Consider the following 46415-nt stretch of genomic DNA (forward strand, 5'->3'; position numbering starts at 1 on the left):
AAATTTACTGGTTTCGGACTATATTTATTCGTACCAGTAAATGTAGACACTTCAGTTTCTTGCTGACATACAAATTGCCTCGAAGGAAGAGAAGAACGAACGCACAACAACACCTACACGCAAGCAGGGTTTTTTAGCTTCGTAGGACAGAAAAATAGTAAATATAAAAACTTAATTCGTAGAAAATTCAGGGATGAAATACCTGCCTACGTATAGCCACAAACCATTATGGACTATTTGAAAAACGACAAATACATGAAAAAGATGAAAATATCAATTTTAGCATTAGCGGTTTGCTTGAACAGTTTGACAACACAAGCACAGACAATTAAGGACTTTTTCGTTCCAACTTCTCCTAAGAACAAGGCAACATTTTATACACCAAGCAAAACAGGTGGACGAACTGACATGACCAGAACAATTTATTATGTTGACAAGGGAAGTTCCTACAACATTACAGACGCAAAAATGACCTTTGGAAAACCGACAAGTATTCAAACAAATACTGTAACATTCACTGACAATGAAGTCAAAATCACAAAATCAGTTTCGACAAGCATGTTAGGGCCAACCAACAAACAAGAAAACCATAACCCACCATTAGTTTTGTTCAAAATGCCTGCTCCAGGAAAAACGGTCACTTGGTCATCTTTATATTCAGGAGATACCCTTAAATACACAGCTAGTTGGACAACTCTAAATGTTGACGGCAAGGAATTGAAAACTATCAAGGTTGAAAGAGAAATTGAATATTTTGGATCAACAATAATCGAATATTACCTTCAAGGCATTGGACTCTACAATACGGACTATAAAGGTTCAGATGGAAAGGTTCAAGCCTTTGAAAAATTCGACCAACTTTCATATGACCCAACAGCTAAATAGAATGGAAGAACTTAAAAATAAGAAAGTAGAGTTGGAACAGACGGTAAACAACTCGATATGGGACAACTCAACCTATGGCTTGACATACAAATTTTAAAACGGAAAAAACCTTTGGATTAATTGGGACGTTCATTTCACTTATGAAATTGCGATTGAGAACTAATGCTAAAATTTTTCCCGAATGGAATGGACTTTTTCATTCAACTAAAATATGGAGAAACTCTCTACTTAAAGGACGACAAGCAACAATTTGAACTACGATCTAGAGAACAAATAAAATAAAAATCAGGTGCATAACAGCACCTAAGAAAACATGGGGCGGACACGAAAAGCCTTACGTTTCGTACCCGAGAACGCTAGTTCCACAATAATCTAAACCTACTCCAAAACCACCATTACTTGGTTTTTCTCTACGGCATCGCCTTGTTTTACTGAGATGCTTTTCAGCATGCTATCATAGGTGTAATATGTCAAGTATTATGTTTCATTTACTTGACATTTTGATAATTTGCACTACCTTTGTAATGCAATGACCGTAACACAAAAAATAAAAAAACAAATTAGTCGCTTTGCTGAAGGCACTACATTTAAGTACGAGCAGTTGGGTATTGCCACACAAGAATATATTGCAACTGCCAAAGCTCTTGAACGACTAATAGAAAAAGGTGCCATCAAAAGGATTTCAACAGGCGTGTTTTACAAGCCCAAGAAAACTGTTTTTGGAGAGTTAAAACCCAGCGAAGAGGAAATCCTAAAACCTTATCTATTTGAGAAAGGTAAACGCGTTGCCTACATCACCGGAACTTCGCTATACAACCAAATGGGCCTAACGACTCAAGTGCCTAAAACCATAAAAATTGCTAGCAGAAGTAAAAGAATTACAGTTTCAAGGGGCAGCATAAAAGCAATGCCCACAAAAAGCTATGTGGAAGTGACAGATAAAAATTTCTACTTACTGGAATTGTTGGATGCCTTAAAAGATTACAAGAAAATCCCTGATTTGAATAAAAATTCAGCAATTAAAATCCTTTCTAAAAAGCTGAAAAAACTCAACTCATCGGAAACCGAGTTATTGATAAAATGCGGGTTGGTTTATCCGCCAAGAGTGCGGGCATTTCTGGGAGCATTGTTGGAAAACATCAAGAAATCAGACGATTTAACAAGATTGAAAAAGAGTTTAAACCCACTTTCAGAATATGAATACGGCATAAATGAAAAAGAATTGCCCACCGCAGAAAACTGGAACATTAAATGAGACTACATGAAAATAAGGAACTGTTTAAAGATGCGGTAATTGCCGCTGCGCAGCAAAAAGGCATACGTGAAGTTTATGTTGAAAAGGATTATTGGGTAACGTATGCACTGTTTCAGATTTTCAAAAACGAAATTGGCAAAGAAACAATCTTCAAAGGAGGAACAGCTTTACAGAAATGCTTCGGATTGATACAGCGATTTTCTGAAGACATTGATTTGGTTGTGTTGCGAAACAAAGGTGAAACGGGCAACCAACTGAAAACTAAAATCAAAAAGATTTCCAAAAGCGTATCAAAAGTGCTCCCGGAAATAGTGGTTGATGGCATAACCAATAAAAAAGGGATGATACGAAAAACAGCACATAGCTATGAAAAAAAATTCACTGGTCATTTTGGACAAGTTCGGGACAACATTATCATAGAATCCACTTGGTTGGGCAATTTTGAACCTTATTCTACTGTAAAAATAAGCTCGTTCATCTATGAAATGATGTTGAAAAACAAGCAACAGACCATTATTGATGAATATGGAATAAATTCATTTGAAGTCTTGGTTTTGAGTCCGAAAAGGACATTGTGCGAAAAAATAATGAGTTTGGTTCGTTTTTCTCAAACCCAAGAACCGATAAACGACTTGCGAAATAAAATTAGACACATTTACGACATTCACCTATTATTGAAAGATAGCGAGCTAAGCGCTTTTATGCAGTCGAAAGACTTTGATACAATGCTTTTACGTGTAGCAAATGACGACATAGAAAGTTTCAAGAGCAACAACGAATGGCTCACAAATCACCCAATAGATACAATTATATTTTCAAAAACAGCCGACACTTGGAACAAAATCAAAAATGTTTACTCCGGTAGTTTCAGTGAATTAGTGTTTGGTAAACTTCCAGAGGAAAAAGAAATACTGAAAACGTTGTCTAAAATAGCTGAGAGGTTAAAATCCATTAAATGGAACATAAAACTATAAGGAATTGCCAAAGCCATAGACCCGTAAAAAATCAACCCTAAACCCTACTCCAAAACCACTGGCCCATTGCTGGTGCATGAGGTCTAGCCGATGAGCGTAGCCTGCTTGTGCCTCTCTAAAAAAAACATTTTGAAACACCACTCGATTTGAATGGCTGAAAATGCAGATATTTCCCTAAATTTAGCTTGCAGTTCAACCCTGAAATATGAATCTACCTGAAATTAAAAATAGTGAAGTTGTTGTCTTCAAACCAAAAGGTGGACAAACCGAATTTCAGGTGGTGCTTGATGGTGAACACGATACAGGCGAAGTTCAATTTCAACAGTTTTATCATCAACTACGATATCAAGTACCGCATGGGCAAGGCTTTGTTTGGGAAGGAAAGTCTGAACTATGATGAAGATGATTAAATGATGGACTATGATAAGGCAAAAGTATAAATACAGCGAATTAACCAGCAAAATTATTGGATGTGCCATGACGGTTCATTCAGCCTTGGGCAATGGTTTTCAAGAAGTCATCTATCAGCGAGCGCTGGAAATTGAAATGGCAGACCAAGGCATTGGGTTCAGTCGTGAACATGAAATGCCTATTTATTACAAACAGCAGCAAATTGGCACTCGCAGGGTTGATTTCTTGGTGGAAGGGATTGTTTCAGTTGAACTCAAAGCCATTATTAAATTGGAAGATGTGCATTTAGCACAAGCCATCAATTACCTAGAAGCCTATGATTTAGAGATTGGCTTGTTGATTAATTTTGGTTCTGAAAGCATGGGATTTAAGCGAATTCAGAACAAAAAATTCAAATAAACTCATCAAGGTAATCCTGAAATCAAGAGAAATCAAAGTTCAGACAATTAGTTTATGGCAAAAAAGAAATACACAGATAAAGAACTCATGCAAATGGCCATTGACGAGATGAACAAAAGCGTCAATGAACCAAGACCTGACGGCAAAGTGCCGCCAAAGGTGGGTGCTGTTTTACTTTTCCCAGATGGTAGAATAGAAACCGCGTTTCGTGGAGAACTAAGAGAAGGTGACCATGCAGAATTCACACTGTTAGAAAGAAAACTAGCCAATGAAAATTTAGAAGGATGTACCCTATTTACAACCCTTGAGCCTTGTGTGGAGAGAAATCCACCTAAAGTGCCTTGTTGTAAAAGAACCACCAATGCCCGCATCAAAAAAGTGTTTGTGGGAATAGAAGACCGGGATCCAACAGTAGATGGCAAAGGAATCAAGCATCTCGAGAACCACGGTGTTGAAGTCAAAATGTTTGACCGAGAGTTTCAGCGAATCATAGAAGAAGAAAATAAGGCCTTCTTAAAACAAGCTTTAGAAAGAAAAAGAGAAACGGAAGAAGAAGATCTGCGCACAGCTATTGAACTTCCTGTAGCGAACTACGATAGCAGCAAATTTTCAGAGCTTGCACTTCAAAAGTTCATCAAAGAATCCAATCTTGATTTCAAATCAACGGATGAAGCCTTTTTAGAATACTTGGCAGATTTTGGAGCCATGGAGTGGGATAAAGAAAAAAAGCAATTTATCCCTACGGGCTATGGCGTTTTGCTTTTTGGAAATAATCCACGCACCAAATTCAAAAATGCCGTTTTGAAAGCACACGTAACTTATAGTGGCAGCAAAATAGAACCAAAAGATTTTGATCAAGCATTGGTGCTCTTGCCCGACCAAATTGAGGAATGGTTAAAGAAAGTATTGCCCTTATCAAAAGATACAAGCAGCTTTAAAAGAAAGGATGTTCCTGATTTTCCCATTGAAGTACTGCGTGAAGCCATCGTCAACGCTTTGGTGCACAGAGATTATGAAATTGAAGGTGCAAAGTGTGAAATCAAGATTGATGAGAATAAAGTTATCGTAACCAGCCCGGGCAAACCACTACCGGCAATTTCCTTGGATGAACTCAACACCTTTGAAGCACCCTCTCTAAGCCGCAATCCTATTATTACATACGCTTTCAGTTTAATGGATTATGTGGAGGAAAAAGGATTTGGAATGAAAACCTTTAAGTCTTTAAATAAAGATTACGGCTTACCCATTCCGAAATACACCTATAAAGAACCATTCTTAAAGTTGACTTTCCCACGTACGGTTGAGGCTGTTAGAGAACTACCCACCGGTGGCGCTGTTGGCGAATTGGATAACCAAGAATTGAAGCTCTTCGAATTATTCAGAAGCAATAAAGCATACTCAAAGTCTGAGTTTGTTGAGCAAACGGGATTAGCTTCTCGCACGGCTGAAAGAATGTTGAAGAGATGGGTGGATTTAAATTTACTTAGGAAAGAAGGTGGCGGAAAGTATCTGAAATATGTAATCAATGAATAATCACTCGCCACTCGGTCGCCATTTTGGCGAGATAGAACTATTCCATAAAAATAATCCATTCTTACTCGCCAATTACTCGCCAAATTGGCGAGCAAGCGAATTATCAGAATTTATCTTTAGTTATATCGCGCCACTTTGGCGGGATAATGGCGCGAAAGAGAAAAAGACTAAGCAATGGACCCACAAAGGCCTCAAACCAAATCTCCGAAAGGGCAATTGGACAAATTATTAACCAATAAAGAATTTGACAATGTACAGTCCCTCGTTTCAAAGCCACACACAACTTGTCCCGTTTTTTCGGGATTGTCAAGCCACAAGCCAATTGTACCGGCCAAAGCTTGTCAAAGAGTGTGTCTTTCCCAACGCACGGACGACAGAAAAGAAAGCACGATTGCCCAACTTTTCATACCGCCAAACCGTTCCTCAATAATCTAACCCTACTCCAAAACCACCATCACTTGGTTTTTCTCTACGGCATCGCCTTGTTTTACAGAGATGCTTTTCACCACGCCATCACCGGGCGCTTTTAGTACATTTTCCATTTTCATGGCTTCCAGCACCAGTACTTCATCGCCCTTGCTGAGTTCCTGCCCTTCTTTTGCCAGCACTTCCAATACCAATCCCGGCATAGGCGCTTTAATGTCAGTCATTTTGCTTCCGGCCAGGGCACTCATGCCCAGTTCTTTCAGCAATAAATCAAAGCGGTCCTGCATTTTCACCGTATAGCTGTGTCCGTTGATCAGGAATGTAAAGGATTTTTCCTCGGTATCCACACTTTCCAGTTCGGCATTGTAGGAGCGATAGTCCAATATCACATGGTAAGATCCCTCCGCAATTTTTTGAATGCAGGCCTCGGTTTTTTCACCATTTATGAATAGTTCATCTCGATTTTGCTCTATGTCAAAAGAGAAATTATTGTTTACGGTAGCCTTGTTCATGAATTTTAACTTTATCTGTAAAGGTAGCAATCCGCTTTTTAAAAAGGAAAGCCTTATTTTTGCTGGCTTAAAGTTAATATAGATATGCCCATCAAAACAAACCTCTACTTTTTATTATTATCAAGCCTTTTATTCATCACTGCCTGTTCCGGTACAAAAGAACTTACTGAAAAGGAAACGGAACTGGATGAAGTGGTCGTTTCCGGAGTCGATCGTGAATATCGTGCGGAGGCTACCAGGCATTTCGACCTGATCCACACCAAACTCGATGTGCGCTTTGACTGGAGCAAAAGCCATTTACTTGGAGTTGCAGACATCACTATGCGTCCTTATTTTTATCCTACAGACTCTGTAGTTCTTGATGCCAAAGGTTTTGACATTAACAGCATTCGTTTAATGAAAGGCAGTGAGCCGCTTGAACTTAGCTATGTGTATGATTCTTCACAACTAAATATTAAGCTTGATCGCTACTATAACCGAAATGATACTATTGCACTTCGCATTGATTATGTGGCCAAACCCGATGAACTGGATGTAGTGGGCAGTTCTGCCATTGCTGCCGACAAGGGTTTGTATTTTATCAATCCGCTGGGTAAAATTCCGGGAAAACCACGGCAAATTTGGACACAGGGCGAGACCGAAGCCAGTTCCTGCTGGTTTCCCACCATCGACAAACCCAACCAACGCACCACCCAGGAAATCCTTATTACTGTTGATACCAATTACACTACCCTTTCCAATGGCTTGATGTTTTCTTCCACAGACAATGGAGATGGGACAAGAACCGACTACTGGAAACAGGAAAAAGACCACACGCCCTATTTGTTTATGATGGCCATTGGTGAATTTTCCATTGTGGAAGATGAATGGAACGGCATGGAAGTGAACTACTATGTTGAGCCGCAATATGCCAAATATGCTAAACGAATTTTTGGCAATACACCCGAAATGATGACGCTTTATTCAGATTTGCTCGGTTATGAATATCCCTGGGAAAAGTACAACCAGGTAGCTGTTCGCGATTTTGTGTCAGGAGCAATGGAAAATACATCTGCTTCGCTTTTTGGTGAATTTGTACAGCGCAATGATGCAGAGCTCGATCATCGGGATTATGAATCTATTGTAGCCCATGAGCTTTTTCATCAATGGTTTGGTGATTTGGTCACCTGCGAATCCTGGTCTAATCTGGCGCTGAACGAATCCTTTGCAACTTATGGCGAATACATCTGGATTGAGCACAAATACGGAATGGATCACGCGCAATACAACTGGCAAAATGATAAAAATGCATACTTGCATGAAGCCAGGGCTTATCAAGAAGACCTGATACGTTTTTACTATGAACATAGAGAAGAAATGTTTGACCGCCATACCTATCAGAAAGGCGGCTTGATATTGCATGCCCTGCGCAATTATATGGGCGATGATGCTTTTTATGCGGGCATTAGGGAATATCTGCACAGCAATGAATTTCAGCCGGTGGAGGCACATCACTTGCGCTTGGCTTTGGAAAAAGTCAGCGGAGAAGACCTCAACTGGTTTTTCAATCAGTGGTTTTACGGTTCGGGACATGCTGAGCTGAATATCAAACACCACTACAATGACAGCCTGGGAGTTTTTTCACTGACTGTAGAGCAAATGCAGGATACTATTGACTACAGCTTTTTTAAGCTTCCGCTAAAAGTAGCTTTTCAGTTTGAGAATTCCATTCGCTATGAAAACATTGTAATTGACAACCAATGGAAGCAGTTTGAATTTGAGATGGACAGTCTGCCCGAAAATTATATTGTAGATGTTGAGCGTGTTTTGGTCGGCACAAGCAATTATCTCAATAAAAACAAAGCACACTGGATGAAGCAATTTCAAATGGCGGCACATTATCTCGACAAAGATGAAGCCCTTACTCAGCTGATGCCGGATATTGATCAGGCCGAAGTTCTGGATGTTTATGTTAAAGCCCTGGAAGATAATTTTTATGGCACGCGACTTTCTGCAATTCAAAATATGCCTGTAGATACTGCTGCTGAAAAACGCATTGCACTTTTGTACAGCACAGCCAAAAAAGACAGAGAGGTGAAAGTGCGCATGGCCGCAATTGATAAATTGGGATCATTAGCAGATAAGAAAATCCTGGACAAACTTGAGCGGTTAATGGAAGAAGAGAAATCCAATATTGCCAAAGGCAGAATTTTAAAGGCCATAAAAGATATTGATGAAGGATTGGCTTTTGATTATGCAAAGCAATATACCGATGCTACAGAAATTCAATTGGCAGCAAATGTGGCGGATTTATTTGTCAAACAGGGGGGGATAGAAGAGCAGGCTTATTTTAAAGAGAAATTGTACGAGTTGCGCTCTTATTCCAAATATTATATCATCACTTTCTATGGAGATTTGCTTAAGAAACTCGAAGCCCCTGCTATCTTAAACGGTGCAGAAGATTTGAAGCTCAATGCTATTTATGAGGGCTCCTGGTATATTCGCAAGGCGGCAGGTGATGCCCTGTATAGCGTGTGGAAAGCAGCTGCTGAAAAAGCAAAGGAAACTGAAAATACAGACTGGCAAAATACGGCTGATAGCATTGAAGCAGACCTGCAGGAAATCATGGCCGCTGAGAAAACAGAGCGTGTCATAAAAGCCTACGAAAAGGACTTCACTTTCGAACTGTAGAATTTCCTCTGTTGATTTTGACTTGCAGCTGCCATAGACCTGACATTAGTTTCCAGGCCAGGAATTATTGCTGTTAACCTACAAAAAACAAACAATTTTTTGTATTACGATTAATATTCTATAAATTAATACCTTGTAAATAGTTGATAACAAAAAAAACAAGGTATGAAAAGGCTGATCAATTTATCCGTAATTACAGTAATTGGTTTTGTTTTTATGTATTCGCCAAACCTGCTGGCGCAAGCTCCACAATCCTTCAATTACCAGGCAGTAGCCAGGGATGCAAATGGAAGTACATTGCAAGACCAAAACATCAGGGTTAAGTTCTCTATTTTAAACGGCTCTCCATCCGGTTCGCTACTCTATGAGGAAACGCATAACATCAGTACCAATCAGTTTGGTTTGTTTGATGCGGAAATAGGCAATGGAAACACGCTTTCAGGAGATTTTACACAAATTGCCTGGGGAGCAGCTCAGAAATGGTTGAAAGTAGAACTTGACCCGGAAGGTGGAAGCAATTATGTCACTATGGGGATTACGCAATTGTTGTCAGTTCCCTATGCACTTTATGCCGATAGTGCCAATGTTCCGGGTGTGCTGGGTCCTGCCGGAGCTGACGGACAGGATGGTGCCGATGGAGAGAGTGCTTATGAAGTTTGGCTGGGGCTTGGCAATACCGGAAGTGAAACAGATTTCATTAATTCACTTGAAGGCCCTGCCGGAGCTGATGGGCAGGATGGAGCTACAGGTCCACAGGGGGCTCAAGGCGATCCGGGCCCGCAGGGACCACAGGGTCCTCCGGGTGCAGACGGACAGGATGGAGCTGATGGTGAAAGTGCCTATGAAACCTGGCTGAGTTTGGGAAATACAGGAAGTGAAACAGATTTTATTAATTCACTTGAAGGCCCTGTCGGCCCTGCCGGCCCAGCCGGAGCTGATGGTGCTGATGGCGCTGATGGCAATGCAAAAGCGGTGGATCATGCAGGATATGACCTAACAGGAAATTTTCCAAAAGTTAGTTCAACAAGTTGGGAAATGTGGGATTGGTCTACTAATGTGGGTTATGGAGATGCAAGCGCCACTGTAAGTTCAGGAGATAAAATATATGTTTCGGTAAGTGCGATGGTATATAAAAATGACCTCAATGCAAGTAATGAGTTATATTTAGCACTTTGCCCATGTTACAGTACAAATTTCAGTAATCCAACTGATGCGCCATTTGCTGGACAAACAAGACCGTATATCACTTCAAGCGGTTTTTCAGACATGAGTTCAGTTACAGCTCAATATGTGTTTACAGGGTTGAGCGGCACTTACAATTTCAGCTTGTGTGCCAGAAGGGTTAGTACCAGCACTGCTTATTCTGACTTTGGAATAAGATCACCCAAAGTAAGTGTAGTGGTTTATTGATTTAGTACAGCTCTAAAAAGCCTGCAAATCCACCAGCTTTTTGTAGAGACCGTTTTTGGCCATCAGGCCGATGTGGTTGCCGCGCTCAAGGATTTTTCCATCGTCCATCACCACTATTTCATCGGCATATTGAATGGTGGAAAGTCTGTGCGCAATCACAATGGAAGTGCGGTTTTGCATCAATTTATACAAAGCATCCTGCACCAGTTTTTCCGATTCCGTATCAAGCGATGAAGTAGCCTCGTCCATGATCAAAATGGGCGGGTCGCTCAGAATTGCCCGGGCAATGGTAATGCGCTGTTTTTGCCCACCACTGAGGTTGTCGCCCCTGTCGCCTACAACGGTATCATAACCATTGCTGAGTTTTTCTATAAAATCATGTGCATTGGCTACTTTGGCTGCTTCAATGATTTCATCATCAGTTACCTGTTCATTGCCAAAAGCAATATTGTTCTTTATCGTGTCATTGAACAAAAACGACTCCTGGGTCACAATGCCCAAAATATTCCTCAGGTCGCCAATCTTGTAATGCTTTACATTAATACCATCTATGGAAATACTGCCGCTGTCCACATCATAGAACCTGGGCAAGAGGTTGATCATAGTAGTCTTACCAGCTCCCGAAGGCCCAACCAGCGCGATCATTTTTCCTTTTTTGATGTTCAGGTTGATGTTTTGCAGAATCAGTTTGTCGTCATAGTTATTGTAAGTAAAACACACATCCTTGAATTCTATTGAATCCCTGAAAGTAGAAATGGGTTTTGCATTTTCCTTTTCCATGATATCTATGTGTGAATCCAGCACTTCATAAATCCGCTCTGATGAGGCCAGGCCGCGTTGTATATTGTAAAAAGCACTGGCAAAACTTTTGGAGGGTGGAATCAGCTGTGAAAAGATCACCATAAAGCCAATGAAAGTTTCTGCTTCTAGACCATCTCCGCTCAAAACCAGGCGTCCGCCAAACCAAAGTACAACAGAGACAATAATAATGGCCAAAAATTCCGACAGGGGAGAGGAGAGTTCTTTTCTTCTTAAAATACCATTGGTGATATTATAGTGGCCTTCGTTTTCTCTGGCAAACTTGCTGTTCAGGTATCTCTCAGCATTAAAAGCTTTGATAATACGCAGGCCACTCAGGCTTTCATCAATGATGGAAGTAATCACACCGAGTTTTTGCTGCCCTTTGGTAGATTCGCGCTTTAGTGTTTTTCCTATTTGCCCAATAATTCCGGCTGTAATAAGAATCATCAGCAACACGAAAAACGTCAATTGGCCACTCATGGCCAGCATTGCTGCAAGGTATGCTATAATGGTAATAGGCTCCTTAAAAGTGACTTCCAGCGTACTCATAATACTGTGCTCAATCTCCTTCAGGTCGGAGGTCATTTTAGAAATCATATCCCCCTTTTTTTCCTCAGAGAAATAGGAAACCGGCAAATTCAGGATTTTTCCATACATGTCTTTTCGCAGGTCGCGCACAATGCCGTTGCGAATGGGTGCCATAAAGAACAAAGCCAGGTAGCGAAACAGGTTTTTCAGGAAAAACACAATCACTACAAATACACAGATAAACACCAATGCTGCTGTCTGACCCTGCTCATGAATAAACCAACTCATTCCAAAGTAGAAATAATCGATAAAAAACTGCACACTCAGTTTAAATGTGGGCTCATCGTACAGGGGTGTTTTCTTGTCAAAGAGCAACTCCAGAAAGGGAATGATCATCACTATGGATGCCAGTGAAAAAATCACGGCCAGGATATTGAATAAAACATTGAGCAGCGCAGCTACCCAGTAGTTTTTTAATTGCGAAAGAATACGTAAGAAATTAGCCATAGCAGTGCGGGCAAAGTTATTAATTCATTTTGTTAAATTTATGCTGAATTTGTGCAGCCGGAGACTTCTCAAACTACCTTACATTGATATTTCTTACACGAGGTATTTTTCAAAAAAAACAGGATCAAAAATTATGAGCAGCAGAAGACAATTAAAAATAGGAAGACTTCTACAGGAAACACTGGGCGAAATTTTCAGCAGAAAAGGAGCGGATTATTATGGCCGAGCTCTGGTGAGTATTATCAGTGTGAATGTAACCCCGGATTTGCTGTTGGCAAGAGTCAATGTAAGCATTTATAATGTGGACGATAAAGAAGCAGTTGTAACACAATTGACTCAAAACAAAGCGGATATTAAAAAGCAGTTGGGTCAAAAACTTAGAAATCATTTCAGGAAAATGCCGCAACTGGAATTTTATCTGGACAATACCCTTGAGGAAGCAGATCGTCTGGAGCGCATTCTCAAAGACCTGGACAAAGGGGAGGAACAGGACAATTCTGATCAATGAAACCTCTGGCTTTAAAAATTGCCTGGAGATACCTTTTCTCCAAAAAATCCACGAATGTCATTAATGTCATTACGGGCGTCACTATGCTTGGTATGGGTGTGGGCACTATGGCCTTGGTATTGGTGCTTTCCGTATTCAATGGTTTTGAAGGGCTTGTGATTTCACTATATGGTGAATTCAATCCTGATCTTCGGGTAGAGAGCAGCCGGCTCAAGACTTTTGAGGCTGATGAAGATCTATTGGCAAAAATTGAGCAGGTAAACGGAATTGAGCACATTTCTTTCACCCTGGAAGAAAAAGGGATTCTCAAAAACAAGGAAAATGAATTTATTGCCCACATCAAAGGCGTGGATTCAAACTTTGAAAAGGTAAGTGAAATAGGGAGGAATGTAGTTCGTGGGCGCTTTTTGAATACTGAATCACCGGAATTGGTATTGGGCTCTGGCATTCAATCGGTTTTGAGGGTAGCCGTTGAAGACCCGTTGGCAAGGTTGACGGTTTATCTGCCCAAGAGAGGTAAAACCACCGGTCTTTCATTGAATCCCTCATCAGCATTTAATCGCAAAGAAATCAAACCGGTAGGGGCTTTTTCCATTCAGCAAAGTTTCGACAATGAATATGTGCTTGCTCCAATAGATTTTCTCAGAGACTTGCTGGATTATGAATATGCTGCAACTTATGCAGAAATTAAAATTCAGGAAAATGCGGATGCAGATGATGTGAAACAAGAGTTGCAAAATGTTCTGGGCGAGGATTACCTGGTAAAAACCCGCTATGAGCAAAACGAATTGCTTTATAAAATTATGCAGACGGAAAAACTGGCCGTTTTTGCCATTCTCTCTTTTATTCTTTTGATCGCTGCTTTCAATATTATTGGTTCACTTTCTATGCTGGTTTTGGAAAAGAAAAAAGACATATCCATTCTCAAGGTTTTGGGTGCAGATGCAGCCTGGATCAGGAAATTATTCCTCCTCGAAGGTTTTTTTACATCCTTAATTGGTGCAGGAGGAGGTATGATTTTTGGTTTTGTGATTTGTCTGCTGCAAATACAGTTTGGCATAGTGAAATTACAGGGCAGCGGTTCATTTGTGATTGATGCCTATCCGGTGGATATGCAATGGCCGGATTTTGTAATGGTGGCATTTTTGGTTATCGGTATCAGTCTGATTGCCGCATACCTGCCTGCTAAAAGGGCAGCTGCAATGCAAAGCTGAATTAATTCAACATCCCCGGATTATTAAAAGCGCACAAATAAATTTAGTTTTACCATTCGTACAAATTAAAATATACCTATGTCGAAAGGAATTGATTTCAAGACTTACATGCCATACATAGTGGGCGTTCTGATACTGGTACTCATACCATTAATCTATATGAGTCCTGTTTTTGAAAACAAACAGATCACCCAGTTTGATATTCTTCAATACCAGGGCGCATCAAGTGAAGTGCGTGAATACCGCGAACAAACAGGAGAGGAGGCACTTTGGAATCCGGGGATGTTCAGCGGTATGCCTTCTTATCAATCCGGGATTCAGCATAATTCAAATATTATATTATATGTCAATTCATTTTTCAGGCAAGTTTTCCCGCACCCTACAGGTTTGCTTTTTGTCAATTTACTTGGTTTTTACATTCTGATGCTTGTACTGAGGGTAAATCCTTGGTTGTCTATAGGCGGAGCCGTGGCTTTTGCAATGGGTTCATTTGCCATGGTGAGTATTGAGGCAGGTCATACCAGCAAGATCAATGCGCTGGGTTACGTGCCCGCTATTCTTGCAGGGGTATTGCTGGTTTACCAGAGAAAGAAGTTTTGGTTGGGTGCTGCTGTTACGGCATTGTTTCTCACTTTGCATGTGGCCGTCAATCACTTTCAGGTGACCTATTACCTGCTTTATTTACTGCTATTTGTTGTATTGGCCGAGCTTTATTCAGCTTATAAAAAAGGGGCTATTGCTGGTTTTGCCAAAGAAAGCGGGATACTCCTTTTGGCTGCTACACTGGCCATTGGCCCCAATATCAGTAAACTGTGGACTACCTATGAATATGCCAAAGAAACCATTCGGGGTGGTAAATCTGAATTGACCGATAACAAACCTGAGAACAGTGCCAAATCACGCTCGGGGCTGGATTGGGATTATGCAATGGCCTGGAGTTATGGTCAATTGGAAACTATGACCTTGTTGATTCCCAATTTTGCGGGGGGCAACAATCAGATGAAACTCGACAGGGATGCCAATATTGCCAAAAAAGGAATTCCCAAACAATACTATGAGCAGGCACCTACTTATTGGGGAGAATTGCCTTTCACTTCCGGTCCGGTATATCTCGGGGCGGCATTGAGTTTTCTTTTTGTTTTCTCCATGTTTTTGATCAAAGGTGCCATACGCTGGTGGATTCTCGGCTTCAGTATTTTGGCCATTTTGCTTTCCTGGGGCAAAAACTTTGAAGCCTTTAATTCCTTCTTTTTCAATTACGTGCCTTTTTACAACAAATTCCGCACGCCTTCTATGATCTTGCTATTTCTCAGCCTTACTTTTTCACTTGGGGCAATGTTGGGTCTGCAAAAGGTATTGACTGAAAAGCTGGACAAACAACAATTGCAGAAATATCTGTACTATGCCCTGGGAATCACCGGTGGGCTGATTGTACTTTTTGGAATTCTAATGGCCGGTACTTATGATTATTCAGGGCCATCCGATCCACGCCTTTCACAGGCAGGTTGGCCAATGGATGCACTACAAGCAGATCGCAAAGCGATGCTGCAAAGTGATGCCTTCAGATCTTTGCTTTTTATTCTGGCTACAGCAGCATTGCTTTTTGCCTTTATTAAAAACATCATAAAACCAAAACTGCTGATAGCCGGGGTGGTTGTTCTGCTTACTGTTGACCTGTGGGCTGTTGACAAGCGTTTTTTTGGTGCCGATAGTTTTAAACCTGAGCGTCAGTTAGAAACCAGGAAAAGGCCATCACCTGCCGACAATGCCATTTTGCAGGACAAAGACCCGCATTACCGGGTTTTGAATATGGCAGCCAATACTTTTAATGATGCGGTAACTTCATTTCACCACCGTTCTATTGGCGGGTACCATGCGGCAAAAATTCTGCGCTACCAGGAAGTGATAGAAAACCATATCAATCCTTCTATTCAGCGTTTGCAACAAGCCATGAGCAATGAACCTACTCAGGAAAAAATTGATAGAACCCTCTCGAATTTACCGGTATTGAATATGCTCAATACTAAATACATTATTTACAACCCAGAAGCCAATCCTATTCAAAACAGATGGGCACTTGGCAATGCCTGGTTTGTGCAAAATGTGATCTGGGTAAATTCTGCCGATGAGGAAATGCAAAAGCTCGGCACTTTTGAGGCCGGTACTGAAGTAATTGCCCGTGAGAATGACAAACCCGTTTTAGCAATTGACAATTTTCGCTACGACCCCAATGCTAGTATCCAACTTACGAGCTACGATCCCAAGGAACTGGTTTATAAATCAATGGTGGATCAAAATGCCTCTGAGCAAATTGCTGTATTTTCAGAAATCTATTATGAAGGCGGCAATGATGACTGGAAAGTCTATATTGACGGTGAACCGGCAGAGCATGTAAAAGTAAATTATATTTTACGCGCCATGACCGTACCGCCCGGAGAGCACGAGATTAAATTTGAGTTTGTGCCACGCTCCTTTTATCTGGGCTCAAAACTATCACTGGCCTTTTCATTACTGATAATGCTGTTTTTAGCATTTGGAATTTGGAAAGAGGTGAAGGGAAGAAAAGAAGCTAAAGAGGCGGCTTAGTTTTTTGAAAGTCCATCCAGTATTTTAGCCAGATCCCCCGTAAGTTTTTTACGCGAAAACTGATCCGTTCCAGAAGCATCTACTTTTAAATTTTGCTTTTGGAATTGCTCAAAATAGGAGTTGAGCAGTTCTGCCAGGGTATTTTCATCATTGGAATCCAGCATTTTTCCGGCTTTACTATTTTCAATGATTCTCGCCACATCACTGTCTTTTGGGCCAATGCCGATAATGGGGCGCTGGGCAGCAAGGTATTCAAATACCTTCAGGGGAATTCGTCCCCTGGATTTGTTTTCGGAGCCGAGCAACAGGAGCAATACCTGTGCTTTGCAGGTTTCTTCTACTGCCTTTTTGTGCGAGACTGCTTCCGTATGGTTTGTATTATTTTCCAGTTCGTACTGCTTCAGAAAACCCATAAAGGAAGATTCAACCGAACCGATTAATTTGAGCTGAAATTTCTCGGCAAAATCTGCATTTTCCTTTTTCAATTTTGAAAGACATTTGAAAAGCACTTCATGCACTCTTTCACTACTGATGTTGCCAATATGGGCTATGCTAAATGCGCTATCCAGCTCCGGTTTTACTTTGGGCAGGTCAGCAGTATCATAGCCATTGGTAATTACAGAGACATCCTTTGTGCCCAATTCCCTGAAATCTTCTGCCCAGGCATAACTTACGGTAAGCACTTTGTCGGTATTTTTTAGCACTTCCTGTTCCAGGGCTTTGTGTTTGGCTGCTGCACTTTTGCTGAGTTTCAATTGATCGAAATAATCCACTTTGGTCCAGGGATCTCGAAAATCCGCCAGCCAGGGGATATTGAAATGTTTCTTCAATTCCAGTGCTATCAGGTGATCTGACTGTGGCGGGCTGGTGGAGACAATCGCATCAACAGGGTTTTCCGCTAAGTATTTTTTCAAATAGCTGACTGAGGGCTTGATCCAGAATTTACGCGCATCGGGAATAAAGAAATTGCCACGCACCCAGATGGCAAAGTTTTCCAACAATGAATTTTTCTTGCTGCTGGAAGTAACAATCTCGGGTTGCAAAGTGCTTTGCTTTTTTTTGCCTGTGAGTTTTTTGTAAAAGGAATAAGGTTCCAAAGCGGGTTTTCGCAAAACAGTAATGCCCTCCGGCACTTCTTTTTCAAGTGTTGAGTCATATTGCGGATACTCTCCATTTTCAACAGTGTAAATGATCGGTTCCCAGCCGAAATTGCGCAGGTATTTGCTGAACTTCAACCAACGTTGAACGGCAGCACCACCGCTTGGCGGCCAATAATAAGTTATGATCAGGACTTTTTTCAATTCCATGTCATTATTACTGTCAAAATACCGAGAACTGCAAACATTAGAAATGCAATTAAAGTCAGTCGAAAATAGGTTTGATAAAATGAAAGTTGTGATTTAATGTTGTCTGAAAGTTCCTCTATTTTTTGTTGGTTTTTGAATAAAGCAAACATGTCGACCGTTGTCTTGAACTTGCTGTCATGATAGTTGATTTTCATTTTATCCAAGTAAGTCTTATGATCTACAATTAGCTTCTTGCTCAAATCTATCCAAGTTTTTAAACATAAATATCCATGAAGCCCAAACCCTAAAAGACCCCAAATTATCGGGATGTAATTTCTTGTCGGTGGATCTAAAATCAAAATCAAGAGAAAGCAACCGATTAATAAGATTGTAAAAAATATGTTGTGCTGTTTCTCCGTCATTTCAAATGTGCTACAATACAAATCTATCTAAGATTTGTTGGTTCTGTAACTTATTCAGCAAAAAAGTCAACACTAAAGTTACTTTCAGGGAAATGTTCATGGGTATGAAAATTTTGGAAACCCAAAACATATGATCCCTCAGGGATCAGGTGGGGGCTTATCCGTCTATATTATAAACATTTTATCCCTCTGGGATAAATCGCTTTTGATTGTTGAATATTAGTGGTGTTTTTATTATTTGGGTAAAGCAAGACTGACAACACTTGTCAGTTAGCTATTAAAGCCCATGTAATGACCAAGAGGCTCACCTGAATTATTAAAACACTTTCCCCCAAACCTTGCGAATTATCCCATTGATGTCTTCAGATATATTGAAGAAATAGACAGCCGGAACAAACAACAAGACAATCAGCATTGAGCGAATGGCCAGGTCGAGCAGCATAATATCCAGTGTTGGCATCAGCATTTGCAGTCCGTAAACCGCCAGGCTGAGCAATAATATGTAAATGGTTTTCATGCTAAAAGGATGCATTTTGGATTTTACCAGAACGGTAATCATTCGGCCTACATTGAAGAAGATAATGGTTATGGCAGTAGCCACTGCTGCCCCTATAAAACCGAGCATTTTTATAAATATGATATTTAAAGTAATGTTCATTACTACCATAGCTCCAATGAAAAGCGAGTCGTATTTATAATAGGGCGAGTTGACAATAATACCGCCATTGACACCCGCTGCAATATTGAACAACTGTGAAAGTGCAATGATCAAAACCACTATTTTTCCGTCAATATATTCCTCGGGCAAAATCATGAACATATTGTCAATATTGGCCCACAAACCAATCAGCAAGAGACAGCCTATGATCAACTGATTGATGGAAGATTTTTTATACAACTCTTCGATCTTGGCCATATCATTGTTTTTCCATGCTTCTGCAATAATGGGAATGGCAATGCTGTAAACCGATTTAATGGGTACATTTACTATGTTTCCAATATAAAAAGCCACCGAGTAAATGGCCACATCGGCCAATCCATCAGTGGCCAAAGAACCAATCATCAGGATATCAATATTGCCGGCAATATATCCGCCAACACCCGAAAAAAGAACGAAAGCTCCGTATTTGCCAATTTCCCCCAGGGGCAGCTTGCGGTAAAATTGCCAGTCGGGCAAAAGGTGAACAGCCCTGCTGAAAACCAGGTAAAGGACTACAAAAGCCCCATTTACAAAATAGCTGAGAATGAAAAAACTCACAAAAGTTTCAAAATCGTACCAGTGCAATGCATAGCCCAATATGCAGCAAAATTGCAGGAAGCGAATCAGCAAATCGCGCGCGAAAGTCTGCAAAGAAGATTTGAGGATAACACGGGCATAGGAACTCAATTGATTGAAGTAAATTAGAGCAATACTCAGCGGAATCAACCAGTAATAGTATTCCACAAACAGCTCAGAACGCTCAATATAAGCACCAACAATCAAGGGTTTGAAAACAATAAGTCCAATTACACATAGCAGGCTGCCAATTGTGCTAAGTAGAAAACCGAAAAATAAAAAGCCGCTGTGCTTATTGTCGCTATTGCTCTTGAAAAACGGGAAATATTTTATGGAAATATTGATAATGCCGAGCGAGCCTAATTGGGCGGTGATCATACTGGCAGCGATAAAAACCCTGGTTAATCCAAATTCATCAGGCTCTAAAAAGCGTGGAAACAACAACACTACATTCACATAACCCAGCGCAATACCAATATAGGACCAAATGGAATTCCAAAAACTCTGCCTGATGATAATGCCCATATTCTTTATCTACTTGCTAATTTGCTGTGAAATTAAGATAAAAGTAGCGCTACTATAGTGTCAAATGTACTTTACCGGTTTAACACAAACGGTCGGACGGCTTTTTGCTGAGATACTATAGCCGTCAGACCGTTATTTGGTGCTTGCCTTTACACTACAAGGTTTTATAAAGCATAGCCTTTTTTATCAATAATGTAGCGGGCTACTTTTCTGCGCAATTCTTTAGGATTTACGGGGTAGGCGGGCAGCATAATATTCACCAGTTTTTTCAGCATGGATTTTTGCAAGCCATTGGCAAAACTATCTATGGCCTCATGTGCTGCTCGTTTTGCTGTATTGGCAGCTACATATAAATAGAGCTGCATGGCCGATTTTTGGACCTGGAATTTTTCGCCCTTGTTCCTTTCGGTTTTCTCCAGTTTTTCAATTTTCATCAGCACACTGTCGCAAACGTATGCTTCGGCAAGAATATCATAGAAATTCAAAACGATTTCCTGCTCATCTACCAGTTTCTTGCCCAGCTTTTTACCGGCAGCTCCCGATACCATGAGAAAAGTATTTTTCAATCCCTGAACCAGTCTTTTCTCCGCAGCGTAATTGCTGCTTGATTTAAAAGGTAAAATTTGTTTGAATACAAATCCGGGGATTTTCTTCCCCGCGCTGATCAAATCCAGCTCTTTGGTGATTACCGCTCTTTTGCTCAGTTCGCCCACGGCCAGCATCCGGTTGACCTCATTCGTGCCTTCGTAAATTTTGGTGATGCGCGCATCGCGATAGCCCATTTCCATCCCGGTTTCCACGGCATAGCCCATGCCTCCATATATTTGTATGCCCTCATCAGTAGCCAGGCAAACCAGCTCTGATCCTTTCACTTTTATAATGGAGGCCTCAATGGCAAATTCCCGCAAACCGCCCAGTTTAGCTTCATTATCGCTTTTGCCCTCTTTCAGCAATTTTTCAGTCAATCGGTCTATTTTATCTACGGTGCGATATACCGCTGCTTCGCAACAAAAAGCTTCTGCTGCAATGCTTCCGATTTTGTATTGGATGGCACCAAATTCAGAAATGGATTGATTAAACTGTTTGCGCTCAATGGCAAAGGGCACGGCCTGGTTCAAAACCAATTGTGCACCGCCAATACCACCGGCACCTGCTTTTATTCTTCCGCCATTCAAAATATTCAAGGCCATTTTAAAGCCTGCACCTCTTTCGCCCAGCAGATTTCCAGCAGGTACTTTGCAGTCGTCAAAATAAATTTGAACGGTAGAGGAGCCTTTAATGCCCATTTTCTTTTCTTCCGGTCCGGTGGAAAAACCCGGAAAATTCCGCTCCACAATAAATGCCGACAGGTCTTTATCGTCCTCTATTTTGGCAAACACCACATATACATCGGCAAATCCTCCATTGGTAATCCAGATTTTCTGACCATTGAGCAGGTAATGGCTTTTGTCCTCGTTCAATTTGGCGCGGGTTTTTCCCGAATTGGCATCCGACCCGGCTCCGGGTTCAGTCAGGGCATAAGCTGCCACATATTCGCCAGTAGCAATTTTGGGCAGGTATTTTTCCTTTTGGGCATCATTGCCGTAATAGACTATGGGCAGGGAACCGATAGAGGTTTGCGCGCCCAGTGTAGTGGCAAATGAAAAGCCATTGGAGATCACAGATGAAAACAGGGTATTGGTCTTGAAATCCAGCCCCATGCCTCCGTATTTTTCAGGAATACTTACTCCGCAAAGTCCCAGCTCACCGGCTTTCTTCAGGAGTTTCAATACTTCTGCTTTGTCGGCCTCATCTGTTACATTGTATTCCCTTCCTCTTTCGAAAAATTTATCCTGAATTTCCTTAATGCAAAATTCCTTGACCGTAGAGGCAATCATCAATTGCTCCTCATTCCATTCCTCTGTAATGAAAAAATCTTCGTACTGGCCTGAATTGATCAGAAATTGTCCGCCCTGTAAAACATTATTGTTTGCTGTTTTCAATTGTGTGATTTTTTATGGTTTGAAATTACAGCTAATTTCCAAAGATTGGAAAAGGGATATATTGAACTTCAACAGTAGACATGTCAATGTTTTGATTCATGATTTCAAAAACCCAAGCTAGCGCAATTAGCGAAGCGGTTCTTGTGCTGTAGATATTAAAAATAATCTGCTTTACTTCTTAGTGGCCAAATAATTAAACGCTGGAATTTAGGTGTACGACAAATTTCCTTGTACCCAAACAAGGGAGCATGCTCCCTTGCCAAAGCAGCATGTTTCCTTGTCCTGCAACTTGAAATTCATATATCAAATCAGTTTATGGAAATTTGTTGTATGCCCTAGATGCCCCAATATCTTAACCAACAGATTCTTTCGTAATTTTGAAGGATTCTCTAATCATCAGAAAGGGTAAATTTTATTTATGGATTTTTTCAAGTGGACAGGGCGAATTGAAGGGTTATCCTTTCTGTTTTTATTATTTGTAGCCATGCCCATAAAATATGTATGGGGCAATCCCATGGTGGTGAAATACGCAGGATGGGCACATGGCGTATTGTTTATGCTCTATATCGGGGTAGCATTGTATGTTTATGTTGAATACAAATGGAAATTTAGCAAACTCCTTTTAGCTGGAATCGCCAGTGTTACCCCATTTGGTCCCTGGATTTTTGAAAAGCGGTTGTTGGGAAAATAAAAACCCTAAAGGTCTTTCAAAGACCTTTAGGGTTTGTGTGATAAGTGTCTAAAACCAGTCCTTTAAAACAGAATAAATTCTGGGTAGTCCAATGGGTCATGACCCATTGGAAGTGAGCGTTTTTATATCATATGCATTTTAAAAACTCGCTCTCAAAGACAAAATAAAATTCCTGCCCGGAGCTGTAAGCCCAGAACTGTATGGGCGATAGCGTTGATCGCTCAAGTTTTCCAATCCTGCACTAACAGAAAGGAAATCGGTGATTTGATACAGTGCCTTAAAATTCAAAGTGTACCAGCCCGGTGACCATGGATTGCCATTTTCATCCGTGGCATAAATTTCTGTTTTGCCAACTTCATCTACCGGCATATCCTCAAATTTTCTTGCAGCACTATACACCGCATAAAATTGCAAGCTCAGGTTTTTGTAGCGATAATTGAGCCGTGAAACCCCAAACATGGGCGGTGCATGTCTTGATGCGCTTGTAGTTCCATCGTCCAATTCTTCTTCGCCCATTTGGTAATTGAAATTGGAAGAAAAACTCACACCTGCCAGAAATTTCACCTCAAGTCCAGCTTGTACGCCATATACATTGGCCACCGCAGCATTTTGAATGGCCTGCACCTGGCTCAGCGTATTTTCATAAAAAATACTGTCCTGACCATTCAGCACATAATCGCGCCTAACCAGGGCATTGCGCAAATGCGTATAATAGCCCGTTACATCAATTTTCACCACATCGCCAAAAATCTTGGCAATGCCGAGGTCAATATTATAAGCATATTCGGCAGATAAATCTGGATTGGGAACAACCACTGCACCGGGTTCTGAATCGAATACTTTTCCCATATCATCTACATTGGGCGAGCGGAATGCCGTGGCAAAATTACTGCTGATCACCCAATTGGAATTGGGACGACAAACCACACCAAAACTTCCGGTCAATGCGCCATTGCTCAAATTGGCCTCGGTAAATGGAAAGGGATAAAATGCCGTATCAAACTCGGCATCGATCAAAATGTGATTGTAGCGCAAGCCTGCCTGCAACAATATTTTCTCGGAAACCCTAAATTGATTGGAAACATAAGCGGCATAAGAAGCCCAGCTTGCCTGTGGATAGCGGGAAGCACCGGGACTGCTCGTTCCAGCCACAATATCCTCATTGATCCCGGTGGAGTTGACATCGTTGTAAACGCCTTCCACTCCATAAAAGAGCTTGTTCCTGCTGCCAATGGATTTTATAAAATCAATATTTCCAGAATAGGCATTTACCTTTTCTATTCTCGTTTCTCGATCTGGACTATTGAAATTGCGACTGATGCGGCTTTCCTCAAAGGCCTGATGCGCCAATCGGATGCTCATTTCATCATAGGCCTTGTTATTTGAAGTGTTGGTGATGTTTAGGTTATTCATCATCCACTTTTGCGGGCCATAGCTCCATTCGCCATATCGGGGTAAACCATTTCTTGTCCTCAAATGCCGGTCGTAGCGGCCGTATTCAGAGGTGGCCGAATAATGGAACCCATATTGGAAGTCCCATTTTTCATTGGGCTTAAAGCGGAATTTCTGCATCATATTGATCTGCGAATAGCCAGATGGCTTTTGCACTTTAGAATCCTCATTGCTGATGACCACATCCATTCCATTTTGTCTTTGCACATATTCATGCCTCAGGTATTCCTCTGGCCCATTGCTGCCCATACGCAAATCTCCATAGTCATTAAAACTGATGCTACTGACCGATGCCCACTTTTTGCCGCCCACATTCACATGGAAATGCCCGGTTTTCTCCTGATTGGCCGTGGCATAGCGCATTACTGCACTTCCACCGATCAGGGGTTTGTCGTTAAGGGACAGCTCAGGAGTCAAGGTCTGAAAAGCCATCACTCCGCCAATGGCATCGCTGCCGTAAATGACAGAGCCGGGTCCAAAAAATACTTCGGTACTTTCCATGGCAAAGGGGTCGAGCGAAATTACATTTTGGAGATTGCCGCTGCGAAAAATAGCCGTGTTCATGCGCACACCATCTACGGTGTACAACAGGCGATTGGTAGAAAACCCCCGGATCATGGGGCTTCCTCCACCCTGCTGACTTTTTTGAATAAAAACCGCATCAGAGGTACCAAGCAAATCGGCAGCCGTTTGCGGATTTTGCAGCGCCACATCTTTTTTGGAAATGCTGATTATTTTGGAAGGCACATCCCTGTTGCTTTGCTTCCATCTGCTTCCAGAAATTACTACGGCATCCATTGTAATGCCCGTAGCATTCAATTCCAATTGGAAATTCTTCTGCTGCAATGCTGCATAGCTTGTCTCCACCGTTTTGTAGCCCAATATGCGGATGTGAATTTTTTCCGCGCCTTCAAATTCTGAAATATCAGCCTGTCCTTTTGAATTGGTGGTTTCAAAAGCCTGTGGGTTTTTGCTGGATATTGTTGCCATTTCCAAAGGGCGTCCACTTTCCCCATCTTGTATGCTTAATATTTGGGAATGGGCAAAATCCATTGCTCCCAATAAAATCAAGCACACGAATAAAATATTTTTCATTGTGTGAAATTCATTGATTAAAAAGAAAATAGAGATTCTATATTTCTTAGTTGACTAAAGCAGAGCCATACCTACCTTGACGGTTAAACGGTCAGACGGCATTTTGCAGCTATTTAATAGCCGTCAGACCGTTGAGTCATTGAAACGAGGCTAATAACCCAAATTCAATAATCAAATAAAAAAATACAAAATGCAGAAATAAATTACTGCGGGGGTGGGGAAATTGGTTGGCTGTAAAATGTTTTGATGCTAAAGGAATAGATCCCTTCGGAACTTAAGATTTCTGAAAACAAATTATTGAAAGCAAATTCAAAAGAATTGACCCGAAACTGTTTGTAAATATCCATAAGGCGTTCGCGCTTTTCATTGCGCTGGGGATTGTCATCGTATTCCTTTTGAATAAGTTGTGTCAGTGCCTTGTTCAGCTTGGTTTCCTCATGATCCCACCAACACCAGTAAAACAGACTGTCACCTCGATTTTCCCGCTCTACGATATCATACATTTGGCCATTGTACTCAAATTCCCTTGAATGTTTCCAGTTTAAAACATTGGCAGAATCTGCTTTGCTGAATTTGAAATAAACCAACTCGCTTTTGTCAATCCCATCTATCATTTTCCATTTGACGCTCTTTTTCACCATTTTCTTTTGGTATTGCAACCAAAGATAGGTGCCGCCAACCGGAGCGATCAAGCAAATTAACAATGATATGCTGAGCAGTTTTTTCAATGTTAGGTTTTAAAATTCAAAAATAAGGATAAATAGCTGACCACCTATATTTCACGCAAAGCTCGCTAAGAAAAGCGCAAAGTCCGCAAAATACAACTGCGCTTGGCTCTGCGAATCGTTGCGTATTTAAACTTTGCGTTACTCTGCGTGAAAAATCACGGTTCGTTTTGTGATTTAAAATCAGGAATGTGCTGTTGAAGCATTTCGGTTTCTGTTTTTTATGTCCGCTAAAATAAACAACAACAAAGGAATCAACATATGCGGCATTCTGAAAAATGACTGCCACCAGTATTGATGCAAACTACTCAATGCAAAATCTGGGTTGTAATACACCATAACCCTTGCAAGCGCAGTGAACAATCCCCAAATAGCGGCATAGACCAACAGTGGTTTTTCCGTTTTTTCCCAATAAATTCCAATAGCCACTAAAAAATCCAGGAAGCCTGCCGTGCGCAAGAAAAATTCTGCAAAAGTTTCATTTACAGGCAGCATGACCATTGTCATTTCCATAAATTTTACCGGAACGGGATAAAAACCAAAAGCATATAAACCGTGTCCCACAAATGTTAAACTAACGGCCAATTTCAAGCCGAAAATCAATTGTTTTTTATTGAAAGTATTTCTACAGAAAAGGTACAGAAATAATGGCGCAGAAAACTGCAATGTGTATTCTATAAACTGACCCTGTGAAGAAAAATGATCGAGGAAATAAAGGAGTGCCAAAATGATAAGACCTGCCGTGGAGAGTAAAAGCAGGATATCTCCTTTCTGTTTTAAGTCCTTTTTGAAGAGCACAAAAATGGAAGTGGCTAAATAAAGAAACCCCAAAGCATAGCGCGGATAATCCAATACCGCTTCTGCGAGATCGCTTCGGGCATATTCTTCCCAGCTCATGTTGAGCAATGATTGCACGGTATTTTCCAGTAGGTTCTGATTCCAAAAAAATGCACTCAATGGAATATCAAAAAAGAAATGATGATAGGCCCTGCCTGCCAAAACCGTAAAAGCAGCGATTTTTAAAAAGGAAAAAATCCATTGTCTTTCTTTATCCGAATATTGCGTGATCATTAAGTCAGTATTAATTTTTTATAGTGAAAATCCCTGCCTTTGCTTAATTTTGTTGAACTATATAAAACCCAAAAGCATTCTTTGGACTTTCATATCAATAATTCCTTTGGCAATATTCGCAACTATTTTAAAACATTTACCCAGGTGAAAACTATTTTCTCACTTTTTTTTCTTTTCTATTTTACAATTAACACAATAGATTTAAGTGCTGCTACTGAAAAGTACCGTATTATGTGGCGGGACGATCCTTCTACAACTATTTGTGTTGGTTGGTCGCAAATTGGTGGAGGAAATGCTACCGTGTATTATGACACTACTGATTACGGGGGCAATCTTTCAGCTTTTCAATTTTCGCATGGAGTGGACAGGAGCACCAACTATAAAGGCATGGACCACCGTTTTTCAAGAATCAGTGGCTTGCAGCCCAATACGGCCTATTATTTTTACATAGAAGATGCAGATGGACCCAGCCAGATTTTTTGGTTTAAAACCGTGCCTGATCATTCTTATGAAACGCTTTCTATAGTTGCTGGAGGAGATTCACGAAACAACCGTACGCCTCGACAAAAGGCCAATTATATGGTGAGTAGGCTTAGGCCTCATGCCGTGTTTTTTGGTGGGGATATGACAGATGGCAATTCCAACGGGGAATGGCAGGATTGGTTAGACGATTGGCAATTGACAATTGGTTCTGACGGGCGTATGATTCCAATTATTGCGGCAAGGGGAAACCACGAATTTTCCAATAATGATATTATAGATATTTTTGACACACCTGGTGGGGATGTTTATTATGCGCTTAGTTTTGGTGGGGATTTACTCAGGGCATATACTCTGAACAGTATGATATTTGCCGGGGGCGCACAAAATTCCTGGTTGGACAATGATTTAACTGCTCATTCGCAGAGCATATGGAAAATGGCACAATATCATTTACCAACCCGTCCACACGTTTCCTCTAAATTTGACAATCCCATTCAATATGCCAGCTGGGCGCAGACTTTTTACAATCACAATGTGCAATTGGCTGTAGAATGTGACGCGCATTGCGTGAAAACAACCTGGCCGGTGATTCCCGATACAGGGCCAGGCAGCGATGAGGGTTTTTTAAGGGATGATTTAAATGGCACGGTTTATACTGGTGAAGGTTGTTGGGGAGCACCTACAAGGTCTGCAGATGACACCAAATCATGGACGCGCAGTTCCGGGAGCTTCAACCAATTTAAATGGATATTGATAGACCGCTATAAAATGGAAATCCGAACCATTAAAGTGGACAATGCTTATACAGTTGGGATGGTAGATGACGAAGACCTGTGCAAAATGCCCAATAACCTTGATGTTTGGGATCCGGGCAATGGAGACAAAGTAGTTGTGATTGAAAATCCCGATTTAAAAGCCCCGGATATTGGACTCATTCAACCCGAAAATGGGCTTTTTTTTGTCGATACGTATCCCATCCAATTTAAAGCAACAGCATCTGACAATAATGGAAGTGGAATTAATTATGTAGAGTTTTTGGCAAACAATCAATCCATTGGTAGGGATTCTGCTGCACCATATAGTATTAAATGGACAGCTCCTGCTTTTGGAAATTATATGATCCGGGCAAAGGCAGTTGACAATAATGGCGAAACCAAGAAGTCTGAATGCAGGGATATAGCAGTGGGTGTTTCAGAAGGCTACAGCTATATATTGAATACTGATGACGATGCCGAGGAATTGCAGTACAACAACTCCATGATTTTGAATTCTGATGTATTGAAAATTGTGGAATCGGCTTCTGTTCAAAAAGTTGGCCTTCGTTTTTCAGGGCTTAGCCTGCCCAAAGATGCACAGCTAATTGAAGCCAGGATTGTTTTTACAGCGAGCCATACGGATGCATCACCTGCCAATATCAATATCAAAGCCCAGCGATCTGCTTCAGCCCCTTCTTTTTCAGGCAACTTGTTTGATATTTATTTCAGACAGTTGACACAGGCAAATGTTAACTGGCAGCCCTATCCCTGGACCAATGTAGGTTCAACATACAGCACCCCTGATTTGAGCAATGTAATTCAGGAAGTACAAAACCTGGGCGCATGGAACGAAAACAGTCCTTTGGTTTTTGTGCTGAGCGGAAGCGGAACCCGCAGGGCAGTGTCATTTGATGGCAATACTGATTTGGCACCACGGCTTTATTTAAAGTATGATTATGGAAACAACAGGGCGCCAGAACTCGGTCCTGATCAGGAAATATGTTCCGGGCAATCGATTATACTTGATGCGGGAAACCGTTTTAACCTGTATGAATGGAATGGGAATACCCTTCAGAATCTTCCAACTTTAACGGTCTCAAACACTGGATTCAATGAAGTTTGGGTGAGAAGTGGCCTGAACAACCAGGTCGTTGCTTACGATTCGGTAAGTGTAGAACAAATAAATTTGTCGGTATTAAATCTCGGTGCAGATCAGTTAATATGCCGGGGAGATTCATTATTGCTTGCTTCAAATAATGTGTATGATACTTATCAATGGAGCACAGGTGATGCTTCTGAAATGGTAAAAGTTGGAAATGAAGGTTTTTACAAACTAACAGCAGCTATTGGCGCATGCGAAACTTCTGATTCAGTACAGGTCGGTTTTTTTCCGGAGCAAAGCATTCCATTGCCCGGTGATACGCTGATTCAAAATGACAGCCAGTTTGTACTTGATGCCGGCAACCCTGCTTTTGTTGATTATCAGTGGTCGGACGGGACTTTTGGTGCTGCTATAACTATTGACGCTCCGGGTACTTACACACTTACGGCAACAGATTCCAATAATTGTGAGTATTATAAAAGTGTGGTTGTAAATGCAGATATCCTGGCAAGTACAATTGAAGAGAAAACAATAGAAGCAGAAATATTCCCCAACCCTGTAAGTGATAAATTATTCGTTCAGCTGAAAGGGGATTTAACAAACCGTATTAAAGAGATTGGAATTTACACTGCCGATGGCCGGATGCTTAAAAACTTTCAAGACTTTTCAGAAAAAAACATTGAGCTGGATTTAAGCACTTTGAATTCCGGTATTTACTTTCTTGTACTTAGAAGTGCTGATGAACAGCTGAATAAAAAAATTGTTAAGCTTCGAGTTTGTTCTGAAGACTTAAAACCATGATATATAGCGGTCAGACGGATTTTCTAATAGACTGTAAACCATGCCCAATAATATTCATGGCTTTAAAAAGTGAACCGTCAGACCGCTTTTCAGAGTGGGCTCAGCTTTAGTTGATATTTGACAATACTGTCTGTTTTAAATCCTTCTGAAATTAAAATTGATACAATTTCCTTAATTTAGTACATCAAAGCAAAACCCCAATTACATATGAAATCAATATTCAGTTTTATCATCATTACTCTATTTCTGGCATTTCAAACTTCTGCGGAAACAGAAAAGTACCGTTTGATGTGGCGTGATGATCCATCCACAACTATATGTATTGGCTGGGTACAGAATGGCGGAGACACTGCCACTGTTTATTTCGACACCACTGATCATGACGGTAATTTAGCCGCTTTTAAAGATTCGTTTAGTGTTGATCGTTTTGTAAGCCACAAAGGAATGGATCACCGCTTTTCAAGAATCAGTGGTTTACAGCCTAATACCGCTTACTATTTTTACATAGAGGATGCTGATGGTAGCAGTGATATTTTTTGGTTTAAGACAGCCCCGTACAATTCTTATGAAACGCTCTCAATTATAGCCGGAGGTGATTCGCGCAACAACCGCACACCGCGACAAAAAGCCAATCGCCTTGTAAGCAAATTGCGGCCACATGCCGTTTTGTTTGGCGGTGATATGACTGACGACAACACAGATGCGGAATGGAAAGAATGGCTGGATGATTGGCAACTTACGATAGGTGAAGATGGCAGAATGATCCCAATAATTGCAGCAAGAGGAAATCACGAGCAATCTAACGATGATATTATTGATATTTTCGACACCCCGGGTGGAGATGTTTATTATGCATTGAATTTTGGCGGAGATTTGTTAAGAGCCTATACATTGAACAGTATGATTTTTTCCGGCAATGCCCAAAACAATTGGTTGGAAAACGATTTGAGTACTAATTCACAGGTTATTTGGAAAATGGCACAATACCACTTCCCCATGCGTCCTCACACCTCAGGAAAATTTGACAATCAATTGCAATATTCAAGTTGGGCACAATCGTTTTACGATCACCATTTGCAATTGGCCGTTGAGTGTGATGCACATACTGTGAAAACGACCTGGCCTATAATACCTGATTCCGGCCCCAATCATGATGAGGGCTTTTTAAGAGATGATGTAAATGGCACGGTCTATACCGGTGAAGGCTGTTGGGGAGCACCTTTGCGCGATAATGATGATGACAAAAGCTGGACGCGAAGTTCCGGTAAGTTCAACCAGTTTAAATGGATATTGATTGATCGCTATAAAATTGAATTGAGAACTATAAAAGTTGACAATGGCGATTCAGTTGGAACGCTCAATGACCATGATATTCGCAGAGCTCCTGCAAACCTGGATGTTTGGGATCCGGGCAATGGCGATACAGTGGTGATTATTAAAAATTCCGACCTGAGTGCACCGGGAATCAGTTTGATAGAGCCTGTTGATTACAGTCTTTTCCCGAATTTGGATCCCATTAATATTGAAGCTTCAGTAGAAGACAACAATAGCGTGGGAATACAAAAAGTGGAATTTTTTGTTGATGGAGAAAAGATAGACTCCATTGCAGGCGGTGCCTCACCATACAATACACAATGGACACCACCCGATTTTGGTGAGTATATAATTAAGGCAAGAGTAGAAGACAGTTTGGGTGAATACATGACAAAATCAAGTTTGATTACTGTTGATAAAAGCATTTCTATAGATGATCCAACAGAAGAATTGGAATATACCCTCTCTCCCAATCCGGTTTCAAACCGCTTGTTTATTTCTTGCAAAAATTGTGAAAACACTCCTGATCATATTCGGATTTATGATATTTCCGGTAAGATGATAAAGAATTATACTGTATTGAATGAGCAGAACAATATTTTAAATTTGAATTTTTTAGATTCTGGTATTTATATTGTGGAAATTAATTCTAAATCTGTTACATTTAGCAGCAAAATTGTCAAACTCTAAAAACTAAAGTCATGAAAAGAATCAATGTTTTAATGATGGTACTTGCTTTGTTCACTTTCACACTTGCCTCCTGCGGATGTCAGGAATGTGTTGGGGGCACATATGATGGTGATGAAAATTGCTCTAGAAGTAGAATTGTAAAGCAATCTTTTAAAAGCTCATGTCAAAGTGGTGGTGGAACAGTGAAATAACCATCTCTCTTATTTAAAAAATTACAGCCGGAGTTCGATCAACTTCGGCTTTTTTGTTAAACTACGTTAAGATTTTTATGTATATTTTAAAAGGGCATTTAATTTTGTGTCATTTAAAAATTCATCTTTGTCCTATGGATATAAAAGTTGAAAATCTGAGTAAGATTTACGGAGCTCAAAAGGCAGTGGATGATATTTCCTTTGAGGTTAAAACAGGTGAGATACTCGGTTTTCTGGGTCCCAACGGAGCAGGGAAATCTACAACTATGAAGATTATTACCTGTTATATAGCAGCATCAAAAGGGATTGTTAAGGTAGGCAATTACAATAACCTTGAACATCAGGAAGCAATCAAAAAACATATTGGCTATTTGCCTGAAAACAATCCGCTTTATCCCGAAATGCCGGTAACAGAATTTCTTGAATTTATGGCCGCATTACAGGGTGTTCCAACAAAACATATTCCCGACAAGGTCAAACAAATGATAAAAATTTGCGGTCTTGATATAGAAAAACACAAACGCATAGTCCAGTTATCAAAAGGCTACAGGCAAAGAGTTGGGCTGGCACAAGCCATGATCCACGATCCGGAAGTTTTGATTCTTGATGAACCAACATCTGGTTTAGATCCCAATCAAATAGTGGAAATCAGAAAATTGATCAGGGAACTGGGCAGGGAAAAAACAGTAATCCTGAGCACACATATTTTGCCCGAGGTAGAAGCTACATGCGACCGTATCTTGATTATCAATAAAGGTAAAGTTGTAGCTGATGGCACAGCAGATACATTAAGAAAGCAGGCCCAAGGCCAGGAGCTTTTAAAAATACAAATTGAAGGTGCAGCGCAGAATGATATTTTTTCTAAAATAAAAGCGCTCGATACTATAGATAAAGTCACTTTGGAGGAAAATTGTTTTATGTTGCAAAGCAAGCCCGGTGAGAGTTCACGTAAGGCGGTATTTAAATTATGTGTAGATCAGAACTGGATATTAACTGAGCTGACACCACTGGAAACTAAATTAGAAGATGTTTTTGGACAATTGACAAATAATTAAATCAAGTACATTATGTCTTCTATCTGGATTATAGCTAAAAAGGAACTCAATACATTTTTTGATGCTTTAACAGCCTATGTACTTCTGATCATATTTCTGGGCATGAGTGGTTTTTTCACCTGGATATATGGCTCTGATGTCTTTATGAGCGGACAGGTGAGTATGCAGCCATTTTTCTCCATTGCTTACTGGACCCTTTCCTTTTTTATTCCCGCAGTTACAATGCGTATGCTTGCAGAAGAAAAACGTACAGGTACCATTGAATTGCTACAGACGAAAGCGCTAAGTGATACGCAAATAGTATTGGGAAAAGCGTTTGCTTGTCTTGCACTCATATGCATTGCACTATTGCTTACATTGCCTTATTATTTTACATTGACCCGCTTAGGAGAAGTGGATCACGGTGCAGTGATTTGCGGGTATCTGGGGCTAATACTGATGAGCTGTGCCTATATAGGAATAGGTTTATTTGCCAGCAGTATCAGCAATAATCAAATTGTGTCATTTCTCACTGCACTTTTAATAGGGGTGTTTTTCCTGATCATATTTGAAGTACTTAGTAATAATGTTGGAGGTACAGCTGCTCAACTATTTCATTATCTGAGCATCTCCATGCATTTTGAATCTATGAGCAGGGGAGTGTTGGATATTCAGGATATTACCTATTTTTTATTGCTTTCTACCTGTGGAATAGTATTGTCCGTAGCTGTTTTGAGTAAAAGAAATATTGTTGAATAAAGCTGTCAATTATGTCCAAACAAAATCTTTATACCCGCTTATTGATAATGCTTGCAATAATAGTCAGCCTGGCATTTATTTCCACACAATTTACTTTTAGGCTTGATTTCACAGGTGATCAGCGTTATACGCTAAGCAACGCCACATTAGACATCCTCAATGATTTGGAACAGGTAGTAACAGTTAAAGCCTATTTTTCAAAAGACCTGCCACCTAATATAGCGAGTGTAAAAACAGATTTCAAAGACCTATTGATTGAATACGAGAGGCGTTCGGGTGGGAAAATTGCTTATGAATTTATTGATCCATCCAAATCAGAAGAAGCAGAACAAGAAGCTATGCAGGCAGGTATTCAACCTGTAATGATCAATGTGAGGGACAAAGACCAGGTAAAACAACAAAAAGCATATTTAGGAGCCAAACTGATTCATACCAACAATGAAGAAATTCTTCCTTTTATTCAGCCCGGTGCTGCAATGGAATATGCATTGTCATCAAGTATTAAAAAGCTAAGTATTCCTGAAAAGCCAAAAATTGGATTGATTACAGGGCACGGTGCGGCAGGAAGGCAGTCTATGCAACAGGCCGTTTCAGTTTTGGAAGATCTTTATCACTTGTCGGAAATCGATTTGAGGAATGTAGAGCAGTTGGAAAATTTTGAATCATTAATTATTGTCGCTCCTGAAAACCCTTTTTCAGAAGAAGAACTGAAAATCTTAGAAAGTCAGGTTAAAAACGGAACAGGATTGTTACTCGCCATAAATACCGTTGAAGGTGATTTTTCTACAAATAGGGGGAAAGCAGTAGAGACAGGTCTGGCAGATTGGTTAAAACAAACAGGAATTGAACTCAAACAGGAATTTGCGCTGGATATTAATTGTGGATCAGTAAGTGTACAACAGCAACAAGGATTTTTCACCTATAATACACCTATTCAATTTCCCTATCTGCCCTTAATCAGAAAATTCCCTGATCACCCGATTACCAAAGGACTTGAAAATATTGTATTTTCTTTTGCAAGTCCCATTAAACTCAGTTTGTCTGATTCTACTATTCATGCAGATGTGCTTTTGCGCACTTCTACTAAATCAGCTACGGAACCTACATCCACATATTTTGATATCAGAAAGCAGTGGCGCGACAGTGATTTTGACCAATCGGAGCTAATTTTAGGTATCGCTGCTGAAGGAAATTTCTTTGGAAGTTCTAAAAAATCCAAATTAGTACTCTTTGGAGATGGGGACTTTCCTGTAAATGGCCTGGGACAACAAGCCCGGGAGTTGAATAAAGACAATGTAAGCCTGTTTGTAAATGCTGTAGAGTGGTTGAGTGATGATACCGGATTGAATGAATTGCGCACCAAAGGAAGAAATTCAAGACCAATAACTGCTGAACTTGAAGATCGGGACAGGAATATTATAAAGTATGCTAATTTTATTACGCCTTTGTTTTTGGTAATAATATATGGCCTGATACGTGCCTGGCTCAGAAAAAGAAAGCGCAACAGACTGAAGGAAACGAAAATGAGCTGAGGCTATTTAAAGTCAGAAAAATTTGAAAGACCATGTTGAAAAAATTATCCAATCTACAATTGCTTTTGGTACTGATACTATTGATGCTGATCATAGGAGGAATTAAATGGTACGATCACGAAAAGGGAGAGCGCAATTTCAGAAAAGAACTGGTAAGTATAGACAGCAGCCGAATTTCAGCACTTTATATTTATCCTCAGTTTTCTGAGGAAAAAGAAGTGGTGCTTTACAACGACAAAAAGGATCAGCGATGGGAAGTGAAAATCAATGAAAACTTTGGTGCTCCGGCAGATAGAAAAAAGCTGTCTGAATTGATGCTCAATTTGCATCGACTAAAACCAGAAAGGGTTGTAGCCAATTCTGAGAAATTCTGGCCGCAGTATAAAGTGGATTCATCAGGTACAAAATTGTTGGTTGTTTATGAAAATGAAAAGCGGGCAATAGAGCTGATAATTGGTCGGCCGGAGTTTAGAAATCAACAGGACATACATTCCTATGTGCGTGTTTCTGGTGAAAAAAACATTTATGAAATCCCTTCAAAACTTGCCATTACAGCCAAGCAGGAAAAAGACCATTACCGCAGCAAAGAATTGATTTCCATTCCAAAAGAGGATTGGAAGCGTTTAACATACAAATTGCCGGCTTTTGGAGATTATATTCTTGAAAAGCGTGAGAACACCTGGAATATAGATAATGTGAAAATTGATAGTAGCCGGGCAGAACAACTGCTTGGTAAAATGGCAGATACCCGACCAATTGCTTTTTATGATGAGAAACAGATCGATGATTTAAGTAATAAACCTGATTTTCAGTTGATTATTGAAAGCAAAAGTGGCAATACAGATACATTAAAGGGATTTGTTCTTAATGACAAAGAATTACTCACAAGTTCGGCCAATCCAGTGAATGTTATAGATGCCGGAACGGGAAAGCTTTTTGAAAATATTTTTATAGGAAAAGGAAGCTGGCAGCATAATAGGGGAAAGTAGTAACAAAGTTTGGGTTTTCGGTTTTCCCTATAGATATTTTTTTCATGGCATAGTAAATGTTTATAAGTATTGAATTTAATTATGCTAAAATTTGCATAGATGGATTTCGATTTATAGTTTTGGTTTCATTATTTAATCAAAAACTTATTTATCATGAAAAAAATGTTGTTAGTATTTGCAGTTGCAGGAATGGCTTTTGGATTCTCTTCTTGCAAAAAAGATTACACTTGTGAGTGTGATGGAACAGTTGTTGGAACTTTTGAAAACACCAAAAAATCAGATGCAGAAGATGCATGTGATGCTATGAACACCTTTGGTACCTATACTAAATGTGAGGTTTCAGAAAAATAGTCCACACTACGGTTTATTTTTAAAGGTTGCCTTCGGGCAGCCTTTTTTATTTTTATCACTTATGGCACAAAAAAACAAGCCCAATTATATATTGTATTTAATACTGGCATTAATAAACCTGCTATGGTTTTTTCACAATTTCAATTCTTTTGAATTGATTGAATACCGTCTGGTAGAACATGAATTGTCAGGGTGGTTGGCAACCCCATTCATTACCCGCATTTTTTTAGGTTTAATGCTTTGCGTGTCCGGCCTTTTGATTTTTAATATTAACCCTCGCAAATTCACACTGAAACTGTCGCTATTGCTTCTAATCATCGCATTTTTGGATATTTCCCGGGAAATCCTGGGTTCAAACCATATTATCCTGCATTGCTATGGTTGTATTTCTGATATTACCTTGCTAAATATCTCTGTCTGGATATTTGCATTTATCCTTACGCTTTATTTATTGAGATTTAATGGCTCAGATATGAAATGGAAATGGGTTAAATTCCCTGTTGTAATAATTCTGCTTTCTATCCCTTTTGTTATCAACCCGGTTTATCCGCAAGATTTTAGAGATGAGACTTCTGGGTTGAATGAGGCTTTGGAAGAAAAATTGTTTTCTGAAAATTTTAATAGTAATTCGTTTTTATTGGCAGTTTTTTCACCGGGTTGTAAGCATTGTCAAAGAGTGGGAAGAGCAATTTCAGTTGAGAAAAAGACAGGTGATAATTTCCCTGAAGTCAAAATTGCATTTGGAGGAAAGAAAGAGTATTCCGAGGAATTTCTTGCCCAAAGCAATGTAAGTAATCTTGATTATTTAAATATTGAGGACAAATTATTTTTCGAATTGAGCGGGGGGAGATTCCCTATGATTCTGTTTGTAGAAAATGATACCATTAAGAAAAAGTGGGATGGTCGAACATTTAACTATTTTGTTTTAAATGAGCTCAGTAAGCCCAATATTAAGTTCTAGCTGTTTGATATTTTCTTGGCTGCTTCAAAAGGACTCAGTTTCCCTTTCATCACTTCATCTTCAAGAGTAAGTAGGGCTTTTTGTTTTTCGGGATCCCGGTAAAATTTATCCAGAAGCAATTGGCGAATGCTGTCATGCAACCAGAATTTATTTTGCTCGCTGCGGTTTTTGCTCCACCATCCTGATTTTTTCATTTGCATTTCAAAACCTGTTATAATTTCCCAAATGTTCTCCAAACCTTTGTTCTCGATTGAAGAGCAGGTGAGCACTTCGCTTGTCCAATTGTATTCTTTTGGTGGAAATAGGTGAAGTGCTCGTTTATACTCTTTTGCTGCATTTTCAGCAGCTTTTATATTATCTCCATCTGCTTTGTTGATGGCTATGGCATCGGCCATTTCCATAATGCCTTTTTTCATGCCCTGCAATTCATCACCGGCACCGGCCAACATCAGCAGCAAAAAGAAATCTACCATGCTGTGCACACTGGTTTCAGATTGCCCAACGCCAACAGTTTCTATAATCACAATATCGTAGCCTGCTGCTTCACAGAGCAAAATACTTTCACGGGTTTTTCTTGCCACTCCACCCAGCGAACCTGAACTGGCACTGGGGCGGATATAGGCTTTAGGGTTGTTGGCCAATTTTGGCATCCGTGTTTTATCGCCCAGAATACTGCCTTTGCTTCTGCTGCTGCTTGGGTCAATGCTCAACACAGCCACTTTTTTCTTTTGATTTTCAATTAAATAGCTGCCAAAAGCTTCTATAAATGTACTTTTCCCAACTCCCGGCACACCGGTTATTCCTATTCTTATGGAATTGCCTGAATTTCCGAGACAGCCATTTAGGATTTCCGCTGCCAATTTCTGATGGTCTTTTTTTGTGCTCTCAACCAAAGTAATCGCCTTGCTGAGCATAATGCGGTCTCCTGTTAGGATTTTTTTTACGTATTCATCAGATGTGTAGAACTGGGACATATAGATTTTACTTAGGTATGTCAAGTTTCTTAGGATTTTGTCTGGAATCCCAAATTTTCAAAACAATTATCTTGTCATTCAGAATTTCGTAAAATACAATATAGTTTTCTACAATAATACCCCGAATAGCGTCAAGCTTTGTTTTAATCCCTATTTCAGGGTTTGAAGCTACTTTTTTGAGATGTTGAATTTTACCATAAAGTTTTTTTGAGTAAGCACTACTCTTGTTTCTACGTATGTAAAACTCAAGGATCTGTTGAAGTTGAATCTCTGAATTTTTAGTCCACTTTATTTTTCTTTTAACCACTCTGAAACTTTTTTGTCAATTTCATCTTGTGAAACAACCTTGCTTTTTTTTGCAGATTTACTTTCGAATAAAAGTTCTTTTTCAAGTTCAGGGCTTAACTTCAAAAAAGGTTCTTTTTGTTTATAATCCATAATGGTTTTAATGGCTTTGAGAAAATCTATATCATCAATTCCGGATATTCTCTCAATAAGTTCCTGTTTTAATTTTATTGTACTCATAATCACCTTTTTGGTATTTATAAATTTTACTCCAACATTTTCTCCAAAATATCAATAGCTGCTTTGGCTATAACAGTTCCCGGACCAAAGATGCCTATTACTCCTAGCTCCCTGAGGAAAGCATAATCTTGTTTTGGTATTACACCTCCTGCAATGACTTTAATATCCTGCCTCCCCAATTTTTTCAACTCCTCAATAACTTGCGGTACCAAAGTTTTGTGCCCTGCTGCGAGGCTGCTCACGCCTAAAATATGTACATCGTTTTCAGCGGCCTGCATGGCTGCTTCTTTGGGTGTTTGGAAAAGCGGTCCGATGTCCACATCAAAGCCAAGATCTGCAAAACTGCTGGCAATAACTTTCGCGCCACGGTCATGTCCGTCCTGACCCATTTTTGCGATCATTATGCGCGGTCTTCTACCATCTTTTTCGGCAAATTCATCAGCCAATTGCTGAGCCTTTTTGAAGTGTTCATTGTCTTTTATAGCTGATGCGTACACGCCTGATACAGATTTTATTGTTGCCTGATACCTGCCATAGACTTCTTCCAAAGCAGTAGATATCTCCCCTAAAGTAGCTCTTTTTCTCGCTGCATCAATTGATAATTCCAGTAAATTTCCTTTTTCGCTTTTTGCGGCTTCTGTTAATTTACTTAGTGCGAGCCCCACAACAGTTTCATTGCGGTACTTTCTGAGCTTTTCAAGCCGCTCGATTTGTTTTTTTCGAACAGCGGCATTGTCCACATCCCGAATATCTATTTCTTCCTCATTTTCCGTTTGAAATACATTTACCCCAATAATTTTCTCCCTGCCGCTATCTACTTTTGCCTGCTTTTGTGCAGCAGCTTCTTCTATACGCATTTTGGGCAGTCCCGACTCAATGGCCTTAGTCATTCCTCCCAGTGCTTCGACTTCCTGTATCAGTCCCCATGCTTTCCGCATCAATTGGTCTGTGAGGTATTCCACATAATAGGAGCCGCCCCAGGGATCTACGGCATTGCAAATACCTGTTTCCTTTTGCAAATAAATCTGTGTCTCACGGGCGATTTTTGCTGAGAAATCAGTAGGCAGAGCAATAGCTTCATCAAATGCGTTGGTATGCAGGGATTGGGTTCCACCAAATGCTGCCGCCATTGCCTCAATGCAGGTTCGGGTTACATTGTTAAAAGGATCTTGCTCTGTGAGCGAATAACCAGAAGTCTGACAATGGGTGCGTAAAGCCATTGATTTTTGGTTTTTTGGATTAAACTGCTTAATGATTTTTGCCCAAAGCAATCTTCCGGCACGCATTTTTGCAATTTCCATAAAATGGTTCATGCCAATGCCCCAGAAAAAAGAAATACGCGGAGCAAAATCGTCAATTTTCAATCCTGCCTCAATTCCGGTACGCACATATTCCAAACCATCGGCAAGGGTATATGCCAATTCTATATCGGCAGTGGCTCCTGCTTCGTGCATGTGATATCCGCTCACACTTATGGAATTGAAACGGGGCATTTTTCGCGAGGTGAATTCAAAAATATCTGCAATAATTTTCATAGAGGCTTTGGGCGGATAGATATAAGTATTGCGCACCATGAATTCTTTTAAAATATCATTTTGAATGGTGCCGCTGAGTTGATTTAAATCCACGCCCTGTTCTTCGGCAGCTACAATGTAAAAAGCCATAATAGGCAATACTGCGCCATTCATAGTCATGGAAACTGACATTTCATCCAGTGGAATTTCATCAAACAGGATTTTCATATCCAATACGGAATCTATGGCTACACCAGCTTTGCCTACATCGCCCACTACGCGTTCATGATCAGAATCATAGCCCCGGTGTGTGGCCAGGTCGAAAGCCACGGAAAGTCCTTTTTGCCCTGCTGCAAGATTTCTTTTATAAAAAGCATTGGAAGACTCCGCATCAGAAAATCCTGCATATTGGCGAATGGTCCAGGGGCGGGTAAAATACATCGTAGAGTAGGGGCCGCGTAAAAAAGGCGGCAATCCGGCAGCATAGTTTAAATGTTCCATGCCTTCTATATCTGCATGGCCATAGGAGGATTTTATGCTTATGCCTTCAGCTGAAGTATAAGCTGAACTGTCTTTCACTGATTTTGGGAAAATATCTTCCTCAAAAGCTTTTATCTTTGAAAAATCCGGTCTGTTCATTGTTTTTCTGTTTTAGAGAAACCGCCTCCGGCTTCTATCTGCTGAAATTTTCCCCATGCTTTTTCTGCCAATTGGTAGCTTAGGTTTTCAATATAATAGGATCCATTGGCAGGGTCATTTACATTTTCCAGTTTTGATTCTTCACGCAGAATATGCTGCACATTGATGGCAATGCGCTGGAAAAATTCCGGGTTTTCAGCTTCCTTTTCTCCTTCAATCTTTAAGTGAATGCTGTCAGCACCACCAATTACTGCAATCATTGCCATAGTGGTGTGGCGCAACATGTTCCAATAGGGGTCTTCATGTGTGAAAAGTGGAGAATTGCGTGTCTGAATATACACTGCAGCTTCATGTAGCCCGTAGTTTTTAATGATGTTGGGCCAAAGCAAACGCAGCGCTCTCAATTTGGCGATTTCTACAAAATAAATGCAGCCCACCGGTACAGTGCATTGTATTCTTGAATGCAGATTTTTTTCGATTAAATCCGGAGCTTTTGCTTTCAATTGAAAAAGGTATTCACTTAGTTTAGCAAGCACTAATGCCAGTTCATCTGCTTCTTGGTTTTCTTTGTGAAAAACATGCTGATCAATACTGATGTGCTTGAAAGCAGGAAGTATTTCACAAGCTTCTTCCAGCCAATCCAAATCTTCCTGTCCCAGGCTTTTTTGATTCAATAGTGGGTCAAAATCAAAAGAGCCCTGCCATTGTATGGTGTTTTTGTTTTCCAGAAAAAGCTTTAGTCCTGTCCACAATTCAAGCGTTCCGCTTCCAAAAAGAAAATGAACGTGGAGGGCTTCAATCACTACGCCTTCAAAAATAATTTCCCAATCTTCTGCTTCCAGTACTTTTTCGGGTTTAAGTCCAATTGCATTTACACCTTTTTCCAGGGCAACTTTAATCCGTTTATTACTTTCTTTTGGATCTGAAATGCTAAAGTCCATGCGAATTGCACAGCCGCCCTCATTTCTGTGAAAAGTAAATTGCCCTATTTCACTCATGTCTTCTGAGTTGAAAATAATTGGGAAATGTAAATCATTACTGTATTTCCATATGGCCTCACTTTCATTCCCCGATTTTTCCAAATCACGGCTTACTTGCTCCATCCACTCAGCTTTGCTGTGGGATGGGAAGTCTTTAGTAAGTTCAGGACGACTGCTTTCTATTTTACCCATGCTACAAATTTACAAATAGAGGCTTAAAAATTTCTGTAGCAAATAAAGGACAACTTACATCGCAGACACTGTATTTTTTACAGCACTTTAGCTCAAAGCCTTGAACTATGTGTTTTTTAACATTAGTTGCAGTTTTTGGCATAATAATTGACTTTATGTGGGTGTTAGTATGGCAAGAAATTGCAAACACAATGAGAGATTTTAAAAACACTAAAACGAGGCAAAGATATTTGCAAGAAGTCATGAAAAGAAATGAGCTCATAACTAAATTAAAAGCATTGATCCCGGATTCAAGGGACAAGGGACTTTATATTGAAGCTCAGGCAATTGCACAACTTGTCGACTATATAGAAAAAAATAGAAGTGATGATTCAAGTTTTTTAATGAAACTTTTAAGAAGAAATAGAGTACAAGAAGAAATCAGATAATCCTTTTCATATCTGTTGTTTGTTTGGACAATGAGGGCTTCGGGAAACCGGAGCCCTCATTTTTTTAAGGGAATGTGGTTTTAGTATTTATTGATGAAAATTGGAGTTTAGAAAGAAGATACTTGTAGCGTTAAAACACATATAAATATATTTTATAATACCATTGCTATTTTTCAATTCTAATAAAAGCACTCAATTCCAAATCATTTACATTTTTAAAGCCGGTGTTTTTATAAAAAGCAAGGGTTTCGGGAGTATTGTCGGTTAGCAATACTTTTTGCCGAACCGATCTGAATTTCTCAAAGGTTCTGTTGATCAATTCCTTGCCAATTCCTCTCCGCTGATGACTTTTTAAAACAAGGATGTCCTGGATATAGATAATCGTGAGGCCGTCACCAATCATCCGCAGCAATCCCACTAATTTTTCATCTTCCCAGGCAGTCAATACAAACAGTGAGTTGCTGACAGCTTTTTGAAGTGTTTCCGGTGAGGAAGTATAGGCTTGCCATCCGGCATCGTTGTACAAGGCCAATAATTGATCGGACTGTATTTCATTGCCTGTTTTGTAGATAATAGACATGATCGAATAATATTACCAGCGACCACCTGCACCACCACCGCCAAAAGAGCCGCCACCAAATCCGCCAAAGCCTCCTCCACCCCCGGAGGAACCTCCAAACCCGCCAACAAAACCACCACCGCCCCGATAGCCGCGACCTGAATAAGAGGCATAGCGGTTTCTTCTGAATAGAGAGGAAACACCAAATAAGACCAGAATAATAAGAATATAGTACCAGGGAATAGGCGGGCGTTTGCCTTTAATATCTTCGGCAGTAAATTTTCCTGCCACAAGCCCCATGATATAATTTATGGCCTGGTCAAAACCATTGTAGAAATCTCCGTTTTTAAAATTGGGTACAATCACAGCTTCCACTATTCTTTTGGCCAATGCATCGGGCACATACTCCTCTAATCCATAACCGGTAGCAATAAACACTTCGCGGTCTTCCTTAGATGCAAGGATCAACAAGCCATTGTCAATGTTTTTTTGACCAATGCCCCATTTTTCGCCCAATTGAAAACTGTATTCACTGATTTCGTACCCATCTAAAGCTTGCACGGTGACAATAGTAATTTGAGTCCCGGTGCTGTCATTGTAATTGCGCAGCTTTCTTTCCAGTTGTGCAGCTTCATTTTCAGAAAGGAAATTTCCCAGGTCATTCACCAGCCGTGGAGGGCTGGGTTGATTGGGGATGTCTTGAGCAAGTGCAGTTTCAACAGGAAGGAGAAAAAGCAAAAACAGAAAAAAAGCAGTGTATTTATTTATTGTATGAAATGTCATCAGGTAATTCGTTTTTATCATCGCCCATATCGGGAAAATCCTTTTGCAGTTCTTCGCCTGCCAGTTCTATGCCTTCACAAATGCCTTCAAGGAATTCACCGTTTTTAAATTTCTCCTGCATCAGGTCGCGCACATTTTCCCAGAAGTCTTCTGGCGAAAGTTCATTGATGCCTTTATCGCCAATAATGGCAAATTGATGGTCTTTGATGGCCAGGTAGATCAATACGCCATTGCGCAGTTCTGTTTCGTCCATTTTCAATTTATGAAACAATTGCTCTGCACGCGCTATCGCACCTTTCTTTCCACAGCGGTTTTCCAGGTGCAGTCGGACTTCGCCAGAGGTTTTTTGCTCCGCTTTGCGAATGCTTTCAATAATGGCAACTTGTTCGTCTTCGCTAAAAAAATCTTTGGCATCAGGCATATCAGAATTCTACATTTGGCACTTCGTCTGCTCCCTGGTCTGCTTCAAAGTAGGGTTTTTTCTCAAAACCAAACCACCCGGCATATATTACATTGGGAAACTTACGTATAGTGCTGTTATATGATTGTGTTACTTCATTGAATTTTCTCCTTTCAACGGCAATGCGGTTTTCCGTCCCTTCCAGCTGTGCCTGCAATTCCAGAAAATTTTGATTGGCTTTCAACTCCGGATATCGCTCTACCACGACCATCAGGCGGCTGAGTGCGCTGCTCAATTTGCCTTGTGCCTGCTGAAACTGCTCCAGTGATTGCGGATCGTTTGGGTTGACATTCACCTGGGTAGCTTTTGAGCGGGCTTCAATGACATCCTGCAAAGTACCGCGCTCAAAATCGGCAGCACCTTTTACTGTATTTACCAGGTTGGGAATCAAGTCCGCCCGTCTTTGATAAACATTTTCCACATTGGCCCATTGGCTGCTCACCTGTTCATCAAGGCCTACCATTTTATTGTAGCCGCAACTGCTTAAAAAGGAGGCAAAGATCAGGAGCAAAAAGATTTTACTTATTGAAGCTGTTTTCATTTTTGGTGATTTTATTTGTTGCAAAAATAGGTTTTCTTGGGCGTTTATTAAATTTTGAATTGAGCGGAAAATCTTCTTGTAAAAATGGAAAATGTATGATGGAAAATGTGTGATGGAAACAGTATGATGGAAAAAGTATGATGGAAAATGTGTGATGGAAAATGTTAAATGTGGGGTATGGCATTTAATTTCAGTTCAGCCTTTTGAATTCCTTCGCTTATTTGAATCAGACAAATTTCCTGCAAACCATAGATTATTGTCATTGGAAAATTTCAGGAGCTCGTTTTTCTGTTTTTCTTTAATTTTTGATTGATTATAGAAGTCCTTTTCAGCTTTAGTATTTGTTTTAAAGCTTGCTGATAAGAAATTTCGGGCTGCTGTAAGATGATCTTTTCGCCAAGTAATGCTCTTTCCTCGAAAGATAACACTAAGTTCTTCTTGTTTTTCATAACTCAACATTTGAATTGGAAAATAAACAAAATAGTAGGTAAATTCAATTTCACTTCCTTAAATGAAGCCAGAACTACCTTGTTCATTTAAATGCTTTTATTAAGATTATTTTAATACAAACTCATTTCAAAAAAATTTCAATTGTTCATCGCAACAAGCAATTTATCCAAATTTTGTTTGCTGTAACAAACAATCATGAGCAATTGATATAATAATGCGAATCAAGGGTTAAAAAATGAGAGAAACAAAAGCTGCTGCTAATTT

The 46415-nt window shown here is 40.2% G+C and carries 39 protein-coding genes; 22 read left to right on the forward strand and 17 right to left on the reverse strand.

What is annotated here, in order from left to right:
- The first annotated feature begins 255 nt into the window (after positions 1 to 255).
- The 6 genes from WD048_16925 (at position 256) to WD048_16950 (ending at position 5457) form a co-directional block, all read left to right on the forward strand.
- Positions 256 to 885, forward strand: coding sequence for a hypothetical protein (locus WD048_16925; protein ID MEX0813905.1), 630 nt, complete (start codon positions 256 to 258; stop codon positions 883 to 885).
- Between the two features lie 529 nt (positions 886 to 1414).
- Positions 1415 to 2140 carry a DUF6088 family protein gene (locus tag WD048_16930; GenBank protein MEX0813906.1) on the forward strand — a complete coding sequence of 242 codons (726 nt, stop codon included), beginning with the start codon at positions 1415 to 1417 and terminating at the stop codon, positions 2138 to 2140.
- Positions 2137 to 3114: a nucleotidyl transferase AbiEii/AbiGii toxin family protein gene (locus tag WD048_16935; protein ID MEX0813907.1), complete on the forward strand. Its 978-nt coding sequence runs from the start codon at positions 2137 to 2139 to the stop codon at positions 3112 to 3114. The genes WD048_16930 and WD048_16935 overlap by 4 nt, the downstream gene beginning before the upstream one ends.
- Before the next feature lie 205 nt (positions 3115 to 3319).
- The gene (locus WD048_16940) at positions 3320 to 3511 is read left to right on the forward strand and encodes a hypothetical protein (protein ID MEX0813908.1); all 192 of its coding nucleotides are present in this window, start codon (positions 3320 to 3322) and stop codon (positions 3509 to 3511) included.
- Between the two features lie 23 nt (positions 3512 to 3534).
- Positions 3535 to 3924 carry a GxxExxY protein gene (locus WD048_16945; protein MEX0813909.1) on the forward strand — a complete coding sequence of 130 codons (390 nt, stop codon included), beginning with the start codon at positions 3535 to 3537 and terminating at the stop codon, positions 3922 to 3924.
- Between the two features lie 54 nt (positions 3925 to 3978).
- On the forward strand, positions 3979 to 5457 hold the full coding sequence (locus WD048_16950; protein MEX0813910.1) for an ATP-binding protein: 1479 nt from the start codon (positions 3979 to 3981) through the stop codon (positions 5455 to 5457).
- Between the two features lie 437 nt (positions 5458 to 5894).
- On the opposite strand, the gene WD048_16955 is transcribed toward WD048_16950, so the two are convergent.
- On the reverse strand, positions 5895 to 6395 hold the full coding sequence (locus WD048_16955; protein MEX0813911.1) for a biotin/lipoyl-containing protein: 501 nt from the start codon (positions 6393 to 6395) through the stop codon (positions 5895 to 5897).
- Between the two features lie 84 nt (positions 6396 to 6479).
- On the opposite strand from WD048_16955, the gene WD048_16960 reads away from it, so the two are divergent.
- Positions 6480 to 9065: a M1 family metallopeptidase gene (locus WD048_16960; GenBank protein MEX0813912.1), complete on the forward strand. Its 2586-nt coding sequence runs from the start codon at positions 6480 to 6482 to the stop codon at positions 9063 to 9065.
- 165 nt (positions 9066 to 9230) lie between these two features.
- On the forward strand, positions 9231 to 10475 hold the full coding sequence (locus tag WD048_16965) for a hypothetical protein (GenBank protein MEX0813913.1): 1245 nt from the start codon (positions 9231 to 9233) through the stop codon (positions 10473 to 10475).
- A 12-nt stretch (positions 10476 to 10487) separates the two neighbouring features.
- On the opposite strand, the gene WD048_16970 is transcribed toward WD048_16965, so the two are convergent.
- Positions 10488 to 12311, reverse strand: coding sequence for an ABC transporter ATP-binding protein (locus WD048_16970; GenBank protein MEX0813914.1), 1824 nt, complete (start codon positions 12309 to 12311; stop codon positions 10488 to 10490).
- Positions 12312 to 12444: 133 nt separating this feature from the next.
- Between WD048_16970 and rbfA the strand changes: the two genes are divergently transcribed.
- From rbfA to WD048_16985, 3 genes are all read left to right on the forward strand, one after another.
- Entirely contained in the window at positions 12445 to 12819 is a 375-nt protein-coding gene (gene rbfA / locus WD048_16975) for a 30S ribosome-binding factor RbfA (GenBank protein MEX0813915.1), read from the forward strand.
- A complete protein-coding gene (locus WD048_16980; protein ID MEX0813916.1) occupies positions 12816 to 14033 on the forward strand; it encodes an FtsX-like permease family protein in 1218 nt (405 codons plus the stop codon). Before rbfA ends, WD048_16980 begins: the two co-directional genes overlap by 4 nt.
- Positions 14034 to 14111: 78 nt before the next feature.
- The gene (locus WD048_16985; GenBank protein MEX0813917.1) at positions 14112 to 16619 is read left to right on the forward strand and encodes a hypothetical protein; all 2508 of its coding nucleotides are present in this window, start codon (positions 14112 to 14114) and stop codon (positions 16617 to 16619) included.
- Here WD048_16985 and WD048_16990 read toward each other — a convergent pair.
- The 3 genes from WD048_16990 to WD048_17000 all read right to left on the reverse strand — a co-directional run bounded on the left by WD048_16990 (position 16616) and on the right by WD048_17000 (position 22110).
- Positions 16616 to 17926, reverse strand: a complete 1311-nt coding sequence (locus WD048_16990; GenBank protein MEX0813918.1) for a glycosyltransferase family 4 protein — start codon at positions 17924 to 17926, stop codon at positions 16616 to 16618. The two genes, WD048_16985 and WD048_16990, sit on opposite strands and share 4 nt — an antisense overlap.
- A gap of 717 nt (positions 17927 to 18643) precedes the next feature.
- Positions 18644 to 20128 carry a hypothetical protein gene (locus WD048_16995; GenBank protein ID MEX0813919.1) on the reverse strand — a complete coding sequence of 495 codons (1485 nt, stop codon included), beginning with the start codon at positions 20126 to 20128 and terminating at the stop codon, positions 18644 to 18646.
- A 164-nt stretch (positions 20129 to 20292) separates the two neighbouring features.
- A complete protein-coding gene (locus tag WD048_17000) occupies positions 20293 to 22110 on the reverse strand; it encodes an acyl-CoA dehydrogenase family protein (protein MEX0813920.1) in 1818 nt (605 codons plus the stop codon).
- Positions 22111 to 22528: 418 nt separating this feature from the next.
- On the opposite strand from WD048_17000, the gene WD048_17005 reads away from it, so the two are divergent.
- Positions 22529 to 22801: a DUF3817 domain-containing protein gene (locus WD048_17005; GenBank protein ID MEX0813921.1), complete on the forward strand. Its 273-nt coding sequence runs from the start codon at positions 22529 to 22531 to the stop codon at positions 22799 to 22801.
- A gap of 138 nt (positions 22802 to 22939) precedes the next feature.
- Here the strand turns inward: WD048_17005 and WD048_17010 are convergent, their stop codons facing one another.
- The 3 genes from WD048_17010 to WD048_17020 form a co-directional block, all read right to left on the reverse strand.
- Complete coding sequence (locus tag WD048_17010; protein MEX0813922.1) at positions 22940 to 25348, reverse strand: TonB-dependent receptor; 2409 nt, start codon at positions 25346 to 25348, stop codon at positions 22940 to 22942.
- A 203-nt stretch (positions 25349 to 25551) separates the two neighbouring features.
- Positions 25552 to 26076 (reverse strand): hypothetical protein, encoded by a 525-nt coding sequence (locus WD048_17015; GenBank protein MEX0813923.1) that lies wholly within the window; start codon positions 26074 to 26076, stop codon positions 25552 to 25554.
- A 180-nt stretch (positions 26077 to 26256) separates the two neighbouring features.
- A complete protein-coding gene (locus tag WD048_17020; GenBank protein MEX0813924.1) occupies positions 26257 to 27144 on the reverse strand; it encodes a hypothetical protein in 888 nt (295 codons plus the stop codon).
- A 39-nt stretch (positions 27145 to 27183) separates the two neighbouring features.
- On the opposite strand from WD048_17020, the gene WD048_17025 reads away from it, so the two are divergent.
- The 9 genes from WD048_17025 to WD048_17065 all read left to right on the forward strand — a co-directional run bounded on the left by WD048_17025 (position 27184) and on the right by WD048_17065 (position 38106).
- Entirely contained in the window at positions 27184 to 30285 is a 3102-nt protein-coding gene (locus tag WD048_17025; protein MEX0813925.1) for an Ig-like domain-containing protein, read from the forward strand.
- 207 nt (positions 30286 to 30492) lie between these two features.
- Positions 30493 to 32289: a T9SS type A sorting domain-containing protein gene (locus tag WD048_17030; GenBank protein ID MEX0813926.1), complete on the forward strand. Its 1797-nt coding sequence runs from the start codon at positions 30493 to 30495 to the stop codon at positions 32287 to 32289.
- 11 nt (positions 32290 to 32300) lie between these two features.
- Positions 32301 to 32480: a hypothetical protein gene (locus WD048_17035; GenBank protein MEX0813927.1), complete on the forward strand. Its 180-nt coding sequence runs from the start codon at positions 32301 to 32303 to the stop codon at positions 32478 to 32480.
- A 134-nt stretch (positions 32481 to 32614) separates the two neighbouring features.
- Complete coding sequence (locus tag WD048_17040; GenBank protein MEX0813928.1) at positions 32615 to 33535, forward strand: ATP-binding cassette domain-containing protein; 921 nt, start codon at positions 32615 to 32617, stop codon at positions 33533 to 33535.
- Between the two features lie 12 nt (positions 33536 to 33547).
- A complete protein-coding gene (locus tag WD048_17045) occupies positions 33548 to 34273 on the forward strand; it encodes an ABC transporter permease (protein MEX0813929.1) in 726 nt (241 codons plus the stop codon).
- An 11-nt stretch (positions 34274 to 34284) separates the two neighbouring features.
- Positions 34285 to 35805 carry a GldG family protein gene (locus tag WD048_17050; GenBank protein MEX0813930.1) on the forward strand — a complete coding sequence of 507 codons (1521 nt, stop codon included), beginning with the start codon at positions 34285 to 34287 and terminating at the stop codon, positions 35803 to 35805.
- A 32-nt stretch (positions 35806 to 35837) separates the two neighbouring features.
- Positions 35838 to 36794 carry a DUF4340 domain-containing protein gene (locus WD048_17055; GenBank protein ID MEX0813931.1) on the forward strand — a complete coding sequence of 319 codons (957 nt, stop codon included), beginning with the start codon at positions 35838 to 35840 and terminating at the stop codon, positions 36792 to 36794.
- Between the two features lie 153 nt (positions 36795 to 36947).
- On the forward strand, positions 36948 to 37145 hold the full coding sequence (locus tag WD048_17060) for a hypothetical protein (protein ID MEX0813932.1): 198 nt from the start codon (positions 36948 to 36950) through the stop codon (positions 37143 to 37145).
- Positions 37146 to 37206: 61 nt separating this feature from the next.
- On the forward strand, positions 37207 to 38106 hold the full coding sequence (locus tag WD048_17065; GenBank protein ID MEX0813933.1) for a hypothetical protein: 900 nt from the start codon (positions 37207 to 37209) through the stop codon (positions 38104 to 38106).
- Here WD048_17065 and meaB read toward each other — a convergent pair.
- From meaB to WD048_17090, 5 genes are read right to left on the reverse strand one after another with little or no spacing between them, the layout of a single operon-like run.
- Entirely contained in the window at positions 38103 to 39080 is a 978-nt protein-coding gene (gene meaB / locus WD048_17070; GenBank protein ID MEX0813934.1) for a methylmalonyl Co-A mutase-associated GTPase MeaB, read from the reverse strand. The genes WD048_17065 and meaB overlap by 4 nt on opposite strands.
- A gap of 7 nt (positions 39081 to 39087) precedes the next feature.
- Positions 39088 to 39387 (reverse strand): type II toxin-antitoxin system RelE/ParE family toxin, encoded by a 300-nt coding sequence (locus tag WD048_17075; GenBank protein MEX0813935.1) that lies wholly within the window; start codon positions 39385 to 39387, stop codon positions 39088 to 39090.
- Positions 39369 to 39605 carry a hypothetical protein gene (locus tag WD048_17080; protein MEX0813936.1) on the reverse strand — a complete coding sequence of 79 codons (237 nt, stop codon included), beginning with the start codon at positions 39603 to 39605 and terminating at the stop codon, positions 39369 to 39371. Before WD048_17080 ends, WD048_17075 begins: the two co-directional genes overlap by 19 nt.
- 26 nt (positions 39606 to 39631) lie before the next feature.
- Positions 39632 to 41758 (reverse strand): methylmalonyl-CoA mutase, encoded by a 2127-nt coding sequence (scpA, locus tag WD048_17085; protein MEX0813937.1) that lies wholly within the window; start codon positions 41756 to 41758, stop codon positions 39632 to 39634.
- Positions 41755 to 42930 carry a methylmalonyl-CoA mutase family protein gene (locus WD048_17090; GenBank protein MEX0813938.1) on the reverse strand — a complete coding sequence of 392 codons (1176 nt, stop codon included), beginning with the start codon at positions 42928 to 42930 and terminating at the stop codon, positions 41755 to 41757. The genes scpA and WD048_17090 overlap by 4 nt, the downstream gene beginning before the upstream one ends.
- 107 nt (positions 42931 to 43037) lie before the next feature.
- Here WD048_17090 and WD048_17095 point away from each other — a divergent pair, with 107 nt between their 5' ends.
- A complete protein-coding gene (locus WD048_17095) occupies positions 43038 to 43358 on the forward strand; it encodes a hypothetical protein (protein ID MEX0813939.1) in 321 nt (106 codons plus the stop codon).
- A 166-nt stretch (positions 43359 to 43524) separates the two neighbouring features.
- Here WD048_17095 and WD048_17100 read toward each other — a convergent pair whose 3' ends face one another.
- From WD048_17100 to WD048_17115, 4 genes are read right to left on the reverse strand one after another with little or no spacing between them, the layout of a single operon-like run.
- Positions 43525 to 43938 carry a GNAT family N-acetyltransferase gene (locus WD048_17100; protein MEX0813940.1) on the reverse strand — a complete coding sequence of 138 codons (414 nt, stop codon included), beginning with the start codon at positions 43936 to 43938 and terminating at the stop codon, positions 43525 to 43527.
- A gap of 12 nt (positions 43939 to 43950) precedes the next feature.
- Positions 43951 to 44700, reverse strand: a complete 750-nt coding sequence (locus WD048_17105) for a TPM domain-containing protein (GenBank protein ID MEX0813941.1) — start codon at positions 44698 to 44700, stop codon at positions 43951 to 43953.
- Complete coding sequence (locus tag WD048_17110; GenBank protein ID MEX0813942.1) at positions 44678 to 45121, reverse strand: TPM domain-containing protein; 444 nt, start codon at positions 45119 to 45121, stop codon at positions 44678 to 44680. Before WD048_17110 ends, WD048_17105 begins: the two co-directional genes overlap by 23 nt.
- 1 nt (position 45122) lies before the next feature.
- Positions 45123 to 45701 carry a LemA family protein gene (locus WD048_17115; protein ID MEX0813943.1) on the reverse strand — a complete coding sequence of 193 codons (579 nt, stop codon included), beginning with the start codon at positions 45699 to 45701 and terminating at the stop codon, positions 45123 to 45125.
- Positions 45702 to 46415 lie beyond the last annotated feature (714 nt).

Source organism: Chitinophagales bacterium (assembly GCA_040877935.1).
Classification (GTDB): domain Bacteria; phylum Bacteroidota; class Bacteroidia; order Chitinophagales; family CAIOSU01; genus JBBDNB01.

Coding starts and splice junctions, on each gene's coding strand:
- WD048_17100 (MEX0813940.1), bottom strand. CDS start 43,938: ATGTCTATTATCTACAAAACAGGCAATGAAATACAGTCCGATCAATTA.
- rbfA (MEX0813915.1), top strand. CDS start 12,445: ATGAGCAGCAGAAGACAATTAAAAATAGGAAGACTTCTACAGGAAACA.
- WD048_17050 (MEX0813930.1), top strand. CDS start 34,285: ATGTCCAAACAAAATCTTTATACCCGCTTATTGATAATGCTTGCAATA.
- WD048_17065 (MEX0813933.1), top strand. CDS start 37,207: ATGGCACAAAAAAACAAGCCCAATTATATATTGTATTTAATACTGGCA.
- scpA (MEX0813937.1), bottom strand. CDS start 41,758: ATGAACAGACCGGATTTTTCAAAGATAAAAGCTTTTGAGGAAGATATT.
- WD048_17055 (MEX0813931.1), top strand. CDS start 35,838: ATGTTGAAAAAATTATCCAATCTACAATTGCTTTTGGTACTGATACTA.
- WD048_16930 (MEX0813906.1), top strand. CDS start 1,415: ATGACCGTAACACAAAAAATAAAAAAACAAATTAGTCGCTTTGCTGAA.
- WD048_17040 (MEX0813928.1), top strand. CDS start 32,615: ATGGATATAAAAGTTGAAAATCTGAGTAAGATTTACGGAGCTCAAAAG.
- WD048_17090 (MEX0813938.1), bottom strand. CDS start 42,930: ATGGGTAAAATAGAAAGCAGTCGTCCTGAACTTACTAAAGACTTCCCA.
- WD048_17095 (MEX0813939.1), top strand. CDS start 43,038: ATGTGTTTTTTAACATTAGTTGCAGTTTTTGGCATAATAATTGACTTT.
- meaB (MEX0813934.1), bottom strand. CDS start 39,080: ATGTCCCAGTTCTACACATCTGATGAATACGTAAAAAAAATCCTAACA.
- WD048_16925 (MEX0813905.1), top strand. CDS start 256: ATGAAAAAGATGAAAATATCAATTTTAGCATTAGCGGTTTGCTTGAAC.
- WD048_16950 (MEX0813910.1), top strand. CDS start 3,979: ATGGCAAAAAAGAAATACACAGATAAAGAACTCATGCAAATGGCCATT.
- WD048_17035 (MEX0813927.1), top strand. CDS start 32,301: ATGAAAAGAATCAATGTTTTAATGATGGTACTTGCTTTGTTCACTTTC.
- WD048_16990 (MEX0813918.1), bottom strand. CDS start 17,926: ATGGAATTGAAAAAAGTCCTGATCATAACTTATTATTGGCCGCCAAGC.
- WD048_17110 (MEX0813942.1), bottom strand. CDS start 45,121: ATGCCTGATGCCAAAGATTTTTTTAGCGAAGACGAACAAGTTGCCATT.
- WD048_16995 (MEX0813919.1), bottom strand. CDS start 20,128: ATGGGCATTATCATCAGGCAGAGTTTTTGGAATTCCATTTGGTCCTAT.
- WD048_17080 (MEX0813936.1), bottom strand. CDS start 39,605: ATGAGTACAATAAAATTAAAACAGGAACTTATTGAGAGAATATCCGGA.
- WD048_17010 (MEX0813922.1), bottom strand. CDS start 25,348: ATGAAAAATATTTTATTCGTGTGCTTGATTTTATTGGGAGCAATGGAT.
- WD048_16980 (MEX0813916.1), top strand. CDS start 12,816: ATGAAACCTCTGGCTTTAAAAATTGCCTGGAGATACCTTTTCTCCAAA.
- WD048_16935 (MEX0813907.1), top strand. CDS start 2,137: ATGAGACTACATGAAAATAAGGAACTGTTTAAAGATGCGGTAATTGCC.
- WD048_17105 (MEX0813941.1), bottom strand. CDS start 44,700: ATGACATTTCATACAATAAATAAATACACTGCTTTTTTTCTGTTTTTG.
- WD048_17115 (MEX0813943.1), bottom strand. CDS start 45,701: ATGAAAACAGCTTCAATAAGTAAAATCTTTTTGCTCCTGATCTTTGCC.
- WD048_17005 (MEX0813921.1), top strand. CDS start 22,529: ATGGATTTTTTCAAGTGGACAGGGCGAATTGAAGGGTTATCCTTTCTG.
- WD048_16945 (MEX0813909.1), top strand. CDS start 3,535: ATGATAAGGCAAAAGTATAAATACAGCGAATTAACCAGCAAAATTATT.
- WD048_17020 (MEX0813924.1), bottom strand. CDS start 27,144: ATGATCACGCAATATTCGGATAAAGAAAGACAATGGATTTTTTCCTTT.
- WD048_17030 (MEX0813926.1), top strand. CDS start 30,493: ATGAAATCAATATTCAGTTTTATCATCATTACTCTATTTCTGGCATTT.
- WD048_16955 (MEX0813911.1), bottom strand. CDS start 6,395: ATGAACAAGGCTACCGTAAACAATAATTTCTCTTTTGACATAGAGCAA.
- WD048_17060 (MEX0813932.1), top strand. CDS start 36,948: ATGAAAAAAATGTTGTTAGTATTTGCAGTTGCAGGAATGGCTTTTGGA.
- WD048_16940 (MEX0813908.1), top strand. CDS start 3,320: ATGAATCTACCTGAAATTAAAAATAGTGAAGTTGTTGTCTTCAAACCA.
- WD048_16960 (MEX0813912.1), top strand. CDS start 6,480: ATGCCCATCAAAACAAACCTCTACTTTTTATTATTATCAAGCCTTTTA.
- WD048_16965 (MEX0813913.1), top strand. CDS start 9,231: ATGAAAAGGCTGATCAATTTATCCGTAATTACAGTAATTGGTTTTGTT.
- WD048_16985 (MEX0813917.1), top strand. CDS start 14,112: ATGTCGAAAGGAATTGATTTCAAGACTTACATGCCATACATAGTGGGC.
- WD048_16970 (MEX0813914.1), bottom strand. CDS start 12,311: ATGGCTAATTTCTTACGTATTCTTTCGCAATTAAAAAACTACTGGGTA.
- WD048_17045 (MEX0813929.1), top strand. CDS start 33,548: ATGTCTTCTATCTGGATTATAGCTAAAAAGGAACTCAATACATTTTTT.